This is a genomic window from Parafrankia sp. Ea1.12 (assembly GCF_900465275.1).
GTDB lineage: Bacteria > Actinomycetota > Actinomycetes > Frankiales > Frankiaceae > Parafrankia > Parafrankia soli.
Window position 1 is genome coordinate 1 of record NZ_UBIZ01000364.1, and the last position, 57671, is coordinate 57671.

The following is a 57671-nucleotide window of genomic DNA, read 5'->3' on the forward strand; positions in this document are numbered from 1 at the left end:
GGTGAGGCGACCACCGCCCGCGGTGGTCGCCTCACCGCCGAGGAGGTAGATCCGGCCGTCGCATCCCGTGGTGGCCGCGACATGGGCGAGCGGCGCCGGAAGGTCGGCGGCGGTCTCCCAGGTGCGCAGCGGGCCGGCGATGTGGGGCAGCGGCGGGCAGGCGCCGGCCGCGCCCGCGGACGGCTGTGGGGACGTGCTGGCCGGGCTTGTGGGACTGGGCGTACCGGTCGTGGGCGTACCGGTCGGCAGGGCCTCGGCGCCCGGCGCGAGCAGCGCCGGTGTCGCCAGAGCCGCCGCCAGCGCGGTGCTCAGGACCAACGCGCGTGAGGCGCATCTGCGGGACGTTCGTGACCAACTCATGGGTTCCCCCTCCGCGGCCCCGGCTGGGACCGGACCACTGGGTGGACGGGCGTGGGCGACCACCACCGCGAGTGCTGGCGCGCGGCGGCGGTCGGTGCTCGAGGGTCTCGGTCGAGGTCTGGGTCGAGGCCATGCCGGTGGTAGCGATGGGCACGCACTGTCTTCCCGCTGCTTCACAGAGTAGTCATCGCTGTGGGTGACATCGCTGGGTCACCCGGTCGAGGTGTCCATGGCAGCGGTGCCGTCGGTCGCCCGGCTGCCGGCCCTCACCTGCTTCGCCGCACCTCGCCGGGCCGGGCCGTCGCCGGGCCGTCGCCGGGTCCAGACGCTCCGCGGCCGTCACCGGGTGTCGGTGACCTGACCAGGGCAGGGCCGGCGCACACCCGTAGTCTTGCTCCGCGGGACGCCGTCCGGCCGTCGCCGGACCGGCATGGCGGTGGCCCGCCCACGTACCGGCGCCGGGTGGCGCCGGTGCCCGCGTCGCGATCCGCGGGCCGGCCTCGGGACGGGTCGGCACGCGGCGGAGCAGCAGGGGATCGGGGCGAAGCCATGGTGAGCGACCGCAGTCTGAAGACCTTGAACGCCACGCACAGGCGCCTGATGAGACTGACCCGCGGCCGGCTCGGATGGCGGGCCGGCGGCATGCCCGTCCTGGAGCTCACCACGACCGGGCGGCGCAGCGGCCGGGCACACACCGTCATGCTCACCTCCCCGCTGCGGGATGGCGACGCCATCGTCCTGGTGGCGTCGCGGGCCGGCGACGACCGACATCCCGACTGGTACCTGAACATCTGCGCCACCGCGGACGTCGAGGTCCGGGTCAGGGGCGGGTCGTGGCGGCCGATGCGCGCGCGGGTGGCGACACCGCCGGAACGGGAGCGGCTGTGGCCCCGCGTGGTGGCGGACAGCCGCTGGTACGAGAGCTATCAGGCCAAGTCGAAGCGGGTGATCCCGCTCGTCCTGCTCGAGCCGCGCTGATGCGGCCCGGCGCCCGGGACGCGGGCTGGAGCCTGGCCGACGTGCCGGACCAGCGGGGACGGACCGCCGTCGTCACCGGTGCGAACAGCGGCATCGGCTTCGAGGCGGCGAAGGTGCTCGCCGAGCGCGGCGCGACCGTCATCCTGGCCTGCCGCGAGCCGGCCCGGGCCGAGCAGGCCGCGGCACGCATCCGAACCGCCGCGCCGCGGGCGGACGTCCACGTCGAGCCGCTCGACCTGATCTCGATGACCTCCGTGCGCGCGGCCGCCGAACGGATCCGGGCCGCCCACCCGCGGCTTGACCTGCTCGTCAACAACGCCGGGGTGATGCTGCCCCCACCCGGCCCGAGCGGCGACGGGCTCGGCGGCGACGGCATCGAGCCGACGTTCGGGGTCAACCACCTGGGGCACTTCGCGCTGACGGGCCTGCTGCTCGACCGCATCCTGGCGACTCCGCACTCGCGGATCGTCACGGTCAGCAGCCTCGCCCACCTGGTCGGCCGCCTCGACCTCGAGCAGCTGCGCCGCCTCCCGCCGCGCGCTGACCGACCGGGGGACATCCGACCGGTGGTCGTGCCCGACCAGCGCGCCGGGTCGCCGTCCGAGCCGCTCTCAGCGTCGCCGTCCGGGCCGCGTGCACCCGCGCGCGGGGAGCGTGACAGCGCCGCCCTGGACAGCGCCGTCAGGGACGGCGGGCGCCCGGCCCACCAGCGGCTGCGGCGCTCGCCGGGCATGCCTGGCATGGGTCGGCGGCTGCCCCGGCAGCGCCTGCCGTATCCGACATCCAAGCTGGCGAACCTGATGTTCACCTTCGAGTTACAGCGCCGGCTCGCGGCCACCGGAGCGTCGACGATCGCGGTGGCCGCGCACCCGGGAATCGCCCGGACCGGGCTCACCCGCAACCTCATGCCCCCGGCGCGGGTGTTCATGGGCCTGCGCCTGGCGCCGCTGATGTCGTGGCTGGTCCAGGACCCGGAGATCGGCGCGCTCGCCACCGTCCGAGCCGCCCTCGACCCTGCGGCGCGCGCCGGTGACTACTACGGGCCGGCGGGCCTCTTCCACAGCACGGGCCTGCCCGTCGCCGTGCGCTCCAGTGCCCGCTCGCGCGACACCCACCTGCAGCACCGGCTGTGGGTGGAGTCCGAGCGGCTCACCGGGGTCAGCTACGACTTCCACCGCAGTCTCGAACGGCCGTCGCCGTCGCGGGCCTGACGGGCCTCAAAGGCCGAGGCCGAGGCTGAGGTCGCCGAGGATCAGTATCGACCCGACGAACACCACGAGAGCGCCGACCGCGGCCCCGATCGCGCCGACGAGGTCGAACGTCCCGATCCGGTGGTGCCACCGGCGGTACGGCGGTTGATCAACCAAGGGTTCTTCGTGAAGTTGTTCGTCGGTGGTGACGGCGGCGTGGAGCGGGCGACACGGGCCGAGCTGTTCGCGGCGTTGCTGGCGGAGGTCGGCGGTGGAGGTGATTGCCGCGTTGCGGAGCGAGGCGTCCGGCAATGTGGTGGCCGAGGAAGTACTGGATACCTCGGGCGAGCGGTCTGTCGGCCCTGGGGCTCGGGCCGGCGTGCGGCCTTCGGAGGTGTTCGAACGTATGTGCGATGACGGCGTGGAAAGTCCGTGGTCACCAGGGATTCCCGAGGATGGGAATGGTGTACGCAATGATCTTGTGGTACCCCGGGTGGGATTCGAACCCACACTGTCGGTGGTTTGAGCACCGTCTCTCTGCCGTTGGAGTACCGGGGCCTGCCTGGTCCGCGCGGGGAGAACCGATGCGGAACCTCTCGTGGACGACTCTAGCCGGGTAGGGTGCGATTCGACCTCCCGGCCCGGTCAGATTACGGGCCGGCCGGTCGCAGCCCGCGTCAGCCACCCGAACGTGACGACCGCACAATCCAGGAGTTCAACTCGATGAGCCAGCCTTCCTCGACGCCGCGTCGGGTGTTGATCGCTGAGGACGAAGCGTTGATCCGGCTGGACCTCAGGGAGATGCTCCAGGAAGAGGGCTACGAGGTCGTCGGTGAGGCGGGGGACGGCGAGACCGCTGTGGCCCTCGCGGGGAAGCTGCGCCCCGACCTCGTGATCCTGGACGTCAAGATGCCGAAGATGGACGGCATCGACGCGGGCGCGCGGATCGCCAAGGAGCGCATCGCCCCGGTGGTCATCCTCACCGCGTTCAGTCAGCGCGAGCTCGTGGAGCGGGCGCGCGAGGCGGGGGCCATGGCGTACGTGGTCAAGCCGTTCCAGAAGAAGGACCTGCTCCCGACCATCGAGATGGCGATGAGCCGGTTCACCGAGATCGTCAGCCTCGAGGCCGAGGTCGAGGATCTGCAGGGGCGCCTGGAGGCTCGCAAGATCATTGAGCGGGCGAAGGGCGTACTGCAGACCGAGCACGGGATGACCGAGCCGGACGCGTTCCGCTGGATCCAGCGGACGTCGATGAACCAGCGCCGGACGATGCGCGCCGTCGCGGAGGCTGTGCTCTCCGGTGAGGCGCTGCCCAGCTCGTGAGCCCGCGCGACCCGGACCCGGACCCGGACCCGGGCCCGGACCCGGCCACCAGGCCGGAGCGGGCCACCGGTTCGGACGCGGCTACCGGGCCGGAGCCGGCAACGGGTCCCGCCCAGGTCACCGATCCGGATTCGGGCCCGGAGCCCGCGGCGGGCCGGAATCCAGCAGGCGGTTCAGCGCCCGCGGCGGGCTCGGAGCCGGCGCGGCCGGCTGCCGGGGTGACACTCGCCGGGTGGGTGCGTCCGGTGTCGCGGGCGGTGCCGTCCGCCGCGCGCCGGCTGGACCACTGGGCCCGCAGGTCGGCGCGTGACACCCGGGGGCGGGTCGTTCTCGCCGCGGTGCTGGTGCTGGTGCTCGCTGTCCCCACCGGGCTCGGCCTGGGGCTCGCCGCGGTGCTGGACGGTGCTGGTTCTGGAGCGTCGGCGACGAAGGTCGCCACGATCGGCGTGATGGCGCCCCTGTCGGGGGGCTCGGCCGACGCGGGCGTGAGTGTGCGCGACGCGGTCACCCTCGCGGTCGAGGAGGCCAACCGGCAGGGGGCCGTCCCGGGCTGGAAGCTCGAGGTGGCCGCCCACGACGACCTCGCCCGCCCCGACGGCGGCGCGGCCGGGGCGGATCTGTTCGCCGACGACAGCCGGGTGATCGGGGTCGTCGGCCCGCTCAGCTCCAGCGTGGCGATGGTGTCCCTGGACAGGCTGAGCAGCGTGGGCATCCCGGTGATCTCGCCGTCCAACGCGGAGCCGACGCTGACGGCGCCGGAGAGCGCGTCGAACACCCGCCCGTATCCCACGTACTTCCGGCTCAGCGGCACCGACGAACTGCTCGCCCAGGTGACGGCCGACTATGCCGTGAACACGCTGGGGCGCTCGCGGATCAGTGTCGTCGACGGCGGCCCGGACTACGGCACGATCACGCTCGCGGAGCGGTTCGCCCGGCACGCGCGGGCCGCGGGGGCGACCGTGCCGACGGTGCACCGGGTCGACGGCGCGTCGACCGCCGGCGAGCAGGTCCGCGAGACGGCGAAGGCCATCCAGGACGAGGCACCCGATCTGGTGTACCTGGCGACGGGTGCCGGCTTCGCCGGCGAGCTGCGTGGAGCGCTCGCGGACGAGGGGGTGGCCGTCCAGGTGATGGGCGCGGACGGCCTGCTCGACCGCGACTACGTGGAGCGCTCGGACTCCGCGGCGGACGGTGACGTCGTCGCGGACCTGTCGGTGCCGCTGTCACGCCTCCCGGCGGCCGGGGCGTTCGTGGCGGCCTACTCGGAGCGGTTCGGCGGGCCAACGGTGGGCGCGGACGGGCTCCTGCCCGACGGGACGTCCATTGAGCCGGAGCCGGAACCAGAGCCGGCGCCGACGGCTTCCGGCGCTCCGGGTCACGCCACGGCCACGTCCGCGTCCGTGGACCCGAGCCACACGTCCGGTTCCGCGTCCGCGGCCGACGAGGCGGGCGCGAGCAGATCCGGCGCGAGCGAGGCCGGTACGGCGAGCCCCTCGGAGCGTGAGCTGGAGGTGCGCCGCGCCCGGGACGCCGCCCTGGCGGATCTGCGGGAGGCGGCGATCCCGCCGGTGGCGGCCTACGCCTACGACGCCGCGCGGGCGCTGATCCGGGCGGCGGCGGCGGTCCTGCCCGGCCGGACGGAGGTGGACATGGCGACCCGCCAGGCGCTGGTCCGCGCGGTCGGTGCCGGGGACTTCGCCGGAGTCACCGGCCAGGTCGCCTTCGACACGAAGGGCGACGTCATCGATCCGCGCGTGGTGCTGTACTCGGTGCTCGGTGGAAACTTCGTCCCGTTGCAGGTCGACTCGCCCTGATTGCTTCCCGCGACGTCTGGGTGCCAAAGCACGTCTAGTACCACGTGAAGTCACGACACTCTTACTTTCAGCTTTCATCGCTCGGGTGGAGCCGCTAGGTTTCCGCTGCGCGGAGCGCGCCCGCGCGCCGGTGGAAAGCAGCGGAAGGACGTGGCATGACGGGCAGCCCACGCACCCCTCGACCCAGGACCAGACGGGCCGGGGTCCTGCGGCCGGTCGCCGGGGTGGTCGCGGGCCTGGCGATGGTCGGCGCGGCGTTGACCGCCTGCGGCGGTGGTGACTCGAACGAGGCCGGTACCAAGGAGTTCCTCATCGGCTTCCAGGGGCCGCTGTCCGGGGAGAACCAGCAGCTCGGCATCAACGCCTACAACGGCGTGCTGACCGCCGTCGACCTGGCCAACCGCACCGGCGGCCTGCCGTTCACCCTGCGGATCGTCGCCTCCGACGACCAGGGCGTGCCCGAGCAGGGGCCGACCGCCGCCCAGAAGCTCATCGACAACCCGGACGTCGTCGCGGTCGTCGGCCCGGTGTTCTCCGCGCCGACGAAGGCCAGCGAGCCGCTGTACAGCCAGACAGGCCTGCTGTCGGTCAGCCCGTCGGCGACCGCCCCGGCGCTCACCGACCTCGGGTTCACCAGCTTCTACCGGGTGATCGCGCCGGACACCGTGCAGGGCGCCGGCGCCGCCGAGTACCTCGCCAAGGTCGTGAAGGCCAAGCGCGTCTACTCGCTGGACGACCGCAGCGAGTACGGCACCGGCCTCTCCGGCGCCGTCGAGCGCGGCCTGAAGCAGGCGGGCGTCGCCTACACCCACGACGGGATCAACCCGACGAAGGACTACACCTCCCAGGCGACGAAGATCATGGCGGACGGCGCCGACGCCGTCTACTACTCCGGGTACTACTCCGACTTCGCGCTCCTCACGAAGGCGCTGCGCAGCAAGGGGTACGACGGGGCGATCCTCAGCGGCGACGGCTCGAACGACGACCAGTACATCCGCCAGGCCGGCGCGGCGAACGCCGAGGGCACGCTCATCACCTGCCCCTGCTCGGACGCCAACACCGACCCGGCCGCCACCGGCTTCGTCAGCGAGTACAAGAAGGTCAACAGCGGCCTGAAGCCGGGCACGTACTCCGGCGAGGCCTACGACGCCACCAACGCCATCATCTCGGTGCTGCGCAAGCTCGGGACCGGCGCCAGCCGCGAGTCGGTGCTCGCCGACTTCGGCTCGGTCGACTTCCCCGGGGTGACCAAGCGGATCCGCTTCGAGCGCAACGGTGACGTCCAGGGCTCGACCGTCTACGTGTACCAGGTTAAGGACGGCCAGCGCGTGGTGCTCGGGCCGGTCAGCTCGCTCGTCAAGCCGTGACCGGCCGGCGAGCACCTTCCCGGCGGGTGGGGCATGGGCTCGGCTGAGCAGATCAGCCAGCTCACGATCGACGGTCTCATGGTGGGCGCGCTCTACGCGGTGATCGCCCTGGGGTACACGCTCGTCTACGGGGTTCTGCAGCTGATCAACTTCGCGCACAGCGAGGTGTTCATGCTCGGCGCGTTCGGCGGGCTCTTCGCCAGCCGGGCGCTGGTCCCGGCGGGCGCCACCCCGTCCGGTCTCACGTCGGCCGGGCTGGTGCTGTTCGGGCTGGTGGCAGGCGCGCTGGCCGGCGCCGCGGCCGCGTACGCGCTGGAACGCTGCGCCTACCGGCCGCTGCGCCGTCGCGGCGCGCCCCGGCTCGCCTACCTGATCAGCGCGATCGGGGCCTCGCTGTTCGCCTTCAACCTGGCCGGCAAGGAGTTCGGCCGGCAGAGCATCCCGGTGCCCGACCTGTTCACCAACGGGACCGTGGTGACGGTGCTCGGCGCGGAGATCTCCACGCAGTCGCTGGTCATCGCCTGCACGGCGCTGGCGATGCTGCTCGCCGTGGACCACCTCGTGGCCGGAACCCGGCTGGGGCAGTCCGTGCGCGCGGTGGCCCAGGACGCCGAGTGCGCCGGCCTGATGGGCGTGGACGTCCAGAAGGTCATCGTCGTGACGTTCGTGCTCGGCGGGCTGCTGGCTGGCGCGGGCGGGTTCCTCTACGCGATGACCTTCAACGCCTCGTACGCGATGGGGTTCGTCCCGGGGATCAAGGCCTTCACCGCGGCGGTGCTCGGCGGGATCGGCAACGTGCGCGGCGCGGTCCTCGGCGGGCTGCTGCTCGGCCTGGTCGAGAGCTTCGGCGGCTACCTGTTCGACGCCTCCTACAAGAACGTCATCGCCTTCACGGTGCTGGTGCTGGTGCTGCTGGTGCGCCCGTCCGGTCTGCTCGGGACCAGGCTGGGGCGGCCGGCGTGAAGCTCCGCCGGCCCGCGCCGCGGCGGTCGCCCGCGGTCCGGTCGCATTCCGTCCGGGCACGGAAGGCCCAGTCGCGGCGGGCCCAGCTGCGAGAACTGCGGTCGCGGATGGCCCGGCCGGGGGCGGCCCGGCCGGGGGGTGTGCCCTGGCCGGTCGTGGCCAGGTCGCCGGCGGCCCGGCGGCTGGGTGCCTGCCTGTTCCTGGCCGTGATCGCCGCGGTGGTGACGGGCCCGTCCGGGGACGCCGACCGCCCACTGGCGGGGATCGAAGGCTCGTTCACGCCCGCGCGGGCGGCCGGGTTCGCTGCCGGGGGACTCGCGCTGTGGGCGCTGTCGATCGGTGCCGACCGGCTGACGACCCGGCTCCGGTCCGCCGGCCACGGCGCCGCGCTGGGCGGCGGTCGCCTGGCCGCGCTGGGCGGCGGGGCGTGGGTGGCGCCGGCCGGTGCCGCGTGGGCGTCGTTCCGCCGGGGCCGTTGGGCGGCATTCCGCCGGGGCCGGTGGTCGGCGCCGGCGGGCAACCTGGCGCTGCTCGCCGTCGCCGTGGCGGTCCCGCCGCTGCTGTCCACGGCGGCCCAGCAGGCGCTGGTGAGCGAGATCGGGATCTACGCCCTGCTCGCCCTCGGCCTGAACGTCGTCGTCGGCTACGCCGGACTGCTCGATCTCGGCTACATCGCCTTCTTCGCGATCGGCGCCTACACCACGGCCTACGTGACGTCCGCGGACGCGATGCCCTGGCACGCGCCCTGGCAGGTCAACCCGTTCTTCGCGCTACCCGTCGCACTGGTCGTGGCGGCCGTCGCGGGTGTCGTCCTGGGCGGCCCCACGCTGCGCCTGCGCGGGGACTACCTGGCCATCGTCACCCTCGGGTTCGGCGAGATCGTCCAGTTGCTCGCGAACAACGCCGACGGCGTCACCGGCGGCCCGCGCGGCGTGTTCGGCCTGCCGCCGCTGTCGGTCGACCTGCCGGGTGTGCACTACTCCTGGGGCCTGAGGCCGTTGCCCTACTACTACCTCCTCGTCGTCCTGATCGTGCTCGTCATGGTGGTCTTCGGCCGGTGGGAGCGCTCCCGGACCGGCCGGGCCTGGACGGCGATCCGCCAGGACGAGGTGGCCGCCGAGGCCACGGGCGTGGCGACGATGCGGATGAAGCTGCTGGCCTTCGCCGTCGGCGCGTCCGTGTCGGGCTTCGCCGGCGTGGTCCTGGCGACCAAGCAGTTCTTCAACCCGCAGACGTTCGGCCTGCAGTCCTCCCTCCTCGTGCTGACCATCGTGATCTTCGGTGGTATGGGCTCGCGGCTCGGCGTGGTGCTCGGGGCGCTGGTCCTGCAGGGGACGGCCTTCCTCCTGCGTGACACGGTCCCGCCCGCGGACCGCTACATCTACTTCGGCGCAGTGGTGATCCTGATGATGATCTTCCGTCCGCAGGGCCTGCTGCCGCCGCGGGGCCCGCGGGCACCCGCCAGCCCCGGCCCGGCCGCCGCCCCGGAGCGCCCGGCGGTTCCCACCGAGCGCGCCGGAGCCCCGGGACCAGCCGGGCCCGCAGCGTCGACCGAGGCGGCGCGGTGACCGGCCGGCCCATCCCCGGCCCGCGGCCGTCGACGACCCTCGGGCCGGTCCTGGACGTCCGCGACGTCACCCTGCGCTTCGGCGGGCTGACCAGCCTGGACGGCGTCTCGCTGCGCCAGGACCGGGGAAGCGTGCTGGCCGTCATCGGCCCGAACGGGGCCGGGAAGACGTCCCTGTTCAACTGCCTGACCGGTGCCTACCGGCCGCAGCGGGGCAGCGCGCGCTTCTGGCCCGCGGATGACGGCGTCGAGCTGGTCGGGCGGTCCCCGCACCGGGTCGCGCGGCTCGGCGTGGCCCGGACGTTCCAGAACATCCGCCTGTTTCCCGAGATGTCGGCGGTGGAGAACGTGCAGGTCGGCGTCGAGGTGCGGGCCCGGACGGGGGCGCTGCGCGGGCTGCTGCCGACCAGGGCCGTGCGGCGGGAGGAACGGGAGACCCTCGACCGCTGCCATGAGCTGCTCGACTTCGTCGGGCTGGGCCACCGTGCCGAGCGGCCGGCGGCCGCCCTGGCCTACGGGGAGCAGCGACGGCTGGAGATCGCCCGCGCGCTCGGCACGTCCCCCTCGCTGCTTCTGCTCGACGAGCCGGCCGCCGGTGCCACCGCCGCGGAGCGCACGGACCTCGTCACGCTCATCCACGCCATCGCGGGGCGGGGGATCTCGGTGCTCCTCATCGAGCACGACATCCGGTTGGTGGCCGCCGTCGCCCGCGCGATCGTCGTGCTCAACTTCGGCCGGGTGATCGCCGCGGGACGTCCCGACGAGGTTCGGGCCGACCCCGCCGTCGTCGAGGCCTACCTCGGCGAACCGGACGAGAGGCGGGACGGGCCGTGACACCGGAGGGGAACCCCCTCGACGGATCGCCACTCGAGAACATCGCGCCGCTGGAGAACATCTCGCCGCTGGAGAACATCTCGCCGGTCGACAGCACGCCGCCGACCGGGAGCATGCCGCCGACCGGGAGTGCCTCACAGGTCGGGAGTGCACCGCAGGCCGGGAGCGTCTCGGCGTTCAGGAGCACGATTCCGGCCGGGACGTTGGTCGACCTGACCGTTCCCGAGCGACCGCTGTTGGACGTGCGCGACGCCGAGGTGGCCTACGGAGCCGTAACCGCGCTGCGGGGGATCTCGCTGCGGGTGGACCCGGGCGAGGTGGTGGCCCTGCTCGGCGCGAACGGAGCCGGGAAGACCACCACCCTGCGGATGATCTCCGGACTCCTCCCGCCCGCTCGCGGCTCGGTCTGGTTCGACGGCGCCCGCCTGGCTGGCACCGGCAGCGGCACCGGGCTCGGCGGCACTGGCACCGGCGGCGGTACCAGTGGGAACTGCGGCGCCGGTGCCTGGTCCGACGGCACGCGGGACTCGCCGGGGCTGCCGGTGCACCGGGTAGCCGCGCTCGGCATCAGCCATGTGCCCGAGGGACGGCGGATCTTCCCGGCGATGACGGTGGCCGAGAACCTCGCGATGGGCGCCTACACCGACCGCCGCCGGGCCTGGAGCCGTGCCGGCCGCGACGCCCGCCGAGAAGCCCGCCGGGACGTCCGCCGTGGCCTCGACCGCGTGCACGCGCTGTTCCCACGCCTCGCCGAGCGGGACCGCCAGCCCGCGGGCACGCTCTCCGGCGGGGAGCAGCAGATGCTGGCGATCGGGCGGGCGCTGATGGCCCGGCCCCGGCTGGTCCTGCTGGACGAGCCCTCTCTCGGGCTGGCCCCGAAACTGGTCGCGACGATCTTCGAAGTGATCGAGGAGATCAACGCGGACGGGGTGACCGTCCTGCTGGTGGAGCAGAACGCGGCGGCGGCGCTGCGGATCGCGCACCGGGGCTACGTCCTGGACACCGGCCAGGTGGCACTCGCGGGCAGTGCTGACGAGCTGGCCCGCGACCCCCGGGTGCGCGACGCCTACCTGGGCAGCCCGAGCGATTCCGACGCCGTGGCACCCTAGATCCCGACGCCGTGGCACCGAAGTGGCACCGGTGCCGGGGATGTAGCTCGCGGGGCCTGTGGCCGGCGCTTTGGCGAATGCCCGGGGTGGACTTTGGTGCCGTCCGAACCTTCCCCGTGCCCGGCGTTTTCTACTCGTCCGCCCCGGGCGTCCACCTGCAGTCGACGGTAGCAGGGCGGCTGCGCGCGCCGTTCACCGCGTACCGGTCACGGCTTGCGGTCCGCGTCGCCCGATCCCGGCGCCGGGATCTTCCCGCCGGCCGGTGGGCGGTCGCGCAGCATGCAGGTCAGCCGGCAGGTGCACACCGCCCGGCCGGCCTCGTCAGTGACCCGGATGTCGTAGGTGGCCAGCGTCGACCCCCCGTGCACCTGAGTCGCGACCGCCGTCACGACGCCGTCGGTGACCGCGCGGTGGTGGGTGGCGTTGATCTCGATCCCGACGGCGACCCGGTCGGCCCCGGCCGAGAGCATCGAGGCGACCGAGCCGACGGTCTCCGCGAGCGCCACCGAGGCACCGCCGTGCAGCAGGCCGTAGGGCTGGCGGTTGCCGGCGACCGGCATCGTGGCGACCACGCGCTGCGCGCTCGCCTCCGTCAGCACGATCCCCAGGCGTTCGCCGAGCTCGCCGCGGTGCTCGTTGAGCTCATTGAGCATGTTGATCTGATCGTCCGTACTCGTCGCCGTTCTGGACACGTCGAGCACATTAGTTCAATTCCTCATTGGTCATCGGGCGCGGTCGGCGCGTCCGGCACAGGCACGGGGCTGGGGCTGGCCAGGGCGGTGCAGGGCCTGCGCACGCCGCCGGCTCGACCGCGCGGCCGCCGCGGGCCACGGCCGATCATGGAGTTCCGCGGAACCTCGGAACTCCCACAGACCGCGACCACCACGAACAGCTCGGCGTAGGGCTCGCGGCGCGTCCCGGTTGTATCTCCTCCTGGCCCTCCGCCGGACATGCGCGGACCTGTCGTACCCACGGCCTAGACTCGCCGCGTGCCTGCGACTACCTCGTCCCCGTCCAGCAGCTCGTCGGCGGCCAGCCGTGCGTCGGCGTCCGCGGACCGTCCCCGGCTGCTGCTGCTCGACGGGCACTCGCTGGCCTACCGCGCCTTCTTCGCGCTCCCGGTGGAGAACTTCTCGACCAGCACCGGCCAGCCGACGAACGCCGTCTACGGCTTCACCTCGATGCTGATCAACGTCCTGCGCGACGAGAAGCCCACGCATGTCGCCGTCGCGTGGGATCTGCCGACCCCGACGTTCCGGCACACGCAGTACGCCGAGTACAAGGCCGGTCGCTCGGAGACGCCGGCGGACTTCGTCGGCCAGGTCGCGCTGATCCACCAGGTCTGCGACGCGCTGGCGGTGCCCGGGGTGAGCGCCGCCGGGTACGAGGCCGACGACGTGATCGCCACCCTCGCCACCCAGGCGTCCGCGGAGGGGATGGACGTCCTGGTCGTGACCGGCGACCGCGACGCGCTGCAGCTGGTGAACGAGCGGGTGACGGTGCTGATGACCCGCAAGGGCATCAGCGACATGACGCGTTTCACCCCCGACGAGGTGCAGGCCAAGTACGGCCTGTCCCCGGTGCAGTACCCCGACTTCGCCGCGCTGCGCGGCGACCCGTCCGACAACCTGCCCTCGGTGCCCGGGGTGGGGGAGAAGACGGCCACCAAGTGGATCCAGCAGTTCGGCTCGCTGGCCGAGCTGGTCGACCGGGCCGACGAGATCGGTGGCAAGACCGGCGCGTCGCTGCGGGAGCACCTGTCCAACGTCATCCGTAACCGTTCGCTGACCGAGCTGGCCCGTGAGGTGCCGCTGGAACTGACGCCGGCAGACCTGCGCCTGCACCCCTGGGATCGCGAGGCCGTCCACCAGCTCTTCGACACGCTGCAGTTCCGGGTGCTGCGGGAGCGGCTGTACGCGGCGCTGTCGGTGGCGCCGCCGGCCGCCGACGAGGGCTTCGAGATCGAGCTGAGCATGCTCGGGCCGGACGAACTCGCCTCGTGGCTCGCCGAGCACGCCTCCGGCGCCGGCCGCACGGGCCTGCACCTGCGCGGCACCTGGGGCCGGGGTACCGGGGTGATCGTCTCGGTGGCCCTCGCCGCCGCCGACGGCGCCGCCGCCTGGATCGACCCGACCCAGCTCACCGCTGGCGACTCCGCGGCGCTCGGCAACTGGCTGGCCGACCCGGACAGGGCGAAGGCCGGCCACGACCTCAAGGGCCCGATGCTGGCGCTGGCCGAGGCCGGTTTCACCCTGGCCGGTGTCACCAGCGACACCGCGCTCGCGGCCTACCTGGCGCTGCCCGGCCAGCGCTCCTTCGACCTCGCCGACCTGGCCCTGCGCTACCTGCACCGCGAACTGAAGTCGGACGCCCCGAGCAACGGCCAGCTCACCCTCGACGGTTCCGGCGAGGCCGACGAGGCGGAGGCCGACGCGATCCGCGCCCGGGCCGCGCTCGAGCTGGCCGACGCCCTCGACGGCGACCTGGAGCGCAGGTCCGCGGCCCGCCTGCTGCGGGAGATGGAACTCCCGCTGGTGACCGTCCTGGCGACGATGGAGCGCGCGGGCATCGCGGCCGACGAGGATCACCTCCTCGAGCTGCAGAAGCACTACGGCGGTGAGGTGTCCGACGTCGCCGCACAGGCGCACGGCATCGTCGGGCGCACCTTCAACCTCGGCTCGCCCAAGCAGCTCCAGCAGATCCTGTTCGACGAGCTCGCGCTCCCGAAGACCAAGCGCATCAAGACCGGCTACACGACCGACGCCGACGCGCTGGCGTGGCTGGCCACCCAGTCCGACCACCCGCTGATCCCCGTGCTGCTGCACCACCGCGACGTCGCCCGGCTCAAGACCGTCGTCGACTCACTCATCCCGATGATCGACGACGCCGGCCGGATCCACACCACGTTCAACCAGATGATCGCGGCGACCGGCCGGCTGTCGTCCACCGACCCGAACCTGCAGAACATCCCGATCCGCACCCCGCAGGGCCGGCAGATCCGGCAGGCGTTCGTGGTCGGCCAGGGGTACGAGACACTGCTGACGGCCGACTACTCGCAGATCGAGATGCGGCTGATGGCGCACCTGTCCGGTGATGCCGGCCTCATCGAGGCGTTCGCATCGGGCGAGGACCTCCATTCCTTCGTGGCCGCGCAGGCGTTCGGGCTGCCGGTCTCCGAGGTCGATCCCGAGCTGCGCCGGCGTATCAAGGCGATGTCCTACGGGCTGGCCTACGGCCTGTCCGCCTTCGGGCTCGCCGGCCAACTCGGAATCGCCCCCGATGAGGCACGCGAGCAGATGGACGCCTATTTCGCCCGTTTCGGTGGCGTCCGGGACTTTCTGCGCGGGGTCGTCGACCAGGCCCGCCGTGATGGTTACACCGAGACCATCATGGGCCGCCGCCGTTACCTGCCCGATCTGACCAGCGACAACACCCAGCGCCGGCAGATGGCCGAGCGGATGGCGCTGAACGCCCCCATCCAGGGATCGGCGGCCGACATCATCAAGATCGCGATGTTGGGCGTGGGTCGGGCGCTGCGCTCGCGTGACCTGAGCTCCAGGCTGCTGCTTCAGGTGCACGACGAACTCGTCCTGGAGATCGCCCCCGGCGAGCGGGCTGAGGTCGAGGCGCTGGTCCGAGCCGAGATGGGTAGCGCGTACGAGATGTCCGTGCCGCTCGAGGTGAGCGTCGGCGCCGGCCGGACCTGGGACGAAGCCGGTCACTGACACCAGCGACCGGAGCCTGGCTTCCCTGGTTTCCGCCTCTTTTCCGCCTTTCCGGCGATGGAGTCGACAATCCCAGCCGTGGTCATCGTCGTCGGCGTTGAATCATCCGGAATTCACGCCGCCTGTCCGAAATGTGGTTGGTAAAGCGTCGTCGCGGACGTTAGATTCATTCGGTTTTTGGTTATGTTCTGACTACGTCAGGTCTCTGTCGTCCGCGCGGGTGGTCCGGCGCGCCCGGGCCCCGTCGGCCACTGGCCGCCACAACGGTGCCGGTCAGCGCCCAGCGCCGGGGACCTGCCGCGGCCAGGGAGAGGGGGACGGGTCGTGACCAGCGGTCCCGTAGTCGTCGACCGCCGCCGCCTGCTAGTGGTCCTCACCGTCGGGATGGTGGGGTTCTTCCTGTTGGTCCTGACCGTCCCCGGATCCCCGGGGCGGCTGCGTGCCGGGACGTGGATCGCACTGGCCATCGCGCTGGTCAACCTGGCCCTCATCCAGCGGCTCGTCGCCGCCCACGAGCGGTGGCCGTGGCTGGCCGCGCTCGCCGCCGCCTCGATGGCGGCCGGGATGGGAGCCGCGGCCGCGGACGCCATACCCGGGGAGGAAAGCCAGCTGTTCCTGCTGTGGTTCCCCTGGATCGCCAGCTACTGCGGTGTGCTCAGGCTCGGCTGGAGCCTGGCCATGGCGGCCTGGGTGGCCCTGACGCTGCTGCTGGCGGCGTCGGTCAACTCCGCCCTCGCCGGCTCGCCGGCGCTGCTGATCACCGCGGCCGTCAGCTCGGCCGGCGGCTGCCTGGTGATGTACGGGCTGTTCCAGTGGCGCGGGGAGCAGGCCTACTCCGATCCGCTGACGTCCCTGGTGGCACGCAGCGGGCTGACCCGTGCCGCGGACCCGGCGATCGCGCGGGCGGTCAAGAAGGACCGCGAGGCGGTCCTGCTCCTGCTCGACATCAACCGGTTCCGGGAGGTCAACGACGCGCTGGGGCACGAGGCCGGTGACGAGCTGCTGCGCCAGCTGGCCCGCGCTCTTCCCACGGTGACGCCGCGGCCGTCCTTCGTCGGCCGGCTCGGCAGCGACGAGTTCGCGCTCGTCATCCCCGGCCCGCCCGGCGCGGACCGCCGTGACGACGACGAGCTGGGCGGTGGTGATGCCAGCCGCGGAGATCCGGACCGCGGCGGGTCCGCACACGGCGGCCCGCACCGGGGCGGGTCCGTGCCGACGTCGGCGAGTCGGGAGAGCGACCTGCGTGAGCTCGGTCAGTCGGTGCTGCGCCAGATCGAGGGGCCGTTCACCGTGCACGGCGTCGAGGTCGAGGTCGAGGCGAGCGCCGGGCTGGCGGTCGCCCCGCGCGACGGGGAGACGATCGGGTCGTTGCTGCCCTGTGCGGACGCGGCGCTGTCCCGGGCCAAGCGCGAGGGCGAGCGGGTCGGGCTGTGGGACGCGGGCATCGCGGGCGTGCGCTCCTGGGAGATCGCGCTGTACGCGGAGCTGCGCGCGGCCATCGCCAGGGACGAGCTCATCGTCTTCTACCAGCCGCTCCAGGCGGCGGCGACCGGGCGGATCGTCGGCGTCGAGGCTCTCGTGCGCTGGAGCCATCCGACCCGCGGGCTGCTGCCGCCCGGCGCGTTCCTGCCGATGGCGGAGCGCTCGGCGCTCATCGTCGACGTCACGAGGTGGGTGCTGGACGAGGCACTGCGGCAGTGCGCCGCGTGGGCCGCCCGTGGGCTGCACGTGCCCGTCTCGGTGAATCTCTCCGCCCGCATGCTCGTCCTGGACGACCTGCCCAGCCTGGTGACCGGGAGCCTGGCCCGCCACCAGCTCCCCCCGGACGTACTGACCCTCGAGATCACCGAGAGCGCCCTGGTGACCCAGCCCGGCCGGGCCGCCGCCATGCTCCGGGAGCTGCGCAGCAAGGGCGTCAAGCTCGCCCTGGACGACTTCGGCACCGGTTACAGCTCGATGGAGATCCTCAAGGCGCTGCCGTTCGACGAGGTCAAGATCGACCGCGGGTTCGTCGCGGACGTCCGCGGCAGCCTGCTGGACGCGGCGATCGTGCGTTCGGTGCTGGACCTCGGCCACCGGCTCGGCCTGCGGGTCGTCGGCGAGGGCGTCGAGGACGACCGGACGCTGCGGATGATGACCGAGCTCGGCTGCGACATCCTGCAGGGCGACGCGGTCTCGCGCCCGCGCCCGCCGTCGCATCTCGAGGACCTGCTGGTGGAGCGGGCCGCACCCGCCGACCGCCCCGGCGCCGCCGGTGCGGCGGCCCCTGCCGCCCTGCCGGCTGGTGGTGCTGTGCCGGCCGGCAGCGGCGTGCCGGTGGGCGGTGCCGGGTCTGCGGCCGACGCGGTGGAGGCGGTGGACGCGGCGCGTTCCGAGCCGATCGTCGGCCCGGATGCCCCCTTCACGGTGTCGCAGACGCGGCGGTTCGGTGTCCTGGCCCCGCCGGTGGCGGACGAGGCGGCGCGGGTCGCCGCGACCCGGCGCTACGAGATCGCGTTCCGGCCGCGGACCTACCCCCTGGACGACATGGCGGCCCTCGCGGCCGCGATGACCGGCTGCAACGTGGGGTCGGTGCTCCTGGTCGGCGCCGACTCGGAGACCTACCTGGGCCGCCACGGCCACGAACTGAAGGACGTGCCGGCCCGGGTCGGCGTGGCCTCGCACGCCGTCGCGGCGGGCGAGCTGCTGGAGATCCCGGACGCGATGCTCGACACCCGGTTCGCGCACGGGACCAGGGCGTTCCCCGGCCGGAAGGCCCGTTTCATCGCAGCCGTCCCGGTGCGGACCTCCGACGGCTACGCCATCGGTGCGGTCACGATCAACGACCGGATCCAGCGGCGGCTCACCCCGGGCCAGCGCGAGGCGCTGGAGAGCCTCGCCCAGCACGCCGCGGTCATGATGGACGTCCGCCGGGAGGCCGTGCTGCTCGCCGTGGTCACCGACACCGCCCGGGCGCTGGACCAGCTCTGTTACCCGGATGATCTCCCTGCGGCCGCGTCCCTGGTCAGTGACGCCGCGCGGCACATGCTGGGCGGCGACGTCGTCACCGTCCTGATGTCCGACACGCCCGGCTCGACGGTCTACAACTCCGTCGGGGCTTCCCTCGCGCCCGGGGCCACCTCCCTCATCAAGCCGGGGCAGCGGTTCAGCTCGAACGACGAGACGGTCATCGGCGAGGTCCTGCGGACACAGAGCCCACTGTTCGTCCCGGACGCGCCGACCTTTCCCGGCTTCAACCTGGACATCGTCCGCGCCAGTGGTGTGGCCTCCGCGTTCCTCGTCCCGATCCCGGGGGAGGGCGGTGCGCTCGGCGTCATGTGCGCCCGCTGGCCGGCCCCGGTGGCCGCGATCGACCCGTCGCTGTACCGCGCGATGGCGCTGCTGGCCGGGCAGGCGGGGCACGGCCTCGGCCGGCTGCGGGCCGCCTCGGTTCGGGAGCACCACCCGGACGGCACGGCCGGGCTGACCGGCCGGGCGGCCTTCCTCTCCACCCTGCAGGGGCTGTCGCCGGGCGCCGCGGTGTGCCTGTTCGACGTCCAGGCGGGCCGGGACAGGTTGACCAGTCGGTTCGCCGAGCTCCTGCGGGCCGTCTGCGACGAGTCCGCGTATCTCGCCCGCTGGTCGGACAGCCGGTTCGCGGTGGCCGTCCCGACCGGCGGGCGGGAACGGGCCGAGGCGATGGCCGACGAGGTCCGCCGCTCCTGGGCCCGGGAGTCGGCGGTGCCGATCGCCGTCGGCATCTCGGTGACCAGGAGCCACGAGCCGTCGAGCGCCGCGCTCATCGACGCGGAGAACCACCTGCTGGAGACGATGGCGGTGGTGGTCCGGGCCGAGCGGGCAGCCGCGGCGCGCGTGACAGCAACGTCAGCAGGGGTCTGACCCCTTCGGGCACCGGCTCGTGGAACGTCCGCTCCACCCGGCCGCCCTGGAACTCCACCTCGATCACGTAGACGAAGCGATCCGCCCCCGCCGGGCCGCCGCCGGTGCCGCCTGGCCCGGCGGTACCGTCCGGCCCGGCGGTGAGCGAGGCCGCCAGCGACCGCAGCGTGGCCGCCTGGTCGGCGGGGAGCTGGGCGGTGTCGAGCCCGCGCCGGACCGGCCGGCCGATGATCCCGCCAGAGCGTTCCAGGATCACCCGGATGCGCCCGGCCAGGTCGGCGGGCCCGCCGCCGTCCGGGCGGGACCCGGTGTTCCGGTCGTCGGTCACCCTCCGATTCTCCCCGCCCGGCCGGGGCGTCAGACCGGAACGCCGACCGAGGCCCAGGCGTCCCGCACGGCCTGGGTCTCCTCGGGCCCGAACAGCACCTGGGCCTGGCGCGAGGTGGCGGCGGCGAACGACCGGAACGTCGCGTTCGGCCGGAGCTGGGGCGCGCGCAGCGCCTCGTACCAGATCCGGCCCGCGCGCTCCCAGGCGTGGCCGCCGAGGGCCACCGCGAGCGTGTGGAAAGCCTTGTTCGGGATGCCCGAGTTGATGTGCACCCCGCCGTTGTCGGTCGTCGTGCGGACGTAGCCGTCCATGTGCGCGGGCTGAATGTCGTCGCCGAGCACCGGGTCGTCGTAGGCCGTGCCAGGCTCCTTCATCGACCGCAGCGCCACGCCCTGCACGGCGTCGGTGAGCAGGCCCTCGCCGATCAGCCAGTCGGCCTCCTCGGCGGTCTGGCCGCGCAGGTGCTGCTTCACCAGCGAGCCGAAGACGTCGCTCAGCGACTCGTTCAGCGCGCCCGACTGGTTCAGGTACATCAGCTGCGCCTCGTCCTCGGTGACGCCGTGCGCGAGCTCGTGGCCGATGATGTCCAGCGAGACCGTGAACCGGTTGAACAGCTCGCCGTCACCGTCGCCGAAGACCATCTGCCGGCCGTTCCAGAAGGCATTTTCGTAATGATCGCCGTAGTGCACGGTCGCGAGCAGGCCCATCCCGTCGTCGTCGACGGAGTCCCGGCCGTAGGCGTCGAGGAAGAACGCGAACGTGGCGCCGAGGCCGTCGTACGCCTCGTTCACGGCGACGTCGGCCACCGGGGCGTCGCCCTCGGCGCGCACGGTCGTGCCCGGCAGGTCCTCGGACTCCTTCGCGTCGCCGATCGTGCGGCGCGGGCCGCTGGTCGGGGCCAGCCGCGGCGGGGTCGCCGGGCGCTGCACGGAGCGCATCAGGGCGTTGTGCACCCGCACGCTGCGGTGCGAGGAGTCCTGGGCCATGGTGGACAGCGCGCGGGCGCGCTGCTCGTCGTTCCCGTTCCGGGCAATGCGCTCGAGGATGTGCGGCGGCACGGCACAGGGCGCGCAGCGTCGGTGACCGGTCATCGGCGACTCCTCCAGGTGTGGGCCGTCCCGGGCGGATCTGACCGGGGGCCACCGACCTTGGCCGCTACGTGAGCAGATGTCCAGACCGGCCTGCGCCGTCCTGTGCCGCGGCCGTCGCCGCGGTGACGGCCGGAGCCGCCGGGACGAGCTCGCCGCACCGCGGCTGCGGCTCGACGACCTCGAACACGTCACCGGTCGCGGAGACGCGGACGAAGTCGGCGCAGCGGTCCAGCCGGCCCTGCCCGGCCGAGAAGTTGATCTTCTGGGTGAGCAGGCCGCCGGCGTCGTAGTCGGTCACTCCGCGCAGCCCGCGGATGTAGGAGTCGCGGGTCGGGCAGTGCCCCTGGGTCCGCAGTCCGCGCAGGAACAGGTCGGCACTGATCCACCCGTTGACGGCGCTCTGTTGGCTCGGCGGCTGGATCTCGGGGGCGTGCCGGGTCATCGCGGACAGGTAGTCGCGGTGGGCGGGCAGGCCCCGCTCCAGCGCGGTGAAGGGCAGCGGCGTGTAGGTGCCGGCCAGGGCCTGCCGCAGGCCGGAGACCAGCACGCGCATGTCGTAGCCGGCGGGGGAGACCGCCGTCCCGAACGGGTGGCCCCGCTCGGCGGCGGTGATCAGGGCGCCGATGTAGATGTCGAGCGAGGTGGCCGCGACCAGGGTGTCCGCTCCGGTCCGGACGATCCGCCCGACGACGTCGGGCATGGTGATGCCGTCGATCGGCTCCTCGAACACGACCGGGATGCCCGCCGCCGCCAGGCTGCGTCGCGCGCTCTCGGCGTAGAGCAGGGAAGCCCGGGTCGCCGAGGTGATGATCAGCGCCGCCCGGGTTCCGCCGCGGGACTGGACGAACTGCCCCAGGGTGGTCGTCGCCTCGGTGTCGTCGGCGACGTATGTGTACGTGAACATGTTCGGGTGGTCCGCCCACAGCGGCTGGTCGGCCACACCCACCACTGGAATGTGCTGCTGGTCGAGCCAGGGCGCGGACTGTTCCGAGTACGCCGTGTGCTCGAGGATCGCGAACGCGCCCGCGGTCACGAGATCCTTCGCCGCGCGCAGGTTGACGCCCGGGCTGGACTCGTCATCACGCCAGATCGTCGTGATCCGGCGGCCGCCGACCCCGCCGGCGGCATTCTGCTCCGCCATGCGGGCCTCGACACCGGAGCGGTATCCGGTGTACTGGGCCGACATCGCGCCGCTGTCCGGGTAGAGGACGCCGACCGTGATCTCGTCGTCAGTGACACCCGGCGCGCAGGTCCAGGTCGCCGTTCCGCTCTGGGTGGATCCTCCTGCGCCACAGGCGCTCACCAGCGCCGCCGTCACGAGCGCCGTGCCGATCAACTTCGAACGAAACACCAGGACGATCCACCTCTCCGATCCGGCACGCGACAGGCCGCGGGGTTCTCGGGCAGTCACGACGTCTTACGCCCGGGATGGTCGTCCGGCCTGTAAAAACCGTGTTAGATCACAGCGAGGAAATTCGCGCCCGGACGCCGCTCAGGTGGTGCTCGTGGGAAATCCGTCCGGCGCCGGAGAAAATGAGAAAATCGGCGCGGATATACGCTGTCGCCGAACCGTCCCTCGTGCCTGTCCGGCCTTTTCTAGTGGACGTCCTCGACGCTCACCGGCGGGCTGCTGACCGGCGGGCTGGTGGCCGGGGCCGGACGTCGCCCGGCGCGCACCCGGCGGGTCACCATGACCACCGCGGCGTGGGCGCAGGCCAGCGCGATGCCGCCGATGATGAGCAGGCTCGCGTGGTTGTCGAGCCAGCGGACCAGGTCGCTGGTCCACGGCCCGAGGGCGCTGCCCGCCGACAGGTAGAGCGCCGAGGAGGTCATCGAACCGGGGACGAGGAACCGCAGGAACCGGCGCATCGACACCGACCCGGTGCCCAACGCCGCGTCGACGGCCACGTTCGTGTTGATCAGGCAGAACCACAGCAGGCCCCGCTGCGCGCCGTGCCGCGACAGGACGGTGACCAGCCGGCTGGTGCCGACCCGGCGCAGCAGGAGCGACCGGACGTTGTAGCGGGCCAGGCCGAAGTACCCGAGGTCGAGCAGGGTCCGGAGCACCGTGGCGATCAGCAGTGCGGGCAGGAACGCGACGTTGCCGCCGACCAGTATGAGGACGGAGACCGTCGGCCGCAGCGCGATGAGTAGCAGGGGAGCGGAGCTCGCGAGCGTGGGCAGCAGCACCAGGCCCACCGTGCCGGCGGCGAGCAGGCTGCCGGTGAGCAGCGCCGGCCAGCCCCGGGCAATCGCCGCCCGCGTCCACTCTGCCCGGCCGGGCCTGGCGCGGTCAGGCCTGGCGCGGTCAGGCCCGGCGCGGTCAGGCCCGGCACGGCCGGGCTCGCTGCGGGTGGGCGCCACCCGTCCAGTGTGCCAACCCGCGCGGCCGGCCCGGCGCCGCGCGGACCCGTCGCGGGCACGGGGGGCTCCTGGCAGACTCGGCTGGTGCTGATTGTGGGCCTCACGGGCGGAATCGGGTCGGGCAAGAGCGCCGTGTCTGAACTCCTGGTGGAACACGGCGCCCATCTGGTGGACGCCGACCGGATCGCCCGCGAGGTAGTCGCCCCCGGAACGCCCGGCCTCGCCGCCGTCGCCGAGGCGTTCGGGCCGTCCGTGCTGCTGGCGGACGGCGCCCTCGACCGGGAGGCGCTGGGGCGTGTGGTGTTCGCCGACGAGGCGAGCCGGCGGCGGCTCGAGTCGATCACCCATCCGCTGATCCGGGCGGAGATGGCGGCCCGGATCGCGTCCGCGTCGCCGGACGCCGTCGTGATCCACGACATCCCGCTGCTGGTCGAGGGCGGACCGCGCCCCGGCTACGACGCGATCGTGGTCGTCGAGACACCACGCGAGCTGCGTCTGGAGCGGCTCGCCCGGCGAGGTCTCGCCCGCGACCAGGCCGAGGCCCGGATGGCTGCCCAGGCCACCGACGAGCAGCGGCGGGCGGTCGCCGACATCCTGGTCGACAACAGCGGGTCGCTCGACGACCTGCGGAAACGCGTGGGCGAGGTGTGGGGGGAGCTGCTGCACCGGCGTGACGCCGGGCTGGCCGAGCCCTCCGTCGGCCCCGGCTCCTGAGCGCCGTGGCCTGGGAGTGGGACGCGGCCGCCTACGGCCGGCTGCGGCTGCCGCACGAGCTGTGGGGGCAGCGCACGCTCGCCCGGCTCGCGCTGACCGGCAGTGAGACCGTGCTGGACGCCGGCTGCGGCACCGGGCGGGACACCGCGGCGCTGCTCGAGGCGCTCCCGCGCGGCCGGGTCATCGCCGTCGACGCATCGGCGAGCATGCTCGACCAGCTCCGCGCACGGCTGCCTGACACCGAACGGCTCACCATTCTCGCGGCGGACCTGCTCGACCCGCTGCCGATCGCCGAGCCGGTCGACGCCGTGCTGAGCGTGGCCGTCCTGCACTGGATAGCCGATCACCAGCGGGTGTTCGACAACCTCGCGGCGATCCTGCGGCCGGGGGGCAGGCTCTCGGTCGACTGCGGCGGCCACGGCAACATCGCCTCCGTCCAGGCGGCCCTGGCGGCGGTGCTCGGAGAGGTTCCGCAGGTGTGGAACTTCGCGGCGCCGGCCGAGACGGAGCGGCGCCTCGCCGCGGCCGGCTTCGTCGACATCGAGGCCCGGCTGCGCGCCGAGACCGCCCAGTTCGACGGTCCGGCTGCGTTGCACGACTACCTGGAGACGGTCGTGCTCGGCGCGCACCTGGTCAGGCTGGGCGCCGACGAGCGCGCGGCCTTCGTCCGGGCGGTCGCCGAGCGGCTGCCCCGGCCCGCCATCGACTACGTCCGCCTCGAGGTACACGCCCGCCGCGCGGCCTGACCCCGGCCCGGCCAGGCACCCGGGTTCCGCCGGTGGCCCGGCCCCCGGCCCGGTTCCGGCGCCGGGCGTTCGCGCGGCTACCGGACGTTCGCGGCGTCCATCCCGCGCAGCTCCTTCTTCAGCTCGTTGACCTCGTCGCGCAGGCGGGCCGCCAGCTCGAACTGCAGTTCCTTGGCGGCCTCGTGCATCTGGTCGTCGAGCTGGCGGATGAGCTGGGCGAGCTCGTGGCGCGGCATGCCGGCGAGCTCCGCCGCGTACCGGCCGACCGCGTCCCCCGCCTTCGACTTCATCCCGGGTACCGGGGCCTTGCCACGGGACTGCGCCCGGCCACCGCCGCCGATCATCTCCTCGCCCGCGGACTCGCGGACCATGTCCTCGAGAATGTCGACGACCTTCTTGCGCAGCGGCTGAGGGTCGAGACCGCGCTCGGTGTTGTAGGCGATCTGCTTCTCCCGGCGCCGGTTCGTCTCCTCGATGGCCTTGCTCATCGACGGAGTGATCTTGTCTGCGTACATGTGGACCTGGCCGGAGACGTTGCGGGCGGCCCGGCCGATGGTCTGGATCAGGGACTTGTCCGAGCGCAGGAAGCCCTCCTTGTCGGCGTCGAGGATGGCCACCAGCGACACCTCGGGCAGGTCGAGGCCCTCGCGGAGCAGGTTGATGCCGACGAGCACGTCGAACTCGCCGCGGCGCAGCTCGGTCAGCAGCTCGACCCGGCGCAGTGTGTCGACCTCGCTGTGCAGGTAGCGCACCCGGATGCCGAGCTCGAGCAGGTAGTCGGTGAGATCCTCGGACATCTTCTTGGTCAGCGTGGTGACCAGGATCCGCTCGTCGCGTTCCGCGCGGATCCGGATCTCGTGCACGAGATCGTCGATCTGGCCCTTGGTCGGCTTCAGCACGATCTCCGGGTCGAGCAGGCCGGTCGGCCGGATGATCTGTTCGACGACGCCGTCCCCGCGCCCCAGCTCGTAGGGGCCCGGAGTCGCAGAGAGGTACACCGTCTGGCCGATGCGCTCCAGGAACTCCTCCCAGCGCAGCGGCCGGTTGTCGATGGCGCTCGGCAGCCGGAAGCCGTGGTCGACCAGGTTCCGCTTGCGGGACATGTCGCCCTCGTACATGCCGCCGATCTGCGGCACGGTGACGTGCGACTCGTCGATGACCAGCAGGAAGTCGTCCGGGAAGTAGTCGAGCAGGGTGTGCGGGGCCGTGCCGGCGGCCCGGCCGTCGATGTGCCGGGAGTAGTTCTCGATGCCGGAGCAGAAGCCGACCTGGCGCATCATCTCGATGTCGTACGTGGTGCGCATCCGCAGCCGCTGCGCCTCCAGCAGCTTGCCCTGGCCCTCCAGCTCGGCCAGCCGGTCGGTGAGCTCCGCCTCGATGCCGGCGATCGCCCGCTCCATCCGCTCCGGCCCGGCGACGTAGTGGGTGGCGGGGAAGACGAAGACCTCCTGGGACTCCCGGACGATCTCCCCGGTGAGCGGGTGCAGGTAGGTCAGGCGCTCGATCTCGTCGCCGAACATCTCGATCCGGACCGCGAGCTCCTCGTAGACCGGGAACACCTCGATGGTGTCGCCACGCACGCGGAACGTTCCGCGGGTGAAGGCGAGGTCGTTGCGGGCGTACTGGACGTCGACGAAGCGGCGCAGCAGGCGGTCGCGCTCGATCTCGTCGCCGACGCGCAGCCGGACCATCCGGTCGATGTACTCCTGGGGGGTGCCCAGACCGTAGATGCAGCTCACGCTGGCGACGACGACCACATCGCGCCGGGTGAGGAGGTTCATCGTCGCCGAGTGGCGCAGCCGCTCGACCTCCTCGTTGATGGAGGAGTCCTTCTCGATGTAGGTGTCGGTCTGCGCGATGTACGCCTCGGGCTGGTAGTAGTCGTAGTAGGAGACGAAGTACTCGACGGCGTTGTTCGGCAGCAGCTCACGGAACTCGTTCGCGAGCTGGGCGGCCAGTGTCTTGTTGGGCGCCATCACCAGGGTCGGGCGCTGCAGGCGTTCCACGAGCCAGGCGGTGGTGGCCGACTTGCCGGTGCCCGTCGCGCCCAGGAGCACGACGTCCTTCTCGCCGGCCCGCACGCGGCGGGCCAGCTCCTCGATCGCCGCCGGCTGGTCGCCTGAGGGGGCGAAATCCGAGACGACCTCGAACGGCGCGGCCGAGCGCTGGAAGTCCGTGGTGGGGCGTTCGAACGTTGTGCTCACGAGTTCCAGAACACCACACGCCTCCGACAGTTTCCCGGCGGCGGTCCCCGGCCACCTCGGCGGTGGCACCCGGCGGCCCCACGCGGCGGTGTCCCTCAGCGCGAGGTGCCCTCCCAGCCGAGCAGCCGGGCACCGAGCACCGCGGTCTGCAGGACGTACCGGTCCGTCGGAGAGGTCGGGTCATGCCTGGTCAGGGCGTGGATGCGGTCGAGCCGGTAGGTGAGCGCGCGCACCGACAGGTGCAACCGGCGGGCCGCCGCGAGCGCCACGCCGCCGGTCGCGAAGTAGGCGTCGAGCGTCTCGATCAGCGGTCCCGCGCCGCCCCGCGCCGCCCGCAGCGGGCTGAGCACCGCCTCGACGAGCTCCTCCAGCGGTTCCCGGTCGCGGAGCAGCACCTTGTAGATGAGCAGGTCGTCGGCGTGCACGACCTGCCCGTCCAGCCGCATCCGCCCGGCCAGCTCGACGGCGTTGCGGGCCTCCTCATAGCCGATGCGCACGCCGGCGACGCCGCTGCGGGGCCGGCTGACCCCAAGCCGCCACACGAGCTCCGGTTCCACCCCCAGCCGCCCGGTGACCGCCCTGATGGCGGTGGACGGCGCCGCGTCCGCGGGGGAGAACGCCGGCAGCGGCGCGAACCCGGCGTCGCCGGGGCCGGGCGGGTCCATCCGGCGCCGGCCCCGCGGCGCCGTGGTCCGTGGGCGTGCGATCTCCCGGTCGAGGGTCGGCCGGTCGGCCCTCGGGTGCCCGGAGCCGCCGTCCGGCCGGGCGTGCACGGGGTGATGCACAGGATGGTGTCGTCCCGACGTGGGATCGCTCACGCTGGTCACCCCGGCCCTGGCCGACCCGGCCGTCGGGCCGGCGGCGGGGCGACGGTCCGGTGCGGCGCCGTCGTCCGGCGTGATCGCCGCCGTGGGCGGGCCGGGCAGGATCAGGTCGGTCTCCTGCGGGACGACGCAGACGAGCAGCCCGTCCTTGGTCGCGACGAGGGGCTCCGTGGCGCACTGCGCGCGCAGCGCCTCCTCGATCCCGCGCACGACCGCCCGCCCGTCCAGGAAGCGCCGCCCGCCCGCCGCGACGAGGACGACGTGCGGCGCCTCCAGCCGGAGCCCGAAGGCGGCCGCCCGCTCGAGCAGCGGCCCGAGCTCGGAGGTGCCGGTGAGCAGGTCGTCCACCAGCTCGCGGCGCATCGCCTCCTCCGAGCGCGCCCGCGCCGCACGGGCCCGTTCGTAGCCCTCGCACACCGCCGCGACCGCGTCGTCGCTGGCCCGCAGGACGGCCGACGCCGCCGCGCGGGTTCGCGAGACCGCCCCGACGGTCAGCCCGCTGAGATCGGTGGGATCACCGCCGTCCTCGGTGTGCTGGGAGTGCTCGGCGTGGGCGACGGCCGGCACCCGCCCGTCCAGGACCGCCGGCAGCGTCCGTCCCAGGTCGCGCGCGTCCCGGTCGGCCTGGCGGACGACGGGCAGCGACGGCCAGATCCGCCAGGTCGCGGAGAGGTAGAGGTCGACGAGCGCCGGCAGCGAGGCGCCGGACTCGGCGGCGGCCTGGCCGAGCGCCCGGAAGACGTCGAGCTCGGCGCGGGACAGCCGCCGGCCGCTGTCGGCCGCGGAGGCGAGCACCTCCAGATAGTTGCCCAGCAGGCCGGCGTGCAGGCGGGCGTCGGCCGCCGCGAGCACGGCGGCCCGGGGGAGCCGGGTGAGGCTGGTACCGGGCAGCCCGGCTGGCTGGTCGTCGTCCGGGAAGACCGGCCTGGATGTTTGATCCCGTTTCGTCACCTCATGCTCTCCCCCCGCTCGGCTGCCGAGTATCGGCAAGGAAATCGTAGACAAAGTCGCGGACTCCGGACGGTGTCTGCCGGGACACCGAAGGGCAGGCTGAGCGTTGAGCCTGGTACGGGGCCCTGCGGGGCGCCCACGGCAGGCCGACGCGGAGCGGATCCGGCCCCTCGCGGGGACGATCCCCGCACCGCCCGTCGGCCGCCCGGCGCCGCGATCATCGCCCCGCCCAGGTGCCACCACGGCAACACAAAGCCCCCGACGGAAGTGACTGACGGTGAAAGGCAAAGGATCTACCCGAGACATGTCCACGAAGGACGGCTCCCGCCCCACGGCGCTGCCGCCGATCGCAGTGCGCCCAGGCCTGTTCGTGTCCGTGGCGGTCGTGACGGTGCTGCTCGGCGCGCTCACCCTCCCCGCCACCGTGCCGGGCCGTCCGGGCTTCGCCTACTTCAGTGGGGGCGTGCTCGGCGCGGGTCTGCTCGTCGCGATCCTGCTCGGGGCCGACCTGGCCCGGGCCGCCGCCGCGCGCAGGGCCGGGATCACGGTCACCGGGATCACCCTCGGCGCCTTCGGGAGCCGGCTGGGCCTCGCACCCGCACGCGACCGCTCGACGGACCGGGGCGACGGCAGCCCGCTGAGCGGTACCGGCCCGTTGGGCGGTACCGGCCCGGCCGGTTCCGGTGACCCGCTCGCCCCGGCCACCGGTGACGCACTCGCCGACGCCGCCGTCGCCCGTGCGGGCCTGACGGTGACGGCCCTCGCCGGGATGGTGCTGGTCGCCGCCGGCGCGCTCGCCCCCGGCGGAACGCTCGCCCTGGTCGGCGAGCTGGCGCTCTGGGTCGGCACGTTCGCCCTGCTCATCACCGTCGTCGACCTGCTGCCCGCACCGCGCAGCGCCGGCGGGCGGATCCTCGCCGCCCGGGTCCTGCGCCGCACCGGTGACGAGGCGGCCGCGGAAGCGGCCGTGGCCCGCGCGGGTGTCATCACCGGGTGGACCCTGATCGTCTTCGGTGCGGCGGCCACCTTCCTGGTCGGGCTGGTCGGCCTGTGGGCGATTCTCCTCGGCTGGCTCGCGCTCGGGACGTCCCGGCTCGCGCAGACGCAGGAGCGCACCTCTGCCGCGCTGCGCGGGGTCTTCGTCCGTGACGTGATGATCCCCGCCCCGGAGGCGCTGCCGTCCTGGAAGACGGTCGCCGCCGCGCTGGACGAGACCGTGCTCCCGTCCCGCGCCTCGGTGTTCGGGGTCCGGGACTTCGCCGGGCCGCTGATCGGCGTCACCCTGCTGCGTGATCTGGCCGCGGTGCCCGCGGACGACCGCGACCTGGCCCGGGTGGCCCGGGTGACCATCCCGCTGGACCGGGTCGCCACCGCCCGTCCGGAGGAGCCGCTCGCCGCGGTCGCGTCGCGGCTGGCGCACCGGCCCGCCGCGGGCGTGATCGTCGTCGTCGCCGACGGCCCGGACGGCCTGCCCGGGATGGTGGGCACCGTGGGCCCGGGCGAACTGGCCCGGGCGCTGGAGACCACGCCGCTGCACGGCCGGGTGGTCACCCCGACCGGCTTCGGCCGCCGTCGCCGGTGAGCTCACCGGTCGCGCCGGGAGCCCGGTCCCGCCGGGTTCCCGGCGGACGTCCCCGCCGTCGCCGGGCCTGAGTGGCCCCCTCGGCGCGCGGGCCTGGCGGCCCGTCCTGAACCCGCTCTGGTCACGCTGCTGGCAACGGCGCCCGGCGGACCAGAGCACAGCATTCCCGGCGGGGCCCGTGAGCCCCGCCGGTGACCGCGGCCACCGGCCGCGACCCCCCCCGTACCACCCAAAGGAGATTCCGTGGATGTGCCCGCCTGGGCCTGGGCCGCCTTCATTGGCGGCCTGCTCCTGTTGCTCGCCATCGACCTGATCGCGCACCGCAGGGCGCACGTCATCGGCTTCAGGGAGGCCGCGTGGTGGAGCGTTGGCTGGGTGTCGCTCGGTGTCGCCTTCGCCTTCGTCATCTGGGCCTGGCAGGGCCCCGGCGCGGCCGGCGAGTACGCGGCGGCCTACCTGCTCGAGAAGAGCCTCTCGGTCGACAACCTGTTCGTCTTCGCGCTGATCTTCTCGTACTTCAAGGTCCCGCGGGAGTACCAGCACCGCGTGCTGTTCTACGGCGTGCTGGGCGCTCTGGTGCTGCGCTTCCTGTTCATCGCGGCCGGCATCGCGCTGCTCGAGAACTTCAGCTTCGTGATCTACATCTTCGGCGCCTTCCTGCTGTACACGGCGTTCAAGATGGTCCGCGACGACGGCGTCGACATGGACCCCGGGCAGAGCAGGGCCGTCCGGCTGCTGCGTCGGGTGATCCCGGTGACGGACACCTACCAGGGGCAGCACTTCATCCTGCGGCGCGCGGGCAAGCTGATCGCCACGCCGCTGCTCGCCGTGCTGGTGGCGGTCGAGACCGCGGACGTCCTGTTCGCCTTCGACTCGGTGCCCGCGGCGCTCGGCGTGACGAACGAGACCTTCCTCGTCTACACCGCCAACGCGCTGGCCATCCTCGGCCTGCGGTCGCTGTTCTTCCTCCTCTCCGGGCTGATGGAGAAGTTCCACCACCTGGCGACCGGGCTCGCCGTGATCCTTGCCTTCATCGGGGTGAAGATGCTGCTCACCGACGTCTGGCACATGCCGATCTGGCTGTCCCTCGCGGTGATCGCGGTCGTGCTGGCCGGGTCGATCGTCTGGTCGCTGACGACGGAGCCGCCCGCCGAGAACGGCGACGGCGGCCAGGACGGCCACGCCGGTGGGGCCGGCGGCCTCAGCGGGTCCAGTGAGGTCGGCGGGCTCAGTGGGGCCGGCGGAGTCAGTGAGGCCGGCGACGGCGGTCGTCTGGTGACCGGCACGGACACCCGGGCCGACGCACCGGCGGCCAACGCGGCGGACTAGGGACGCTAGCCGCCGCCGGCGAGGCGGACCCGGTTCAGGCGGGTCGACGGGCGGGAGCGGGGTGGGTCCCGGTGGACGGGATCCCGAAGGCCGCGATCGTGTCGCGTTCCTGGACCGGGGTCCGCGTCGCCTCCGCGCGCGTGATCCGGTCCCACCGGAAGCAGCGTGGGCCGCCCCGGCGCAGGCACCACGCGAACAGGTACCAGTGGCCCCCGGTGAAACCGATCAGCCGGGGCTCCACCGGACGTCCCTCGCTGACCGCGCCGGCGGCGTCGACGTAGTCGATCGTGATGACGACTCCGTCGAGCAGAGCCGCCTCGACAACGGTGGCCACCGGCCCCCGCGGGGCGCGGACCGGGTCCGTGCCGATCCGCCGTGCCTTTTCGGTGAGCTCCTCGCGGGCGGCCGTGCCGGTCACGCCCAGCGCGTCGAGGACGGCGCCCAGCGCGTCGGCGGCGTCAGCGGCGAACGGCCCGTCCTGGAGCGCGGCCAGCGCCGCCATCACTGCCGCGGCCTGCGTCTCGGTGAGGGCCACCGGCGGCAGCAGGGCGCGGACCATGGCAAACACGGTGCCACGGCGATGTCTCCGTTGCCCGCCGATCACCCGCCGGGGCGAGGTCGGCCCGACCGGGTCCGCGGACCGTCGAAGCGAGTTGGCCGAGCCAGCCCCTGCGCTGCTGGCGCAACACGCTTCAGGTGGAGCGCCGGCCGCCCCCGCTCGGGCATGGTCCGGCGGCGGCGTACCGGCCGACGAGAGCTACCTATTATTAATACGAATTGATGACTCGGCGACGCGCCGATTGTCATGTGGGCGACAGTGTGGCGCTCGCGTTAGTGTTTTGAGGCTGCCGGGATCGTCCGAGCTTCCCGAATCCCTCTGTTTCTCCTTCAAGGCGGACTATGCATAACCTTCTGGCCGTTGTTGTCTCCTATGGTGGATCACCCCAGCTCCACTGTCTTCTGGCGACCCTGGCCGGGGTTACCGGCTGCCGGGTCGCGCTGGTCGAGAACCGGCCCGGCACAGTGCACGAAGACCTGCCCGCGGGCGTTGAGCTGTACGAGGGGCACGGGAATGTCGGATATGGCACGGCTGTGAACATCGCCGTGCTCCGTGCGCTGCGGCCCGGCCCGGCGCAGGAGCCGCGGCCCGCGTCCCCGCCCGAGTGGCTGCTCGTCGTGAACAGCGACGTGACCATGCCTGAGCGGACCAGGGACCTGCTTCCCGATATCCTCGGTTCGATACCCGCCGACGCGGACGTGGTGGGTTTCCCGGTGCAGGCCGAGACCGGCCTCTCCGGCCGGAGCACGGCGGTGCTTCCGAGTATCCGTACGAATGCGTACACGGCGGTGCGCGGTGAGGCCGCCGCGGTGGAACGCTGGCCCGAGCTCTGCTATCCCGTCGGGGCGTTCTTCGCGATCCGTACCCAGGAGTTCCTCCGGATGGGCGGTTTCGACCCGTCCTACTGGATGTACTATGAGGAAACGGACCTTTTCGCCCGGCTGCACGCGTCCGGTGGCCGCATCGCGTGGATCGACGACTGCTGCCATGTCACCCACGTCGGCGGCGGGACCGTCGGCCGCGCCGGCCTGATGTACGCCGAACTCGGCCGTTCGGCCGCCATCTACGCGCGGCGCCACGGCGACACGCTCGGGCGGGGCTGGCTCGCCGTCCACGTGGCGCAGCTGGCGGCGCTGGCGCTGCGCAAGCTCGCGACCGGCCGGACCCACGACGCGCTGCGCGCGTCGAGGATCCTGTCCGGCGTCGCGACGGGGCTGGTCCAGCCTCGCTGGGAGCCCGCCACCCAGTCCCGCTGGCGGGCCGTTCCGGTCGCCACCCGCCGTGACCTGGGCCGGATGGACACCGCCGCGCCCGGGCAGGTGCCGGCGCCCCGGGCGTCCCGCACGTCCCGCGCGGACCGGTCGCCACAGGTGACCGCCGGGTACCGCTGACTGTCAGATACAGCCGACTGTCAGATACGGCTGACCGCCGGGCCGGGTGCGGCCGATCGCCGTCTCACCAGCCGCGGGAGCGCCACTCGGCCAGGTGCGGGCGCTCGGCGCCGAGTGTTGTGTCCTTTCCGTGGCCCGGGTAGATCCATGTCCGGTCGGGCAGCGGACCGAACACCTTGGCCTCGAGGCCGTCCATCAGGGTGGCGAAGGCGGCGGCGTCCCCGAAGGTGTTCCCTGGGCCGCCGGGGAACAGACAGTCGCCGGTGAACAGGTGCGGGGCGTCGCCGTCCTGGTCGTAGAGCAGGGCCACGGAGCCGGGCGTGTGCCCGACGAGGTGCACGACCCGCAGCGTGACCTCGCCGACGTGCACCTCGTCGCCGTCGACGACCGGGTCCATCGTCGGGACCGGGATGGCGGGCGCGTCGAGCGGGTGCGCCACGGTGCGGGCCCCGGTCGCGGCGACGACCTCCTCGAGCGCCTGGACGTGGTCGGCGTGCCGGTGGGTCGTCACCACGGTGGCCAACCCGCTGTCGCCGACGAGGCGTAGCAGCGTGTCGGTCTCGTTCGCCGCGTCGACGAGCAGCTGCTCGCCGGTGGCGGCGCAGCGCAGGAGATAGCAGTTGTTGTCGAACGGGCCGACCGCCACCTTGGTGATCGTGAGGTCCGGGAGCTCGCGGGTGTCCGCCGGCCCGCCGACGGTGACCTCGCCCGTGTATCCGGCGCCGATGTTCATCACGGTTCTCCTCGATCTCTCCGTGGACTGGTCCGCGCGGATCCGTCCGTGGCCGGACCGCCGTGGTGGCGGCCGGGCGGCGTGGAATGATCCGCGGAGCGCATCCATTCTGATCGGCGTGACCGCCGTGTGTCCTCGACGGAACAAGGATGTGGCCCGCGGGGTTCCCCTGCGCGGAGCCGGGCACCGCCGGTGCGGGCACGTCGGCCCGGGCGTGTGCGGGCACGTCGGCCCGGGCGTGTAGCGTCGGTCGTGTTCGAACGCGCGTTTGATCCGGTGCCGCTGCGGAGCCGGGCCCAGGGCGCGGCGCCTGCCCGCGGGGCCGCGTAACGGGCCGCAAACCCGTCCGTAGCATGCCTGCCGCAGGCCGCGACAGTTGTCCCCCACACCTGATGTCACCCAAACCTGACTGTCACCTGTATCCGACTGTCACCCCCACCCGACCGAAGACCACGAGGGACCTGACGATGGCTGACCGTCTTGTCGTCCGCGGAGCACGTGAGCACAACCTTCGTGACGTCGATCTCGACCTGCCCAGGGACGGCCTGGTGGTCTTCACGGGGCTGTCGGGCTCGGGCAAGTCGAGCCTCGCCTTCGACACGATCTTCGCCGAGGGGCAGCGCCGGTACGTCGAGTCACTTTCGGCCTACGCCCGCCAGTTCCTCGGCCAGATGGACAAGCCGGACGTCGACTTCATCGAGGGCCTGTCACCCGCGGTCTCGATCGACCAGAAGTCGACCTCGCGCAACCCGCGCTCGACGGTGGGCACGATCACCGAGGTCTACGACTACCTGCGGCTGCTGTACGCGCGGGTCGGCCACCCGCACTGCCCGAAGTGCGGCCGCCCGATCGCCCGGCAGACCCCGCAGCAGATCGTCGACCGGCTCCTGGAGCTCCCCGAGGGCACCCGCTTCCAGGTCCTGGCGCCGGTCGTCCGTGGCCGCAAGGGCGAGTACGCCGACCTCTTCGCCGAGCTGCAGAGCTCCGGCTTCGCCCGGGTCCGGGTGGACGGCACCGTCGTGGCGCTCACCGAGCGCCCCAAGCTCGAGAAGCAGCGCAAGCACACGATCGAGGTCGTGGTCGACCGGCTCGCGGCGAAGGAGTCGGCCAAGCGCCGCCTCACCGACTCGATCGAGACGGCGCTCAAGCTCGGCAGCGGCCTGGTGCTGCTCGACTTCGTCGACCGGGATCCGGCCGACCCCGACCGCGAGCGGATGTACTCCGAGCACCTGGCCTGCATGTACGACGACCTCTCCTTCGAGGAGATGGAGCCGAGGTCGTTCTCGTTCAACTCGCCGTTCGGGGCCTGCCAGGAGTGTTCGGGTCTGGGAACCCGCAAGGAGGTCGACCCCGACCTCGTCGTGCCCGACCCGACGCTCTCGCTCGCCGAGGGCGCGATCCAACCGTGGGCCGGCGGGCACAACAAGGAGTACTTCGAGCGGCTGCTGACGGCGCTCAGCGAGGACCTCAGCTTCCGGATGGACACCCCGTGGGAGGGGCTGCCGGAGCGCGCCCGCAAGGCGATCCTGCACGGCAGCGGCGAGACCGAGATCCACGTCGGCTACACGAACCGCTACGGTCGCAAGCGCTCCTACTACACGTCCTTCGAGGGCGTGATGGCCTTCCTGCGTCGCCGCCACTCGGACGCCGAGTCCGACAGCAGCCGCGAGCGCTACGAGGGCTACATGCGCGACGTGCCCTGCCCGGCATGCCGGGGCGCCCGGCTCAAACCGGAGTCGCTGGCCGTCACGCTCGGCGGCCGCTCCATCGCCGAGGTCTCCGGGATGTCGATCGGGGAATGCGCGGCATTCCTGCGCGGCGTCGAGCTCAGCGAGCGGGAGCAGGCCATCGCCGGGCGGGTCCTCAAGGAGATCGACGCGCGGCTCGCCTTCCTGCTGGACGTCGGCCTCGACTACCTGTCCCTGAACCGTTCCGCCGGCACGCTCGCCGGTGGGGAGGCCCAGCGGATCCGCCTCGCCACCCAGATCGGCTCGGGGCTGGTCGGCGTGCTCTACGTGCTCGACGAGCCGTCGATCGGCCTCCACCAGCGGGACAACCGCCGCCTCATCCAGACCCTCGTCCGGCTGCGCGATCTCGGCAACACGCTGATCGTCGTGGAACACGACGAGGACACGATCCGTGCCGCCGACTGGGTGGTGGACATCGGCCCCGGGGCCGGTGAGCACGGCGGCCGGGTGGTCGTCTCCGGCCCGGTCGAGGAGCTGCTGAGCAGCGAGGAGTCGATGACCGGCGCCTACCTCTCCGGTCGGCGGCAGATCCCGGTGCCCGACATCCGCCGCGCGCCGACGAAGTCGCGCTCGCTGACCGTGCACGGCGCCCGGGAGCACAACCTCCGGGACGTGACGGTGTCGTTCCCGCTCGGCTGCCTGGTAGCGGTCACCGGCGTCTCCGGCTCGGGCAAGTCGACGCTGGTCAACGACATCCTCGCCAGCGTGCTCGCGAACCATCTCAACGGCGCGCGCGAGGTGCCGGGCCGGCACCGCACGGTGTCCGGCCTCGAGCACCTCGACAAGGCGGTACGGGTCGACCAGTCACCGATTGGCCGGACCCCGCGGTCCAACCCGGCGACGTACACGGGCGTGTTCGACCACATCCGCCGGCTGTTCGCGGAGACGACCGAGGCGAAGGTCCGCGGGTACCTGCCGGGCCGGTTCTCGTTCAACGTCAAGGGCGGCCGGTGCGAGGCCTGCTCCGGCGACGGCACCATCAAGATCGAGATGAACTTCCTGCCGGACGTCTACGTCCCGTGCGAGGTCTGCGCGGGCGCCCGGTACAACCGGGAGACGCTGGAGGTGCACTTCAAGGGCCGCAACATCGCCGAGGTGCTCGACATGCCGATCGAGGAGGCCGCCGAGTTCTTCGCGGCGGTCCCGGCGATCGCCCGGCACCTGCGCACGCTCAACGACGTCGGCCTCGGCTACGTCCGGCTGGGCCAGTCGGCGCCCACCCTCTCCGGCGGTGAGGCGCAGCGGGTGAAGCTCGCCTCGGAGCTGCAGCGACGCTCCACCGGGCGGACCGTCTACGTGCTGGACGAGCCCACCACCGGCCTGCACTTCGAGGACATCCGGAAACTGCTCGGCGTGCTCGGCCGGCTCGTTGACGCCGGCAACACGGTGATCGTCATCGAGCACAACCTCGACGTCGTCAAGACCGCCGACTGGATCATCGACATGGGCCCGGAGGGCGGGACGGGCGGCGGCCGGGTGATCGCCGAGGGAGCTCCCGAGACGGTCGCCGCGGTGCCCGAGAGCCACACCGGCGCCTTCCTGCGGGAGATCCTCGGCGACCGGGTCGACGCCCGTCCGAAGTCACGGCCGAAGCTCGCCGGCGCGGCCGCGCTGTGACGGCGCGCGGCCGTGCCCGCTCAGGTCTGGAGGAGTCAGGTCTGGAGGAGGTCGTCGAGGACGGCGTCCAGAGCGACCTCGGGGTGCTCCTCGCCGGCGGGCACGACCCGCTCGGTGCGTTCGAGGAAGCGGCGGACGGGCGCGGCGTCCAGGACGACCACCGACCGGCGCTCGCCGTCGGCCAGCTCGAGGCGGATGCCGTCCCGGGTCGGCTCGGGCGTGATGCGGACGTCCCCGTCGCCGACGGGTGCCGGGCCGTCCAGGCCGGCCCGCAGCGCGTCCCGGGGAGCCACCCAGTGGCCCTGCGGGAGCGCGGGATGATCCGGCCGGGAGACGAGTACCAGCGCGACCGCCAGCGGGTCACAGCTGCGCCAGGTGATCTGCAGAACGGTGATCCTGCCGCGGCTGGGGGCGTCGTCAACGACGAACTCCGTCGTGACGTCCTCCACCTGCACGCGTCGGCTCCCTCGGCCCGATCTACCCGGTTTAACTGCCTCGCCGGTTTACACCGTCGCAGCAGTTCGCTCGTGACGCCACCCGAGTGGACGCGCTTCAGCATACGGCGACCGGGCGCTGACCGAAGGCGGACGGGAGATCGGCCCGGCGACAGGTTGGCCACACGGCGCCGTCCGGGCCCTGGTAGCGGCCCGTCGGTGGGTGCCGGCTCGCCCGTCCGGGCCGGTCGGCGGGCCTTCCATGCGGGCGCCGCCGGCCGCCCGGCGCTCCTCGGGAGCGGTGCCGGCGCACGGCCGGAATCGGTGAGCGACGGGGGCCCTCGACAGCATGGAAGCTCAGCGTGATGAAATAGCTACGTGCAGGCACTGCTCAGGCCGGATGGCGGTCGCCGTAGGCTCGGCTCATGGCTGATCCGGCGTCCTACCGGCCCCCGCCGGGCTCGATCCCCGAGACCCCGGGCGTGTATCGCTTCCGCGACGAACATGGCCGGGTCATTTACGTGGGCAAGGCCAAGAGTCTGCGCGCCCGGCTGGCCAACTACTTCGCCGACATCCACACGCTGCACCCCCGGACCCAGCACATGGTCACCACGGCCGGTTCCGTGGAGTGGACCGTGGTGTCCACCGAGGTCGAGGCGCTCCAGCTCGAGTACACCTGGATCAAGGAGTTCGATCCGCGCTTCAACGTCCGCTACCGCGATGACAAGAGCTATCCGAGTCTCGCGGTGACGCTGTACGAGGAGTTCCCGCGGCTCCAGGTGATGCGTGGGCCCAAGCGGCGCGGCGTGCGCTACTTCGGCCCCTACGCGCACGCGTGGGCCATCAGGGAGACCCTGGACCTGCTACTGCGGGTCTTCCCCGCGCGCACCTGCAGCTCCGGGGTCTTCAAGCGGGCTGGCCAGGTGGGCCGTCCCTGCCTGCTCGGGTACATCGACCGCTGCTCGGCCCCCTGCGTCGGGCGGGTCGACGCCGATGCCCACCGCCAGATCGTCGACGACTTCTGCGACTTCATGTCCGGGCAGACCGGCCGCTACCTGCGCCGGCTCGAGCGCGAGATGCGGGCCGCGGCCGAGGCGCAGGAGTACGAGCGCGCCGCGCGGCTGCGTGACGACATCGGGGCGCTGCGCCGCGCGGTCGAGAAGCAGGCCGTCGTCCTGCCCGACGGCACCGACGCCGACGTGATCGCCTTCGCCCAGGACGAGCTGGAGGCCGCGGTCCAGATCTTCTACGTGCGCGGCGGTCGGGTCCGCGGCCAGCGGGGCTGGGTCGTCGACAAGCTCGAGGACGTCACCACCGCCGACCTCGTCGAGCAGTTCCTGACCCAGGAGTACCTCGACGGCGTGCGCCCGGCCGGCACCGCTGATACCGCTGATACCGCCGGCACCGCCAATACCACCGACCCGGCGCCGGCCGCGCAGATCCCCCGCGAGATCCTCGTGCCCGAGCTGCCGCCGGACGCCGAGGCCGTCGCCGAGCTCCTCGAACGGGCTCGTGGGGCCCGCGTCGACCTGCGCGTCCCCCGCCGGGGGGACAAACGCACCCTGATGGAGACCGTCGAACGCAACGCCAAGCAGGCGTTCACCCTGCACCGGACGAAGCGCGCCGGCGACCTCACCGCGCGCAGCCGCGCGCTGGCCGACCTCCAGGAGGCGCTGGAGCTCCCGGACGCCCCGCTGCGGATCGAGTGCTTCGACGTGTCGAACACCCAGGGCACCGACGTCGTGGCCAGCATGGTGGTCTTCGAGGACGGTCTGCCCCGCAAGTCGGAGTACCGCCGGTTCTCCATCCGCGGGGTCGACGGCCAGGACGACGTGGCGAGCATGCACGAGACCGTCCACCGGCGCTTCTCCCGCTATCTGGCGGAGCGGGCCCGCACCGGCGAGCTCGAGGAGTACCCGGGCGCCCCCACCGGCGACGACGAGGCTCCCGAGACCGGCCGGCCCCGGCGGTTCGCCTACCCGCCCAACCTCGTCGTCGTCGACGGCGGGCCGCCGCAGGTCGCCGCCGCCGCGCGCGCGCTCGACGAGCTCGGCATCGAGTCCGGGCCCGGCGGGGTGGCACTGTGCGGGCTGGCCAAGCGCCTGGAGGAGGTCTGGCTGCCCGACCAGGACGAGCCGGTGATCCTCCCGCGGACGAGCGAGGCCCTCTACCTGCTCCAGCGCGTGCGGGACGAGGCGCACCGGTTCGCGATCACCTACCACCGGCAGAAGCGGTCGACGTCGATGGTCGCCTCGGCGCTCGACGACGTCCCGGGGCTCGGGGAGACTCGACGCAAGGCGCTGCTGCGGCACTTCGGCTCGGTGGCGAAGGTGCGGGCCGCGGGCGCCGAGGAGATCGCGCAGGTGCCGGGCATCGGCCCGCGCACGGCGGAGGCGATCGTCGCCGCTCTGGCGCGGTCGGCCCCGGGCACGGACGCGGCGCCGGCGCCCGCCGTCGACCCGCTGACCGGTGAGATCATCGGCTCGGCGGGGGTGACCCGGTGACAGCGGCGACGCTCGACCTTGCGATCATCACGGGGCTGTCCGGTGCCGGCCGCAGCACGGCGGCCAAGTGCCTCGAGGACCTCGGCTGGTTTGTCGTCGACAACCTGCCCCCGGCGCTGCTGTCGACGATGGCCGAGCTGGGGCACCGTTCCGGCGGGGCGGTGAGCCGGATCGCCGTCGTCGTCGACGTGCGCGGGCGGGCGTTCTTCTCCGACCTGCGTGCGGCGGTGGAGGCACTGGACTCGCGCGGCATGCACCCGCGGATGCTCTTCCTGGAAGCGTCCGACGACGCGCTGGTGCGCCGCTTCGACCATGTCCGCCGTCCGCACCCGCTGCAGGGCGACGAGCGGGTCGTGGACGGCATCAACCGGGAGCGGACGCTGCTCGCGGAGTTGCGCGGCGAGGCCGACCTCGTCCTCGACACGACCGATCTCAACGTGCACGAGTTGAGGGCCAAGATCGACGCCGCCTTCGGCCAGCCGCGCGCCAACCGGCTCAACGCCACCGTGATCTCGTTCGGCTACAAGTACGGCCTGCCGCTGGATGCCGACCTCGTCGCCGACTGCAGGTTCCTGCCCAACCCGCACTGGGTCGAGGCGTTGCGCCCCCACACCGGGCGGGACTCGCAGGTCCGCGACTACGTGCTGGCGCAGCCCGGCGCGACGGAGTTCGTCGACCAGTACACGGCGTTGCTCAGGCTGGTCGGCGAGGGGTACGTGCGGGAGGGCAAGCGGTACCTGACCCTGGCGGTGGGCTGTACCGGGGGCAAGCACCGCAGCGTCGCCGTCGCCGAGCAGCTCGGGGCCCGGCTCGCCGCCGACGGCGTCGGCGTCCGGGTCGTGCACCGGGATCTGGGCCGCGAGTGACCGCCGACGCTCCCGCGATCGTCGCGTTCGGCGGCGGACACGGCCTGGCCGCGTCGCTGGCCGCGCTGCGCCGGATCACCCGCCACCTGACCGCGGTGGTTACCGTGGGTGACGATGGTGGTTCGTCGGGCCGGCTGCGCGCCGAGCTCGGCGCCCTGCCCATGGGCGACCTGCGGATGGCCCTCGCCGCGCTGGCCGGCGCCGACGAGTGGTCCCAGACGTGGGCTGACCTCTTCCAGCACCGGTTCGGCGGCGGCGGGGCGCTCGCCGGCCACGCGGTCGGCAACCTCGTGCTGACGGCGCTGGCGGAGCGCGCGGGCTCCCCGGTGGCCGCGCTCGACCTGGCGGCGTCGCTGCTCGGCGTCGACGGCCGGGTGCTGCCACTGTCATGCGCCGGCATCGACATCGTCGCGGACGTGACCGGCCTCGACCCGAACCGGGCCGGGGAGTCCGCGGAGGTCCGCGGCCAGGCGGCCGTCGCGACGACCCCCGGCCGGGTGGCCGGGGTACGCCTGGCCCCGGCGGAGCCGGCGGCCTGCGGTGCCGCCCTCGCGGCCGCCGCCGCCGCGGACTGGATCGTCCTCGGTCCGGGCTCGCTCTACACGAGCGTGCTGCCGCACCTGCTCGTGCCCGACATGCGCGCGGCGATCACGGGCGCCGACGCCCACCGGGTGATGGTGCTCAACCTCGTGGCGCAGCCGGGCGAGACGGCCGGCTACACCCCCGAGGCCCACCTGCACGCCCTGGCCACGCACGTCCCGGGGCTGCGCCTCGACGTGGTGATCGCGGACCCGGCTGCGGTCTGCGACCCGGACCCGCTGGCCCGCGCGGCCGCGGACCTGGGCGCCCGGCTCCACCTCGCACCCGTGCGGGTTCCCGGTGAACCCGCGCTGCACGACCCCGAACGTCTCGCGGCCGCGTTCCGCGCCGTCTTCGCGCAGGACGGCGCCGTGGCGGTGCCGTCGGCGGCCCGTCCGATGGACGGCCAGCGGGCCTGGCCTGGCCGGCAGCCGGGAGCGGCCTGTGCCGACCCCTCGGGTGTCGGGTGCTCATCCACCGGTGGCTCCGGCCACCGGATCCCCTCCGGCGAATGCAAGGAGTGATCGGTGTGGCGGCGATGACGGCCACCGTCAAGGACGAACTGAGCAGGCTGCGAGTGGCCAAGCCCTGTTGCCGGCGGGCCGAGATGGCGGCGATGCTGCGGTTCGCCGGCGGCCTGCACATCGTCGGCGGCCGCATCGTGGTGGAGGCCGAGCTCGACACCGGCGCCACCGCGCGCCGGCTGCGGCGTGAGATCGCCGAGGTCTTCGGCTTCCCGTCGTCGGTGGCCGTGCTCGCGGCCGGCGGCCTGCGGCGGTCGGTGCGCTACATCGTCCGCGTCGAGCGGGACGGGGAACAGCTCGCCCGGTCGACGGGCCTGCTCGACCAGCGCGGCCGGCCGGTACGCGGCCTGCCGCCGCAGGTGGTGACCGGTTCGGCGTGCGACGCGGCGGCGGCCTGGCGGGGTGCGTTCCTCGCGCACGGCTCGCTGACCGAGCCCGGCCGGTCCTGCTCGATGGAGGTCACCTCGCCCGGCCCGGAGGCGGCGCTGGCGCTTGTCGGCGCCGCCCGGCGGATGGGCGTGCAGGCCAAGAGCCGGGACGTCCGCGGCGTCGACCGCGTGGTCGTCCGGGACGGGGACGCCATCGGCGCGCTGCTGACCAAGATCGGTGCGCATGACAGCCTGATGGCCTGGGAGGAGCGGCGGATGCGCCGCGAGGTCCGGGCCACGGCGAACCGGCTGGCGAACTTCGACGACGCGAACCTGCGCCGCTCGGCGCGCGCCGCGGTGGCCGCCGGCGCGCGGGTGCAGGCGGCGATGCGCATCCTCGGGGACGACGCCCCCGACCACCTGCTCGCGGCCGGGCGCCTGCGCCTGGAGCACGCGCAGGCGTCGCTGGAGGAGCTCGGCGCGCTCGCGGACCCGCCGCTCACCAAGGACGCCGTCGCCGGGCGGATCCGCCGGCTCCTCGCGCTGGCGGACAAACGGGCCAACGCGCTGGGCATCCCCAACACCGAGGCGAGTGTGTCGCCGGAGCTGTTCGAGAACGCCTGAGCACGCAATCGCTACCACGGACGGGGCACAGCGAGAGACCCGGTACGCGGCGTGGCCGTGGAAGCCCATGGGATAGGGTGATTGTCGAAACGGCGCGGCATTCAACCAAATGCCGAGTGTGCCGGGTCGCTCGGTGTGAGGAGACCGACATGGATCGGTTCGGATTCCCGCCGATGATGTCCCGACTCGCTAGGCTCCTGGCACACGACGGCACACGAGCATAGGGGAGTCCTGGACGTGGCTACGCGGGTGGGTGTCAACGGCTTCGGGCGAATCGGTCGTAACTTCTGGCGGGCGCTTGCAGCCAGCCGGCGTAGTGATCTGGAGATCGTCGCCGTCAACGACCTGACGGACAACAAGACGCTCGCGCACCTGCTGAAGTACGACACGACTCTGGGCACGCTGCCCGAGTCGGTCTCCGTCGGCGAGGACGGCATCCGCGTCGGCGACAGCACGATCAAGGTGCTCGCGGAGCGTGACCCGGCCGCCCTGCCCTGGGCTGACCTGGGCGTCGACGTGGTGATCGAGTCGACCGGCCGCTTCACCACGGCCGAGACGGCCGGCAAGCACCTGACCGCCGGGGCGAAGAAGGTCATCATCTCGGCGCCGGCCAAGGGTGAGGACCTCACGGTCGTCATGGGCGTGAACGACGACGTCTACGACCCGGCGAAGCACCATATCCTCTCGAACGCTTCCTGCACGACGAACTGTGTCGCGCCATTGGCGAAGGTTCTCGACGAGGCGTTCGGTATCGAGCGTGGTCTGATGACCACGATCCACGCTTACACCAATGACCAGGTCATCCTTGACTTCCCACATTCCGACCTGCGTCGGGCGCGGGCGGCGGCGCAGAACATCATTCCCACCACCACCGGTGCCGCGAAGGCGACCGCTCTCGTGCTCCCGCACCTCAAGGGCAAGCTCGACGGCATCGCGATGCGTGTTCCGGTCCTTGACGGCTCGGTCACCGACCTTGTCGTGAACCTGGCCCGTCCCGCGTCGAAGGACGAGATCAACGCCGCGTACAAGGCGGCGGCGGAAGGCCCGCTGAAGGGCTATCTCGTCTACACGGAGGACCCGATCGTGTCCTCCGACATCGTGGGTACCCCGGCGTCGTGCACCTTCGACTCGCTGCTCACGATGTCCAGCGGCAGCCAGGTGAAGGTCGTCGGCTGGTACGACAACGAGTGGGGTTACTCCAACCGGCTCGTCGACCTGACCGGGCTCGTCGCCGCCCGGATCTGACATCGGCGAACCGGCCCGTCCATCGCACCTTCGCCCACCCCGGAGCAGCCCAGCGTGAGGACGATCGACGACCTGCAGGTCACCGGTCACCGCGTACTTGTCCGCAGTGATCTCAACGTGCCCCTGGACCATTCCAAGGGCGCGCCGCGCATCACCGACGACGGCCGGGTGCGCGCGAGCGTGCCGACCATCCAGGCTCTTCTGGACCGGAACGCGAAGGTGATCGTCTGCTCGCATCTGGGACGTCCCAAGGGGGCCCCGGAGGAGAAGTACTCCCTCGCCCCGGTCGCCGAGCGGCTCGCCGAGCTGCTCGGCGTCCCGGTGGCGTTCGCCGGGGACGGCGGCGGCGACATCGCCGGTGACCGGGCCCGGGAGGTGGTCGGGCAGCTCGCCGAGGGCCAGGTGGCCCTGCTGGAGAACCTGCGCTTCCACCCGGGCGAGACCAGCAAGGACACCGTCGCCCGCGCGACCTTCGCCGACGAGCTCTCGGCGCTCGCCGAGTTCTACGTCGGCGACGCGTTCGGCGCGGTGCACCGGGCCCACGCGAGCGTGTCGGAGGTGCCCAAGCGCCTCCCGCACGCCGCCGGCCGGCTGGTGCTGACCGAGCTCGAGGTGCTGCGGGCGCTGACCGCGGCGCCGGCCCGGCCGTACGCCGTCGTGCTCGGCGGGTCGAAGGTGTCGGACAAGCTCGGCGTCATCCGGGCCCTGCTGCCGAAGGTGGACACGCTCCTCGTCGGCGGCGGCATGTGCTTCACCTTCCTGGCGGCCCTCGGGCACCCGGTCGGCGCCTCGCTCCTGGAGAGCGAGATGATCGACACCTGCAAGGACCTGCTGGCCGAGGCCGGTGACCGGCTCGTGCTGCCCACCGACGTGGTGGTCGCCGACCGGTTCGCCGCCGACGCGGAGACCGCCGTCGTCGCCGCCGACGCGATCCCGGACGGCTGGCTCGGCCTCGACATCGGGCCGGCATCCACCGCCGCGTTCGCGCGCGTGGTCGCCGGTGCGGCGACGATCTTCTGGAACGGCCCGATGGGCGTGTTCGAGTTCGCGCCGTTCGCGGAGGGTACCCGCGGGGTCGCCGAGGCGGTCGCGGCCGGCGGCGGCTTCTCGGTCGTCGGTGGCGGCGACTCGGCCGCCGCGGTGCGCACCCTCGGCATCCCGGAGGACGACTTCAGCCACATCTCCACCGGCGGCGGCGCGAGCCTGGAGTACCTGGAGGGCAAGACGCTCCCGGGCCTCGCCGCGCTCGACGTCTGAGCACCACCGAGTCTGATCTCCACACTTTCACCGAGGAAGGGAAGCAGGGACGTGGCGAAGGGGGCACCCGCCCGCGGGTCGGCCGGAACCGGCCGGCGGACGCTGGTCGCCGGCAACTGGAAGATGAACCTCAACCACCTCGAGGCCATCGCGCTGGTGCAGAAGGTCGCCTTCGACCTCAAGCCCGCCGAGCTCGAGCGGGTCGAGGTGGTCTTTCTGCCGCCGTTCACCGACCTGCGCAGCGTCCAGACGCTGATCGACGGCGACAAGCTCGCCGTCGGCTACGGCGGCCAGGATCTCTCCCCGCACGGCTCGGGCGCCTACACCGGCGACATCAGCGGGCCGATGCTGTCCAGGCTTGGCTGCTCGTACGTCGTCGTCGGGCACTCCGAGCGGCGCACGTACCACCACGAGGACGACGCGCTGGTCGCCTCGAAGGTCCTGGCGGCCTACAAGCACAACATCACGCCGATCCTGTGCGTCGGCGAGCACGAGGACATCCGCGCCGCCGGAACGCATGTCGAGCACGTCCTGGCACAGCTCGAGGGCTCGCTGGCCGGTGTGAGCGCGGAGCAGGCGGCCACACTCGTCGTCGCCTACGAGCCGGTCTGGGCGATCGGTACCGGGCGCACCGCCTCCGCCCAGGACGCGCAGGACATGTGCGCCGCCGTGCGCGGCCAGCTCACAAAGCTGTACGGCGAGCCGATCGCGGCCGGCATCCGGGTCCTCTACGGCGGCTCGGTGAAGGCCGCCAACGCGGCCGAGCTGTTCACCATGCCCGACGTGGACGGCGGTCTGGTCGGCGGTGCGAGCCTGGTCGCCGAGGAGTTCGTCGGCATCATCCGCAGCGGTCCGGCGGCGTAGCGGGGGCTGTCCGCCACCGGTACGCGCCCGCGGCCGGCCGCGCACGAGCCGTCCCGGGGTGTGCCACATCGGTGACCGGGCGGTGTCATGTACGTTTGCACGATCGTCGAGTAGCCCGATCGGGTGCGACGGTACGGGCCCACCACACGTTGCTGGAAAGGCGGAGGAGGTGCGTAGGACGGTGGCGAGGCTCCGCTGGGAGGCTCGACCCGGCCACCGGGTCGCCTGCCACGTCCCCGAGGAGCGGGAGCTGGTCTAGATGACGGTCGGTCTGTCGATCGCCCTGATTGTCGCGAGTGTGCTGTTGGTGCTGTTGGTGCTGTTGCACCGGGCCAAGGGCGGCGGTCTGTCGACACTGTTCGGGGGCGGTGTCTCCTCGTCACTGGGGGGATCGTCCGTGGTCGAGAAGAATCTCGACCGCCTCACCGTCGCGGTGGCCCTCTTGTGGATCACCTGCATTATCGGTCTCGGTCTGCTCCTGAAGAATTGAACGCCTCTCCGGGGCGGCGGCTCGGTCATGCCCGAGGGATCGCCGCCCTGCTCACCGCCCTCCTGACCACGGTCGCCCTGCTCACTGTCGCGGGATGCAGCGGCGAGTCGGACCCGACGCCGGGCCCGATGGCGGCGAGCCCGACCACGCCGCCGACGACTGCCTCCCCGCTCGAGAAGCCCGGCGGCACGCTGCGCCTGCTGACCGGGCGGATGCCGACCGGCGACCCCGGGTGGGCCGACGAGCCGGGGGAGCGGGCGTTCGCCCGGCTGGTGACCCGCCAGCTCTACAGCTACCCCGCCGACGCCGACACCGCCAGGTCGACGATCCCGCGCCCCGACCTCGCGGCCGGTGCCCCCGTGGTGACCATGGGCGGCACCGTCTACACCGTGCGGCTGCGCTCGGCGGCCCGGTGGAACACCCCGAACCAGCGCCGGATCACCGCGACGGACGTCGCCCGCGGCCTCAAGCGGATGTGCGCGCCGCCGTCGCCCTCCCCACTGCGCGGGTACTACGCGGCGACGGTCGTCGGCTTCGCCGAGTACTGCGCCGAGCTCGCCGCGGCGCCGGTGGCCGACGCCCCCGCGCTGATCGAGAGCGGCACCGTCCCCGGGATCGAGGTCATCGGCGACGACACCCTCGCGTTCCACCTGATCAAGCCGGTCAACGACTTCGTGGACATCCTGGCCCTGCCGGCCAGCTCGCCGGTGCCGCTGGAGGCCCTGGCCTACCCGCCGGACTCCCAGCAGTACCTCGACAACCTGATCTCCGACGGGCCGTACCGGTTCGTGTCGGAGCCCGGCGGTGGCTACCGGCTGTCCCGCAACCCGGCCTGGAGCGGCTCCTCGGACGGCATCCGGCGGGCGCTGCCCGACCACATCACCGTCACCGACGGGCTCGACCCGGCGACCATCACGGCGCGCATCGAGGCCGGTGACGCGGACATGGCCCTGAGCGGCGACATCCCCGCCGACGACCTGGCCCGACTGGTCGAGAGTGCCGACAGGAAGCTCGTGGTCGCTCCGACCGGCCCGGTCGTCGCCCTCGTCGTCGGGCTCAACGGGCCGTCCGCGGCGGCCCTGCGCGACCAGCAGGCCCGGGAGGCGCTGGCCTACTGCATCGACCGAACGGCGGTGGCCGCCGCGCTGGGCGGCCCCACGCTCGCCACGGCGACGGCCCAGCTCCTGCAGTCGCCGATGACCGGCTACGAGACGTACAACCCCTTCCCGGCCGGGGACGGCTCCGGGGACTCACGGCGCTGCGCCGACGGCCTCGCGAACAACCCGGGCGGGAAGGTGACGGCGCTGTCCCTGCTGACCACGGACAGCGCCACCGACACGGCGGTGGCCGAGGCGCTGCGCGCCGTGTTCGCCCGCGCCGGAATCCGCCTCGACCTGCGCATCCGCACCGGCGCGCAGTACACTGCGGCCGCGTCGAGCCCGGGCGGGCAGTTCTGGGACCTCGCCCTGACCACGATCACCCCGGACTGGTTCGGCGACGCCGGTCGTACCGTCTACGAGCCGCTGCTGGACGAGGCCTGGGTGGGCGCCCGGCCGGCCGACGGCGGCTACCGCCGTCCGGACCTCCTCGCCCGCTACGAGTCCGCCGTGACGGCCTCCTCCGAGGACGACGCCGCCACGGACTGGGCCGGGCTGGAGCGAACGGTGCTGAACGACGCCGCGGTCGTGCCCCTCGCGGTCACCCACACGTCGCGGCTGCGTAGCTCGGCGGTACAGGCGTTCACGATCGTGCCGTCGCTGGGAACCGCCGATCCCACAGCGGTTTCGCTCGGTCCCTGAGGGTCTCCGGACCGGCGGCGGGACCAGTCGCACACCCGTGAGGGGGCCCCTAGGGGCCCCCTCACGTATTAGGAAGCCCCGGTGAGGGTGGTCGGTGCAACCCGTGGTGGACCTCCCGGCCTACACTCCGGAACAGACGTGCTCGACAAGTGCCGGGGGGTGCTGAGGACGTCTACGGTGGCGGTTCGGACGTGGGTGGTCCGGCCGCGGGGGGCCGACCGCCGAGCTACCACCCATGGGACGAGACGAAGGAGCACGCGGGCCGTGGCAGGTGGCAACGCCATCCGGGGGAGCCGGGTCGGGGCAGGGCCGATGGGGGAGGCCGAGCGGGGCGAGACCGCCCCTCGGCAGCGGATTTCCTTCTGGTGCGCCAACGAGCACGAGACGAAACCGGCCTTCGCGGCCGACGCCTCCATCCCGGACACGTGGGACTGTCCGAGCTGCGGCTTCCCGGCCGGGCGGGACCGTGAGAACACGCCCGCCCCGCCGAAGACGGAGCCGTACAAGACACACCTCGCCTACGTGCGGGAGCGTCGCAACGAGAAGGACGGCGAGGCGATCCTGGCCGAGGCGCTGGCGAAGCTGCGGGGCGCGCCGGCCAACTGACCGGCGCACCGCAGGGCACCGGGCCGGCGATGCCGCGTGACGGCGGTTCGTCCGGCCCGGGCCCGGCAGAGATGATCGGCTCCACCGGATCGATCGTCGCCGGCCGGGTCGTCGCCGGCCGCTACCGGCTGATCGAATGCGTCGGCGCCGGCTCGATGGGCACGGTGTGGCGCGCCCTCGACGTGCTGCTGCGGGCCGAGGTGGCCGTGAAGGCCATCTGGATCGGCGGCCGCGCGGGTGCTCCGGGCCCGGACGGCGCCGACCCGCAACGGCTGGCCGCGGCCGTGCGCGAGGCCCGCAACGCCGCCCAGCTGCGGGCGAACCCGCACGTGGTCTCGGTGACCGACGTCATCCAGGACGGCGGCCTGCCGTGGATCGTCATGGAGCTGGTCGCCGCCACGTCGCTGGACACAGCGGTCCGCCGCGGCGGACCGCTGCCGCCGCGCCGGGTGGCCGAGATCGGGCTCGCCGTCCTGGACGCGCTGACCGCCGGCCAGCGGGTCGGCCTCCTGCACCGTGACGTGAAGCCGTCGAACATCCTGCTCGCCGACGACGGGCGGGTGCTGCTCACCGACTTCGGCATCGCCACCAACGTCGCGGACACGACCGACGCAGGCGCGAGCGGCAGTGCGGGAACCCCCGCCTACCTCGCGCCGGAACGGATCACCCGGGGCCCGGCCTCGCTCGCGGCCGACCTGTTCTCCCTCGGCGCCACCCTCTACTTCGCCGCCGGCGGCATCCCGCCGTTCGCCCGCGAGACGGTGCCGCTCACCCTCGGCGCGGTCCTGCACGTCGATCCACCCGCGCTGACGGACACCGACGCGCTGTGGCCGGCGATCGGCGGCCTGCTGGTCAAGAACCCACAGGCGAGGCTGAGCGCGGAGGGCGCGGAGGTCCTGCTCACCCGCGTACTGCGGCTGGTCCCCGGCGAGCCGGACAATGCTGCCGCGCGACCATCGACCACGCGCCCACCGACCGAGCCGCCCGCCGCCCGGCCAGCGCGGCGGCAGACGGCCGCCCCGCCAATGGCCGGGTCCGCCCCGCGGCCAGTGCCACCAGTGCCACCAGTGCGGCCAGTGCCTGCGCCGTGGCCGGTGCCTCTCCCGGACGGCCCGCGCCGGCGCCGTCCACTGGTCGCGCTCGCCGCCGGTGTGGGGCTCGTGCTTGTCCTGGTCGCCGCCGGGCTGCTCTGGGCCGCGCGGGACGAGCGCCCACCGTCCACAGCCGGCCCACCGTCCACAGCCGGCCCGCCGCCCGCCGCCGACCTGCTGCCCGCCGGCATGGCCGGCACGTGGGTCGGATCGGTGACCCAGGGGCCGATCGAGTTCGGCGTCGAGATCGTGCTCAGGCGCGGCGGCATCGGCGAGATCGTCGGTGACAGCGACTATCCGACGGACGGCTGCGCCGCGCGGCTGCGCCTCCTGGAGGCCGGCGCTGACCGCGTCACCGTCCAGGAACGGCTGTTCCGCTCGGGCGCGCTGTGTCGTGGCGCCGAACGGCTCGTGCTGGCGTTGCGCCCCGACGGCCGGCTGGCCTACACCTTCCCCGCGACGAATATCAACTCAACGGGTACCGGCGTTCTCACCCGGCGCTGACCGGCGGGGCCGGTGCCGGCCGGTTCACCCCCGCTGGGTGAGCGTGGCGGTGCGCCGCGGCGCACCGAGTGGGTATGAGTCGGGTCTCGCCGGCAGGTCGGTCACGCCGGCGGAGTGCCCGTGAGCTCCGGCCGGCGGCCGCCGCGTCGCCCGATCCGCGGCCGCGGTGCCGCGGTCCGGTGGGCCGCGACGGTGAGAGGAGGAATGGTGGACCCCGACTTCCCGTTGCTCAGTGTCTTCCTTTACATGCTGTGGTTCTTCTGTTTCACGATGTGGCTGTTCCTGATGTTCACGGTGATCACGGACGTCTTCCGCAGCCATGATCTCTCCGGGTGGGGCAAGGCCGGCTGGACGGTGCTGATCATTGTCCTGCCGCTGATCGGTTTGCTGGCCTACCTGATCGTCAGGGGCAGCTCCATGCACGACCGCCAGGCCCGGCAGGTGGCATCCCAGGCCGACATGTGGCGCACCGAGGTCCGCGCGGCCGCCGGCCGGCCGAGCGCCGCCGACGAGCTCAGCCGGCTTGCGGACCTCCGCGACCACGGCGTCATCAGCACCAACGAGTTCGAACGGGAGAAGACGAAGATCCTGGCCTGAACGAGATCCCGGCCTGAACCGGGCACGGCCGGCTTCCCCGGTCGCCCCTGCCTCCCGCGGGGGTCGCGCCTGTCCGCGACCTCCGCGGGAGTTTCGCTCAGAGTTCGCTCAGAGCCGGGACGCGGCGGCGCGGTCCACCAGCCAGAGCGTGCGCTCCCGGCCCACCGCGCCGGAGGCCGGGAAGGCCACCGGATCCGCGCCGGGCGTCAGCGCGTTCGCCACCGCCTCGGCCTTCTCCTCCCCGGCGACGACCACCCAGACCTCACGGGCGGCCCGCAGCGCGGGGAACGTCAGTGTCACCCGGGTGGGCGGCGGTTTCGGGCAGTCCCGGACGGCGGTCACCGTCCCGGTGGCCACGGCCGCCGGCGAGTCGGGGAAGATCGACGCGACGTGCGTCTCCGGCCCGAGCCCGAGCAGCAGGACGTCGAACGCCGGAACGGCGGAACCGGCCACCGCCCGCGCCGCGAGCGTCTCCGCGTACGCCGCGGCGGCCGTCTCCGGCTCGGCGACACCGCCGCCGCCCGCTCCCGCGAGGTGGCCCATGGGGAAGACCCGCGTCGGGTCCACCGGAACGTGCGCGAGCAGCGCCTCCCGGGCCTGCTGGTCGTTGCGGTCGGGGGAGTCCGCCGGCACGAAGCGCTCGTCGCCCCACCAGACGTCCACCCGGGCCCAGTCGACCGCGTCCACCGCGGGGCTGGCCCGCACCGCGCGCAGCAGCGCCACGCCGATGCCGCCGCCGGTGAGCACGATCGAGGTCTCGCCGCGCGCCGCCTGGGCGTCCACCAGCGCGGTGATGAGCCGCGCCGCCGCCGCCCGCGCGAGCACGCCGGCGTCCGCGTGGACGACCACCGTGGGCGGTTCCGGAGCGGGCCCGCCGCCCGCGGGCACGGGCGGCGTCACGACGCCGCGGGCGGGATCGGCGTGGGTGGGATCGCCGCGAGTGCCGCCTCGGAGCGCTCCAGCGCCGGATCGCGCCAGATGTGCTCGCGGTGCAGCGGTCGGCTGTTCAGATCCGGGACGCCGCTCCAGGCCGAGAGCGCCTCGGCGTACACGCTGTCGTCGTCGAGGCGGCGCAGTTCCTCCGCGAGCAGGTCACCCAGCCCTCGTTCGGGCAGCGGCAGCACCCTGGTGGGGTAACCCGTGCGGGTGATACCGGCCGAACGGCTGTCCGTGCGGGCCAGTGAGAGCTCGCCGTCGCCCACCGCCAGGCGGACGCTCTGGATGCCCTTCTTACCCGGCGCGTCGGTGATCGTTACCGGGACCCGCAGCTTCGCCTGCAGCCAGCCGGCGAACAGGCGGGCGCTGGGGTTGCCCGGCTCGCTGACGACCGTCGCCGGCCCCACCGGCTCGGAGACCTGGTCGAACGCGGCCGCCAGCAGGGTGCGCCACCCCGAGATGCGGGTCCAGGCCAGGTCGGTGTCACCGGGGACGAAGTCCTCGGCCCGCTGCAGCAACGCGGCCAGCGGGTCGTGGGCCGCGTAGGTCCCGGTGACCCGGCGGTCGGCGAACACGCCGAGCGGGTCGTAGGCGATCTTCTCCGGGGGAGCGTCGTACCACCAGGTGACCACGGGGGCGTCCGGCGCGAGCAGCGGGAGCACGACCGACTCGGCGTGCAGCGCGAGCCGGCCCGACATCCGCATCACGACGGCCTCGCCGGGCCCCAGCCGGCCGCCGATCGACACCTCGGCGTCCAGCCGAGGGTGCGGCGAGTCGATCTGCCGGCGCACGACGATCAGCAGCCGGCACGGGTGGGCGGCGGCGGCCGCGGTGGCGGCGCTCTCCGCCTGGCTGACGTGCTGCTCGTCCACGACCACCACGAGCGTCAGCGCCAGGCCGAACGCGAGCGCGCCGGCGGCCCGCCGCTCGGCGGACAGCGCCTTGACCACCGCCGATCCGGTGGTGTCCCACAGGGTGGTCATGACAGTCTCCCTTCGGCGTGGCGCGGATAGCGGGTCATGGCCGGCGCCACCGGCGGCCGTCGCGGGCGAGCATGTCGTCGGCCGCCGCCGGGCCCCAGCTCCCGGCCCGGTACGTGTGCGGCTTCGTGCTCCGCCAGAACTCCTCGAGCGGGTCGATGATCCGCCACGACTCCTCGACCTCGGCGTTGTTCGGGAACAGCGTCGCGTCGCCGAGCAGGACGTCCAGGATCAGGCGCTCGTAGGCCTCGGGCAGCGCCTCGGTGAACGCCTCGCCGAACAGGAAGTCCATGGCGACGTCGCGCACCTCCATGGCCGAGCCGGGGACCTTCGAGCCGAAGCGCAGCGTGACGCCCTCGTCCGGCTGCACCCGGATCACCAGCTGGTTGTTGCCCAGCTCGGCGGTGTCGGTTTCGTCGAACGGCAGGTGCGGCGCCTTGGTGAAGGTGATCGCGATCTCGGTGACCCGCCGCGGCAGGCGCTTGCCCGTCCGCAGGTAGAACGGCACGCCGGCCCAGCGCCGCGTCTCGACGCCGAGCTTCACCGCGACGAAGGTCTCCGTCGTCGAGTCCGCCGGGATGTCGGCTTCCTCAAGGTAGCCGCGGACCCGCTCGCCGGCGAGCCAACCCTGCGAGTACTGCCCGCGCACGGCGAACGTGGCGTAGTCGTCGGGCAGCGACACCGCCCGCAGGACCTTCAGCTTCTCGGTGCGGATGGTGTCCGCGCCGAAACTGACCGGCTCCTCCATCGCGGTGAGCGCCAGCAGTTGCAGCAGGTGGTTCTGCAGGACGTCGCGGGCCGCGCCGGTCTCGTCGTAGAAGCCGGCCCGGGTGCCGATGCCGACGTCCTCGGCCATGGTGATCTGCACCGAGTCGACGAAGTGGGAGTTCCAGATCGGCTCGAAAAGGGTGTTGGCGAACCGCAGGGCGAAGAGGTTCTGAACCGTCTCCTTGCCCAGGTAGTGGTCGATGCGGAAGACGTCGTCGGGGGTGAAGACGTCGTCGACCAGCGAGTTCAGTTCGCGCGCGGACTCCAGGTCGTGCCCGAACGGCTTCTCGATGACGACCCGGCGCCAGCCGCCCGCGGCCTCGTTGGAGGCCAGGCCCGTCCGCTGCATCTGCTTGAGGACGACGGGAAAAGCCGTCGGCGGGATCGACAGGTAGAAGGCCGCGTTGCCCCGGATCCCGTGGCTGTGCTCCAGGTCGGTCAGCGTCGCGGCGAGGCCGTCGAACGCGGCGTCGTCGGAGAACGAGCCCTGGCAGAACCGCAGGGAGCCGGCGAGCCGCTCCCAGGTGTCCTCGCGGAACGGTGTCCGGGCGCCGCGTTCCGCCGACTCGCGGGCGAAGGCGGCGAACTCGTCGTCGCTCCAGTCCCGGCGGGCGAAGCCGACCAGGACGAAACCCGGCGGGAGCAGCCCCCGGTTCGCGAGATCGTAGACGGCCGGTATGAGCTTCTTGCGGGCCAGGTCACCGGTCGCGCCGAAAACCACCAGCGCGCTGTTGTCCGGTAGCCGCGGCAGCCTCCGGTCCCGTGGATCCCGCAGTGGGTTGCCACTAGCGGTGGACGCCACCCGTTCCCCCTTCACAGTTCGTGGTGCTCGCGATTCATGGTGACCGCGGCCCGTGTCACCGCCGGTCCGCCTCCCCGATACTCCCGCCGGCCGGCCCGGTCTGCCCAGGCGGGATGGCGCGGCCGGGCGGAGGAGGTCGGACGGACGGGTCGGGCGGACGGGGCCGGACCGGCGGAACGGTCAGGACGCGGCGGAGCCGAGCTGCTCGCGGATGGTGTCGAGGAGCTGGTTCCAGGAGTCCTCGAACTTGCGGACGCCCTCGACCTCCAGCACCTCGACGACGTCGGCCATGTCCACTCCGAGCTCGGCGAGCTCGGCCAGGACGGCGCGGGCGTCCTCGTAGTTGGGCGTGATGGTGTCGCCGGGCACGACCCCGTGGTCGGCGAACGCCTCGAGCGTCGCCTCCGGCATCGTGTTGACGGTGCCCGGGGCGATCAGCTCCGTCACGTAGAGGGTGTCCGGCAGCCCCGGGTCCTTCGTCGACGTCGACGCCCACAGCGGGCGCTGGGGCTTCCCGCCGGCGGCGGCGAGCCGCTCCCAGCGCGGCGTGCTGAAGATCTTCTCGTACAGCTCGTAGGCGAGCCGGGCGTTGGCGATCGCGGCCTTCGAACGCAGGGCCTCCGCCTTCGGGGTGCCGATCTTCGCGAGCCGGCCGTCGACCTCGCTGTCGACGCGGCTGACGAAGAAGGACGCGACGGAGGCCACGTCGGAGATGTCCCGGCCGGCGGCGAGGGCCTGCTCGAGGCCGGTCATGAACGCGTCCATGACGGCCTCGTAGCGGTCCAGCGCGAAGATCAGCGTCACGTTCACGCTGATGCCCTGCGCCAGCGTCGCGGTGATGGCCGGCAGGCCGGACTTCGTCGCCGGGATCTTGATGAACAGGTTCGGCCGGTCGACCGACCACCACAGGGCACGGGCCTCGGCGACCGTGCGCTCGGTCTCGTGCGCGAGCCGCGGGTCGACCTCGAGGGAGACCCGGCCGTCGACGCCGGAGCTGGCGTCGTAGGCGGGTCGCAGGATGTCGCAGGCGTCGCGGATGTCCGCCGCGGTGATCGCGCGGACGGCCTCGCCCACGTCGACCCCGCGAACGGCCAGGTCGCGGAGCTGCTCGTTGTACGTCTCACCGCCGCCGATGGCCTTCTGGAAGATCGTCGGGTTGCTGGTGACGCCGACGACGCTGCGGGTGCGGGCGAGCTCGGCGAGGTTGCCGGTCCGGATCCGCTCGCGGCTGATGTCGTCCAGCCACACCGCCACGCCGGCGGCTGACAGGTCGGACAGGGGCTTGCTCATCGGACGTAATCCTCTCCGCGGCCGTGTCGTCGCGCCGCAGTGGTGCGGTCGGTGCAGTGGTCCGTGGGTGGGCTTATCGTTCGGGGCGGCCCCGCCGGGCACCGGCGTCGCCGGGCCCGCTGATCGTCGGATGGGCTGATCGTCGGATGGACCGGCGCGTCGTCGCGCGGCCCACGATGGGTGCTCGTCCCCCACAATGATCGCACCCGGCCGGACGGCCCTCCGTCGCCATTGCGCGGCCAGGTGCGGCGGACGCGGGCGTCCCGGCCGAAATCGTCACTGCCCTTGCGCCGCCTTCCTTACTGCTTACGGCGACCGTGCCAGATGTCCCTGCCCTCGGCCCTACCCGCATGCGTGATCCTCACCCCAGTGTCCGTGTCCGAGTGGCACACCGGGAACGTGCCGAAGAACACTGGCTTTCCGCTGGCCTGCCGCCGTCCGCCGCGGCAGCCGACGTCGCCCGGCCGCGGCCGCCGACGTCACCAGCCCGCGGCCGCGGGCGGCGGCGACGCGCGCGGCCTGCGCACAGCAAGCCCGGCGCCCCCGGTGGACGGCGCCCACACGCGGGGTGCGGACCCCATCGGGACGCAGCCCACGCGCACTGCCCGGCTCCCGGCAGCTAGACTCCGACACGTCGTAGAACACCACCCACGCCCTCTCTCGGGCACCGTCCCGCGCGGTTCGCTGGATGACCGCGCCGATCGCGAGGTCGTTCTGTCTCCCGAGGCCGTTGTTCGCCACCGGCAGGGCTTGCCCCGCCGCCCGGTGACGTCGAGCGGTGGCCGTCCGGCCACGGCGGGACCTGCCCCGCGGGCCATTCCCGCCGCGGGCGCGGGTCAACCGCCGCGTGTTGCCGTGACCTCCGCCGCCGTCCCGGTACCCGCCGTCCCGGTACCCGCGGCGCCGGCCGCCGGGGCGGAGCCGTCCGGTGATGTCCTGGTCGTTCCCCGGGGCCGACTGGCCCGGGCGACCGACCGGGCCCGGTCCTACATAGCGCTGATGAAACTGCGGGTCGTGGAGCTGCTCCTCGTCTCCACGGTGCCGGTCATGCTCCTCGCCGAGCGCGGGATGCCGTCCTGGTGGCTGATCGCGGTGACGCTGCTCGCCGGCACCCTCTCCGCCGGCAGCGCCAACACGATCAACTGCTACGTCGACCGCGACATCGACCAGCTCATGGGCCGCACGAAACGCCGCCCGCTCGTCCGGGAGGTCGTCGAACCCGCCCAGGCGCTGCGTTTCGGCATCGCCCTCGG

General features: G+C 73.1%; 46 protein-coding genes, 1 tRNA gene and 1 pseudogene (1 of these 48 running past the window's edge). 31 read left to right on the forward strand and 17 right to left on the reverse strand.

Features of this window, described 5'->3' with window-relative positions; genetic code table 11:
* Positions 1-360: pseudogene (locus tag FMEAI12_RS37235) on the reverse strand (galactose oxidase); the annotation flags it as partial.
* Positions 361-589: 229 nt separating this feature from the next.
* Between FMEAI12_RS37235 and FMEAI12_RS39290 the strand changes: the two are divergent.
* The 3 genes from FMEAI12_RS39290 (at position 590) to FMEAI12_RS20220 (ending at position 2549) form a co-directional block, all read left to right on the forward strand.
* Complete coding sequence (locus FMEAI12_RS39290) at positions 590-721, forward strand: hypothetical protein (RefSeq protein WP_255565716.1); 132 nt, start codon at positions 590-592, stop codon at positions 719-721.
* A 239-nt stretch (positions 722-960) separates the two neighbouring features.
* Positions 961-1338: a nitroreductase/quinone reductase family protein gene (locus FMEAI12_RS20215; RefSeq protein WP_083391226.1), complete on the forward strand. Its 378-nt coding sequence runs from the start codon at positions 961-963 to the stop codon at positions 1336-1338.
* On the forward strand, positions 1338-2549 hold the full coding sequence (locus tag FMEAI12_RS20220) for an SDR family NAD(P)-dependent oxidoreductase (protein WP_112107371.1): 1212 nt from the start codon (positions 1338-1340) through the stop codon (positions 2547-2549). The genes FMEAI12_RS20215 and FMEAI12_RS20220 overlap by 1 nt, the downstream gene beginning before the upstream one ends.
* Before the next feature lie 6 nt (positions 2550-2555).
* Here FMEAI12_RS20220 and FMEAI12_RS36680 read toward each other — a convergent pair whose 3' ends face one another.
* Both FMEAI12_RS36680 and FMEAI12_RS20230 read right to left on the reverse strand, forming a co-directional pair.
* On the reverse strand, positions 2556-2705 hold the full coding sequence (locus FMEAI12_RS36680; RefSeq protein ID WP_157904326.1) for a hypothetical protein: 150 nt from the start codon (positions 2703-2705) through the stop codon (positions 2556-2558).
* 305 nt (positions 2706-3010) lie between these two features.
* Positions 3011-3086: transfer RNA gene (locus FMEAI12_RS20230), tRNA-Leu, on the reverse strand.
* A gap of 165 nt (positions 3087-3251) precedes the next feature.
* Between FMEAI12_RS20230 and FMEAI12_RS20235 the strand changes: the two genes are divergently transcribed.
* The 7 genes from FMEAI12_RS20235 to FMEAI12_RS20265 all read left to right on the forward strand — a co-directional run bounded on the left by FMEAI12_RS20235 (position 3252) and on the right by FMEAI12_RS20265 (position 11505).
* Complete coding sequence (locus FMEAI12_RS20235) at positions 3252-3851, forward strand: ANTAR domain-containing response regulator (protein ID WP_020459639.1); 600 nt, start codon at positions 3252-3254, stop codon at positions 3849-3851.
* A complete protein-coding gene (locus FMEAI12_RS20240) occupies positions 3848-5665 on the forward strand; it encodes a branched-chain amino acid ABC transporter substrate-binding protein (RefSeq protein WP_235014233.1) in 1818 nt (605 codons plus the stop codon). Before FMEAI12_RS20235 ends, FMEAI12_RS20240 begins: the two co-directional genes overlap by 4 nt.
* A 224-nt stretch (positions 5666-5889) precedes the next feature.
* A complete protein-coding gene (locus tag FMEAI12_RS20245) occupies positions 5890-7032 on the forward strand; it encodes a branched-chain amino acid ABC transporter substrate-binding protein (protein ID WP_041253943.1) in 1143 nt (380 codons plus the stop codon).
* Between the two features lie 33 nt (positions 7033-7065).
* On the forward strand, positions 7066-7995 hold the full coding sequence (locus tag FMEAI12_RS20250; protein WP_112107375.1) for a branched-chain amino acid ABC transporter permease: 930 nt from the start codon (positions 7066-7068) through the stop codon (positions 7993-7995).
* Between the two features lie 107 nt (positions 7996-8102).
* Positions 8103-9563: a branched-chain amino acid ABC transporter permease gene (locus FMEAI12_RS20255; RefSeq protein WP_112107458.1), complete on the forward strand. Its 1461-nt coding sequence runs from the start codon at positions 8103-8105 to the stop codon at positions 9561-9563.
* Positions 9560-10396 carry an ABC transporter ATP-binding protein gene (locus FMEAI12_RS20260; RefSeq protein WP_112107377.1) on the forward strand — a complete coding sequence of 279 codons (837 nt, stop codon included), beginning with the start codon at positions 9560-9562 and terminating at the stop codon, positions 10394-10396. Before FMEAI12_RS20255 ends, FMEAI12_RS20260 begins: the two co-directional genes overlap by 4 nt.
* Complete coding sequence (locus FMEAI12_RS20265; RefSeq protein WP_112107379.1) at positions 10393-11505, forward strand: ABC transporter ATP-binding protein; 1113 nt, start codon at positions 10393-10395, stop codon at positions 11503-11505. Before FMEAI12_RS20260 ends, FMEAI12_RS20265 begins: the two co-directional genes overlap by 4 nt.
* 206 nt (positions 11506-11711) lie before the next feature.
* Here the strand turns inward: FMEAI12_RS20265 and FMEAI12_RS20270 are convergent, their stop codons facing one another.
* Positions 11712-12206 carry a PaaI family thioesterase gene (locus FMEAI12_RS20270; protein ID WP_112107381.1) on the reverse strand — a complete coding sequence of 165 codons (495 nt, stop codon included), beginning with the start codon at positions 12204-12206 and terminating at the stop codon, positions 11712-11714.
* Positions 12207-12494: 288 nt separating this feature from the next.
* On the opposite strand from FMEAI12_RS20270, the gene polA reads away from it, so the two are divergent.
* Both polA and FMEAI12_RS20280 read left to right on the forward strand, forming a co-directional pair.
* Positions 12495-15230: a DNA polymerase I gene (gene polA / locus FMEAI12_RS20275; RefSeq protein ID WP_112107384.1), complete on the forward strand. Its 2736-nt coding sequence runs from the start codon at positions 12495-12497 to the stop codon at positions 15228-15230.
* Positions 15231-15554: 324 nt separating this feature from the next.
* Positions 15555-19109, forward strand: a complete 3555-nt coding sequence (locus tag FMEAI12_RS20280; protein ID WP_112107386.1) for an EAL domain-containing protein — start codon at positions 15555-15557, stop codon at positions 19107-19109.
* Here the strand turns inward: FMEAI12_RS20280 and FMEAI12_RS20285 are convergent.
* The 4 genes from FMEAI12_RS20285 to FMEAI12_RS20300 form a co-directional block, all read right to left on the reverse strand.
* On the reverse strand, positions 19009-19437 hold the full coding sequence (locus FMEAI12_RS20285; protein ID WP_235014235.1) for a protealysin inhibitor emfourin: 429 nt from the start codon (positions 19435-19437) through the stop codon (positions 19009-19011). The two genes, FMEAI12_RS20280 and FMEAI12_RS20285, sit on opposite strands and share 101 nt — an antisense overlap.
* Before the next feature lie 29 nt (positions 19438-19466).
* Complete coding sequence (locus tag FMEAI12_RS20290) at positions 19467-20528, reverse strand: M4 family metallopeptidase (RefSeq protein ID WP_112107388.1); 1062 nt, start codon at positions 20526-20528, stop codon at positions 19467-19469.
* 64 nt (positions 20529-20592) lie between these two features.
* Positions 20593-21879 (reverse strand): ABC transporter substrate-binding protein, encoded by a 1287-nt coding sequence (locus FMEAI12_RS20295; protein ID WP_112107462.1) that lies wholly within the window; start codon positions 21877-21879, stop codon positions 20593-20595.
* 245 nt (positions 21880-22124) lie between these two features.
* Positions 22125-22892 (reverse strand): hypothetical protein, encoded by a 768-nt coding sequence (locus FMEAI12_RS20300; protein WP_112107390.1) that lies wholly within the window; start codon positions 22890-22892, stop codon positions 22125-22127.
* 93 nt (positions 22893-22985) lie between these two features.
* Here FMEAI12_RS20300 and coaE point away from each other — a divergent pair, with 93 nt between their 5' ends.
* Positions 22986-23606: a dephospho-CoA kinase gene (gene coaE / locus FMEAI12_RS20305; protein WP_112107392.1), complete on the forward strand. Its 621-nt coding sequence runs from the start codon at positions 22986-22988 to the stop codon at positions 23604-23606.
* 5 nt (positions 23607-23611) lie between these two features.
* Positions 23612-24352 (forward strand): trans-aconitate 2-methyltransferase, encoded by a 741-nt coding sequence (locus FMEAI12_RS20310; RefSeq protein WP_112107395.1) that lies wholly within the window; start codon positions 23612-23614, stop codon positions 24350-24352.
* 77 nt (positions 24353-24429) lie between these two features.
* Here the strand turns inward: FMEAI12_RS20310 and uvrB are convergent, their stop codons facing one another.
* Complete coding sequence (uvrB, locus tag FMEAI12_RS20320; protein WP_112107398.1) at positions 24430-26556, reverse strand: excinuclease ABC subunit UvrB; 2127 nt, start codon at positions 26554-26556, stop codon at positions 24430-24432.
* A gap of 95 nt (positions 26557-26651) precedes the next feature.
* Entirely contained in the window at positions 26652-28331 is a 1680-nt protein-coding gene (locus tag FMEAI12_RS20325) for a helix-turn-helix domain-containing protein (RefSeq protein WP_235014236.1), read from the reverse strand.
* 304 nt (positions 28332-28635) lie between these two features.
* On the opposite strand from FMEAI12_RS20325, the gene FMEAI12_RS20330 reads away from it, so the two are divergent.
* Both FMEAI12_RS20330 and FMEAI12_RS20335 read left to right on the forward strand, forming a co-directional pair.
* The gene (locus FMEAI12_RS20330) at positions 28636-29913 is read left to right on the forward strand and encodes a peptidase M50 (protein ID WP_112107400.1); all 1278 of its coding nucleotides are present in this window, start codon (positions 28636-28638) and stop codon (positions 29911-29913) included.
* Positions 29914-30156: 243 nt separating this feature from the next.
* Entirely contained in the window at positions 30157-31242 is a 1086-nt protein-coding gene (locus FMEAI12_RS20335) for a TerC family protein (protein ID WP_112107410.1), read from the forward strand.
* Positions 31243-31276: 34 nt separating this feature from the next.
* On the opposite strand, the gene FMEAI12_RS20340 is transcribed toward FMEAI12_RS20335, so the two are convergent.
* The gene (locus tag FMEAI12_RS20340; RefSeq protein WP_112107413.1) at positions 31277-31801 is read right to left on the reverse strand and encodes a YafY family protein; all 525 of its coding nucleotides are present in this window, start codon (positions 31799-31801) and stop codon (positions 31277-31279) included.
* Between the two features lie 341 nt (positions 31802-32142).
* Between FMEAI12_RS20340 and FMEAI12_RS20345 the strand changes: the two genes are divergently transcribed.
* Positions 32143-33192 (forward strand): glycosyltransferase family 2 protein, encoded by a 1050-nt coding sequence (locus tag FMEAI12_RS20345; protein WP_112107415.1) that lies wholly within the window; start codon positions 32143-32145, stop codon positions 33190-33192.
* A gap of 64 nt (positions 33193-33256) precedes the next feature.
* On the opposite strand, the gene FMEAI12_RS20350 is transcribed toward FMEAI12_RS20345, so the two are convergent.
* Positions 33257-33925 carry an MBL fold metallo-hydrolase gene (locus FMEAI12_RS20350; protein WP_071065520.1) on the reverse strand — a complete coding sequence of 223 codons (669 nt, stop codon included), beginning with the start codon at positions 33923-33925 and terminating at the stop codon, positions 33257-33259.
* 467 nt (positions 33926-34392) lie between these two features.
* On the opposite strand from FMEAI12_RS20350, the gene uvrA reads away from it, so the two are divergent.
* On the forward strand, positions 34393-37290 hold the full coding sequence (gene uvrA, locus FMEAI12_RS20360) for an excinuclease ABC subunit UvrA (protein ID WP_112107419.1): 2898 nt from the start codon (positions 34393-34395) through the stop codon (positions 37288-37290).
* A 35-nt stretch (positions 37291-37325) separates the two neighbouring features.
* Here uvrA and FMEAI12_RS20365 read toward each other — a convergent pair whose 3' ends face one another.
* Entirely contained in the window at positions 37326-37745 is a 420-nt protein-coding gene (locus FMEAI12_RS20365; RefSeq protein WP_020459662.1) for an SsgA family sporulation/cell division regulator, read from the reverse strand.
* 404 nt (positions 37746-38149) lie between these two features.
* On the opposite strand from FMEAI12_RS20365, the gene uvrC reads away from it, so the two are divergent.
* From uvrC to FMEAI12_RS20425, 12 genes are all read left to right on the forward strand, one after another.
* Positions 38150-40228 carry an excinuclease ABC subunit UvrC gene (gene uvrC / locus FMEAI12_RS20370; RefSeq protein ID WP_112107421.1) on the forward strand — a complete coding sequence of 693 codons (2079 nt, stop codon included), beginning with the start codon at positions 38150-38152 and terminating at the stop codon, positions 40226-40228.
* Positions 40225-41094: an RNase adapter RapZ gene (gene rapZ, locus FMEAI12_RS20375; protein ID WP_112107424.1), complete on the forward strand. Its 870-nt coding sequence runs from the start codon at positions 40225-40227 to the stop codon at positions 41092-41094. Before uvrC ends, rapZ begins: the two co-directional genes overlap by 4 nt.
* Entirely contained in the window at positions 41091-42197 is a 1107-nt protein-coding gene (gene yvcK, locus FMEAI12_RS20380; protein WP_112107426.1) for a uridine diphosphate-N-acetylglucosamine-binding protein YvcK, read from the forward strand. Before rapZ ends, yvcK begins: the two co-directional genes overlap by 4 nt.
* The gene (whiA, locus tag FMEAI12_RS20385; protein ID WP_198145480.1) at positions 42185-43189 is read left to right on the forward strand and encodes a DNA-binding protein WhiA; all 1005 of its coding nucleotides are present in this window, start codon (positions 42185-42187) and stop codon (positions 43187-43189) included. Before yvcK ends, whiA begins: the two co-directional genes overlap by 13 nt.
* Before the next feature lie 237 nt (positions 43190-43426).
* Positions 43427-44434 carry a type I glyceraldehyde-3-phosphate dehydrogenase gene (gene gap / locus FMEAI12_RS20390; protein ID WP_020459667.1) on the forward strand — a complete coding sequence of 336 codons (1008 nt, stop codon included), beginning with the start codon at positions 43427-43429 and terminating at the stop codon, positions 44432-44434.
* A 54-nt stretch (positions 44435-44488) separates the two neighbouring features.
* The gene (gene pgk / locus FMEAI12_RS20395; protein ID WP_071065516.1) at positions 44489-45691 is read left to right on the forward strand and encodes a phosphoglycerate kinase; all 1203 of its coding nucleotides are present in this window, start codon (positions 44489-44491) and stop codon (positions 45689-45691) included.
* A 51-nt stretch (positions 45692-45742) separates the two neighbouring features.
* Positions 45743-46555 (forward strand): triose-phosphate isomerase, encoded by an 813-nt coding sequence (gene tpiA / locus FMEAI12_RS20400; protein ID WP_112107428.1) that lies wholly within the window; start codon positions 45743-45745, stop codon positions 46553-46555.
* Between the two features lie 259 nt (positions 46556-46814).
* Positions 46815-47045: a preprotein translocase subunit SecG gene (gene secG, locus FMEAI12_RS20405; protein ID WP_018503306.1), complete on the forward strand. Its 231-nt coding sequence runs from the start codon at positions 46815-46817 to the stop codon at positions 47043-47045.
* Positions 47042-48844 carry an ABC transporter substrate-binding protein gene (locus tag FMEAI12_RS20410; RefSeq protein ID WP_112107431.1) on the forward strand — a complete coding sequence of 601 codons (1803 nt, stop codon included), beginning with the start codon at positions 47042-47044 and terminating at the stop codon, positions 48842-48844. The genes secG and FMEAI12_RS20410 overlap by 4 nt, the downstream gene beginning before the upstream one ends.
* 264 nt (positions 48845-49108) lie before the next feature.
* Positions 49109-49450 carry an RNA polymerase-binding protein RbpA gene (locus tag FMEAI12_RS20415; RefSeq protein ID WP_020459671.1) on the forward strand — a complete coding sequence of 114 codons (342 nt, stop codon included), beginning with the start codon at positions 49109-49111 and terminating at the stop codon, positions 49448-49450.
* A gap of 29 nt (positions 49451-49479) precedes the next feature.
* A complete protein-coding gene (locus FMEAI12_RS20420) occupies positions 49480-51045 on the forward strand; it encodes a serine/threonine-protein kinase (protein WP_112107433.1) in 1566 nt (521 codons plus the stop codon).
* 207 nt (positions 51046-51252) lie between these two features.
* Positions 51253-51642, forward strand: a complete 390-nt coding sequence (locus FMEAI12_RS20425) for a PLDc N-terminal domain-containing protein (protein WP_071065641.1) — start codon at positions 51253-51255, stop codon at positions 51640-51642.
* A gap of 108 nt (positions 51643-51750) precedes the next feature.
* On the opposite strand, the gene pgl is transcribed toward FMEAI12_RS20425, so the two are convergent.
* The 4 genes from pgl to tal form a co-directional block, all read right to left on the reverse strand.
* Positions 51751-52542 (reverse strand): 6-phosphogluconolactonase, encoded by a 792-nt coding sequence (gene pgl / locus FMEAI12_RS20430; protein ID WP_235014237.1) that lies wholly within the window; start codon positions 52540-52542, stop codon positions 51751-51753.
* Positions 52539-53561, reverse strand: a complete 1023-nt coding sequence (locus tag FMEAI12_RS20435; protein ID WP_071065512.1) for a glucose-6-phosphate dehydrogenase assembly protein OpcA — start codon at positions 53559-53561, stop codon at positions 52539-52541. The genes pgl and FMEAI12_RS20435 overlap by 4 nt, the downstream gene beginning before the upstream one ends.
* 34 nt (positions 53562-53595) lie before the next feature.
* Entirely contained in the window at positions 53596-55128 is a 1533-nt protein-coding gene (gene zwf / locus FMEAI12_RS20440) for a glucose-6-phosphate dehydrogenase (RefSeq protein WP_020459676.1), read from the reverse strand.
* A 180-nt stretch (positions 55129-55308) separates the two neighbouring features.
* Positions 55309-56418, reverse strand: coding sequence for a transaldolase (gene tal / locus FMEAI12_RS20445; protein ID WP_112107435.1), 1110 nt, complete (start codon positions 56416-56418; stop codon positions 55309-55311).
* An 855-nt stretch (positions 56419-57273) separates the two neighbouring features.
* Between tal and FMEAI12_RS20450 the strand changes: the two genes are divergently transcribed.
* On the forward strand, positions 57274-57671 hold the start of the coding sequence (locus tag FMEAI12_RS20450) for a heme o synthase (RefSeq protein ID WP_071065509.1). Its footprint extends 583 nt past the window's final position; the window shows 398 of its 981 coding nt (coding positions 1-398); the start codon lies at positions 57274-57276; its stop codon lies beyond the right edge, outside the window.

Coding starts and splice junctions, on each gene's coding strand:
- secG (WP_018503306.1), top strand. CDS start 46,815: ATGACGGTCGGTCTGTCGATCGCCCTGATTGTCGCGAGTGTGCTGTTG.
- FMEAI12_RS20345 (WP_112107415.1), top strand. CDS start 32,143: ATGCATAACCTTCTGGCCGTTGTTGTCTCCTATGGTGGATCACCCCAG.
- FMEAI12_RS20330 (WP_112107400.1), top strand. CDS start 28,636: ATGTCCACGAAGGACGGCTCCCGCCCCACGGCGCTGCCGCCGATCGCA.
- FMEAI12_RS20340 (WP_112107413.1), bottom strand. CDS start 31,801: ATGGTCCGCGCCCTGCTGCCGCCGGTGGCCCTCACCGAGACGCAGGCC.
- whiA (WP_198145480.1), top strand. CDS start 42,185: ATGCAAGGAGTGATCGGTGTGGCGGCGATGACGGCCACCGTCAAGGAC.
- FMEAI12_RS20255 (WP_112107458.1), top strand. CDS start 8,103: ATGGCCCGGCCGGGGGCGGCCCGGCCGGGGGGTGTGCCCTGGCCGGTC.
- uvrC (WP_112107421.1), top strand. CDS start 38,150: ATGGCTGATCCGGCGTCCTACCGGCCCCCGCCGGGCTCGATCCCCGAG.
- FMEAI12_RS20235 (WP_020459639.1), top strand. CDS start 3,252: ATGAGCCAGCCTTCCTCGACGCCGCGTCGGGTGTTGATCGCTGAGGAC.
- tal (WP_112107435.1), bottom strand. CDS start 56,418: ATGAGCAAGCCCCTGTCCGACCTGTCAGCCGCCGGCGTGGCGGTGTGG.
- FMEAI12_RS39290 (WP_255565716.1), top strand. CDS start 590: ATGGCAGCGGTGCCGTCGGTCGCCCGGCTGCCGGCCCTCACCTGCTTC.
- FMEAI12_RS20250 (WP_112107375.1), top strand. CDS start 7,066: ATGGGCTCGGCTGAGCAGATCAGCCAGCTCACGATCGACGGTCTCATG.
- uvrA (WP_112107419.1), top strand. CDS start 34,393: ATGGCTGACCGTCTTGTCGTCCGCGGAGCACGTGAGCACAACCTTCGT.
- FMEAI12_RS20220 (WP_112107371.1), top strand. CDS start 1,338: ATGCGGCCCGGCGCCCGGGACGCGGGCTGGAGCCTGGCCGACGTGCCG.
- FMEAI12_RS20215 (WP_083391226.1), top strand. CDS start 961: ATGAGACTGACCCGCGGCCGGCTCGGATGGCGGGCCGGCGGCATGCCC.
- FMEAI12_RS20420 (WP_112107433.1), top strand. CDS start 49,480: ATGCCGCGTGACGGCGGTTCGTCCGGCCCGGGCCCGGCAGAGATGATC.
- FMEAI12_RS20290 (WP_112107388.1), bottom strand. CDS start 20,528: ATGACCGGTCACCGACGCTGCGCGCCCTGTGCCGTGCCGCCGCACATC.
- FMEAI12_RS20435 (WP_071065512.1), bottom strand. CDS start 53,561: ATGACCACCCTGTGGGACACCACCGGATCGGCGGTGGTCAAGGCGCTG.
- FMEAI12_RS20350 (WP_071065520.1), bottom strand. CDS start 33,925: ATGAACATCGGCGCCGGATACACGGGCGAGGTCACCGTCGGCGGGCCG.